Here is a 56521-nt window from a genome sequence, read left to right on the forward strand (position 1 = left end):
TCCGAGACAGCGAAAAAGAAACGAAAGGAGACAGCAGCATTGACGCCATCATGACGCAAAGAACATAACAACTGGGTGGGTCAAGTCTCGGTGACAATCCCGGGTCAGTTCTCAGTGACAATCAACATGCAAGCGCCATTTCGGCAATGTCGCGGGGATAACTTGTGCGCTCTGCGGCCCAGTCACGAAAGCTCGAACGCAGTCCATGCGGCACCGCTGGGCGACGTGAGCGCGGATCGAGGAACCCGACGCGACCCGCTTTCTCTTCGGCAGCTTGGATACGACGCATCACCGCAGAGATTGTCATGTCTGACATCTGCCCGTTTTTTGGGGATGGGAATACGTATGGGCATCCCATCAGCCTCGGCGCGTGTGCGACAAGATGAGCCGCTGCAGATGAGAGTGGCACGCGATGTTCTTTTTGGGCTTTCATACGCTCCGCCGGGATCGTCCATATCCCCTGCTTCAAGTCCATCTCATTCCAGAGCGCACCGCGGATCTCGCCTGAGCGCGCCCCTGTGAGCGTCAGGAACTGAAGGGCAAGTGCTGCAATGCCGTCACGCGCCTGAAGCAGGCTGAACCACGTTGACATCTCGTCCAGTGCAACTGCCGGATGTCCGAGCACTTTCTTCACTTTGTTCGAGGAGGGTAGAATCTGCTCCAGATTACCCTTCCATCGCGCGGGGTTCTCTCCTTCCCGAAATCCCATTACCTTCGACCAATCGAGGATAGTCTCGATGCGCTGCCGCACGCGGGAGGCTGTCTCATTCTTCGTTTCCCAGATTGGGCGGAGAACGGACAGAACATCGTCCATCGTAATGAAATCGACGGCCTTTTCCCCGATAAGCGGGAATGCATATGTGGTGAGCGTTGAGCGCCACTGTTTTAAATGTTTTACGTTGTTGAGTTCGCCCTGAAGCTTCTCTTCAAAATAACGGTTGAAGGCTTCCTCAAAAGTCGTTTCCTTTTTGCCCTCGGTGACGAGAGCAGAGCGCTGACTTTGGCGCTCTTCGACAGGATCAATTCCTGTGCTAATTTTTCGTCTCATTTCTTGCGCTTTTTCACGCGCCTCCGCGAGCGAGACTTCTGGATATGACCCCAAGCCGATGTGGCGTCGCTTGATACCGACGGTGGTCCGCAGTATCCATGATTTTGCTCCAGTGTCAGTGATGTTCAAGCATAGCCCGGACGCGCCGCCAACCGCGTGTCGTCCAGGCTTGGTTAGGTTCCTGACCTGCAGCGCTTTAAGTTCTTTTGCGCGCTTCGGCATTTATTGCCACCATCCTTGCCACCAAAAATCATCCTATTGAATGCATTTTATAGCAACCATGTGCAACAATCTTTTTCATTAAGTTCTGATAATACTCATGAAAATAAGGCCTCCTGACGATAATCGCATCTAAGAGCAAGTAACCAATGGCGGACTTCGGCTCCGCCACTTTCACCCTGAGATGGATGACGTTCATTGGGTGAGTGGCACGCGGCAACCTTGGTTGCCTTCCCCCAAAAGATATCGAAACATGCCTGCGCGGGTGCCTTGCATCCGGCGCTTGGCCTGGTCTCAGGTCATGCGGTTGCGTTGGCGGTTGGGGGGCACGCCAAAGGCAGTGCGATAGACCCGCGCGAAATGGCTTGGGCTTTCAAATCCGGTGGCCATGGCCACGTCGATCACCGACATTTCGGTCTGGAGCAAAAGATGGCGCGCCCGCTCAAGGCGCAGATCAAGCATGTATTTCTTGGGCGAGGTGTTGAGGTGTTTGCCGAATATCCGCTCAAGCTGACGGGTCGAGACGCCGACCTCTTTGGCGATCAGGCTTATCGACATCGGCTGTTCGACCGAGGCGCGCATGATCTGGATCGCATGGGCAAGCCTTGGGCTGCGCAGGCCGGTGCGGGACTGAAGCGAGACGCGCTGTGCGGCGCTGCCTTCGCGCACGGCGTTATAGACCATCTGGTCGGCGACGCTGATCGCAAGATCCTCGCCGTGGCGCGCGGCAATCAGGTTGAGCATGAGATCGGCGGTGGCCGAGCCCCCCGAGGCGGTGACGATCGGCGCGTCATCGACAAAGACGCTGCGCACCAGCTCGATCTCGGGGAATTCCTCGGCAAAGCCGTCGTGAAATTCCCAGTGGATGGCGGCCCGTTGGCCATTCAAAAGCCCGGCAAGGGCAAGCGCATAGGTGCCCGAACACAGCGCCCCAAGCGCCGTGCCCCGGGTTCTGGCGTGGCGCAGCGCGGCAAGATGCGCGCGGGTGATGTGCTGGCGGGCATTGGTGCCGGCAAGCACGAAAAGCCGGTCATAGGAGGGGATCGACTCAAGCCCCTGATGAACCCGGATCGTGACCCCGTTTGACGCCGTGACTTCGGCGCCTCCCGCCGCGATGAACGACCAGCGATAGAGTGGCTCGCCGCTGACCAGATTGGCGATTCGCAGAGGCTCGACCGCATTGGCAAAGGCCAGGTGGGTGAACTCCTCGATCAGCAGAAAGGCAAAGTGTTCGGCCGGGGGCATGGCATGATCCGTTGCATGGTCCGTTTCGGGGCGCTCTCGTATCATATGGTAGGGTTTCCAAGCGTACACAATAAAAATTTATTGCGTATACATAATGTATACAATACGGATGACCCAACCGATAGCAAAAACAAGGGCACGGGAACCATGGCTGCCAAGGACCGCAAGACCGCACTTCTGGACCATCTCAAGCAGGCCATTCTGACCACGGTATTGCGTCCGGGGCATGATCTTGACGAGGTGGCGCTCTGCGCTGAATTCGGGTTGTCGCGCACGCCGGTGCGCGAGGTGTTCCGCGACCTCGACGGGCTTGGCTATCTTGACTTGCGCGACAATCGCGGACCGCGGGTGTCCGAGCTTTCGCATACGACCTTGCGCGACTTTTTTCTCGCGGCACCAATGATTTACGGCGCGATCCTAAGGCTTGCGGCACGCAACGCCACCCCGGCGCAGATTGAGGCCCTGAAAGGCGCGCAAGAAGCGTTTCGCGGCGCGCTGCGCGACAAGGGGCCGGCTGAGCGGGCGCTTGCCAATAACCGGTTTCACGAGATTACCGGCGAAATGGCGGGCAATACCTATCTCTTGCCGTCGTTCCAGCGGCTGCTGATTGATCACGCCCGCATCGGCATGACGTTCTATCAGCCCCAGACCAATGAAATGGCCGCGAATCTCTCCGAGGCCTCTGCCCAGCACGATGCGATCATCGCCGCCATCGAAACCGGCGACGAGGGCAGGGCGGCGACGCTTGCCGAGGATCACTGGAACCTGTCACGCCATCAGATCGAACTTTTCGTTATGCCCACGGCGCTTGATGTGCCGATGGGTTCTTTTTCGCGCTCCAGCCCTGCATGAGGCCCGCAATGACCCCAATTTTCAAGTTCGAGGGCATCTATACCCCCGTCATCACACCCTATTTCGAGGATTTCCGCCCCAATCTCGACGCGCTCGCCGAGACCATCGAATTCCTGATCGCCAGCGGCGTGAATGGTATCATCACCGGCGGCTCGACCGGCGAGAATTACGCACAGACCGTCGCCGAACGTGTTGATCTTGCACGTTTTACCTATGATCAGGTCAAGGGCCGGGTGCCGCTTGTGGTGGGCACGGGCGCCATGCTGACGTCGGATTCGATCGCTTTGGCCGGGGCCGCCCGAGAGATTGGCGCCGATGCGATCCTGCTGGCAAGCCCGCCCTATTCGGTGCCGACCGACCGCGAAAACGCGCTGAATGCTCTTGCCATCGACAAGGCGGCGAACCTTCCGGTGATGCTCTATAATTATCCGCATCGCACCGGCACGATGATGGGCGAAGAGTTTCTGGATCGGGTCGGGCGGTCGCGCAATTTCTGCGGCATCAAGGAAAGCTCGGGCGATATCAACCGCGTGCATCTTCTGGCGCGCGATTATCCGCATATCCAGATGGGCTGTGGCATGGACGATCAGGCGCTTGAGTTTTTCGCCTGGGGCGCGCCGTTCTGGGTCTGTGGCGGCTCGAATTTCCTGCCCGCCGAACATGTCGCGCTCTATCAGGCCTGCGTGCTCAAAGGCGACTTTGCCAAGGGGCGGCGGATCATGTCGGCGCTCCTGCCGCTGATGCGGGTGCTGGAACAGGGCGGCAAGTTCATCCAGACGATCAAGCACGGCGTCACCATGACCGGGATTGACGCAGGCGTCATGCGCGCGCCCCTCAAAGGTCTGAACAAAGACGATAAACGCGCCCTGGAACAGGTCACGCGCGTGTTGAAATCCACAATTGCCAGTATCATGGCGGAGGGCTAAGCGATGGAATTGCTGACACAGGACGAATACAAGAGCATCGCCGCGAACCTGGATTTTGCGACCGGGGCCTTTATCGACGGCGGTTATCGCCCGGCGATTTCGGGCGAAACCTTTACAAGCGTGAACCCCGCCACCGGCACGCCGCTCGCCGAGATTGCGGCCTGCGGCGCGGCCGACGTTGACCTTGCCGTGACAAAGGCGCGCGAGGCGTTTGATGACGGGCGCTGGTCGCGGATCCATCCCGGCGCGCGCAAGGATGTGCTGATCCGGCTGTGCAAGTTGATGACGCGCAACGCGCGCGAATTGGCGGTGATGGAAAACCTTGATAGCGGCAAGACGATCTTTGATTGCGAAACCGTGGATATCCCCGAGGCGATCAATTGCATCAAGTGGCACGCCGAGCTGACAGACAAGATCTATGATCAGGTCGCGCCTGCGTCGGACGATCATATCGCCATGGTGCTGCGTGAACCGATTGGCGTGGTGGGCCTTGTTCTGCCGTGGAACTTCCCGCTTTTGATGCTCGCGTGGAAGATCGGCCCGGCGCTTGCGGCGGGCTGTTCGGTGGTGGTGAAACCGGCGATGGAAACCTCGCTCACCGCGCTGCGGCTGGCGGAACTGGCAAGCGAGGCGGGCCTGCCGCGCGGTGTGCTTAACGTGTTGCCCGGTGGCGGCGCAGAGGTCGGCGAACCGATCGGGCGGCATATGGATATCGACATGGTGTCCTTCACCGGCTCGACCACGACCGGCAAGCGGTTTCTTGGCTATTCGGGCGAAAGCAACGCCAAGGAGGTGGTGCTTGAAATGGGCGGCAAGAACCCGGCCATCGTGATGGAAGACGCCGAGAACCTTGATCGCGTGGCCCAGCATGTGGTCAACGGCGCCTTCTGGAACATGGGCGAAAATTGTTCCGCCACCTCGCGGCTGATCGTGCATCGCGACGTCAAGGCGGACCTTTTGGCGCGGATCGAGGCGCATGCGCGGGCCTGGAATGTCGGCGACCCGCTTGATCCTGAAACCCGCGTCGGCGCGCTTGTGTCAAAGGCGCATTACGACAAGGTTTGCGGCTATCTCGACAAGGCCGAAAATATTCTGTTCGGCGGTACAGCCGAGGGCGGATTCGTTAGCCCGACGGTGGTTGAGGTTGCCAACAACACCCACCAGCTGGCGCGCGAAGAGATTTTCGGCCCGGTGTTGAGCGTGATCGAGGTCGCCTCGTTCGACGAGGCGGTCGCGGTGGCCAATGATACGGTTTACGGGCTCTGCGCCTCGCTCTTTACCGCCAATGCCAAGCGCGCCATTCGCGGCGCGCGCGCCCTTCGGGCGGGCACCGTCACTGTCAATAGCTTTGGCGAGGGCGATAGCGCGACACCCTTTGGGGGCTACAAGCAATCCGGCTTTGGCGGGCGCGACAATGGCGTGCATGCTCATGATCAGTATACCCAGCTTAAAACCATCTGGATCGACCTTGCCGATGACGCGGATGAGGCGGTGAGTTGAGCCAATACACCGCCCGCCGCCTTCCCGCCCATCAGGGGCCAGCCGCCTGGAACGCGATTTTACCCGCGCAAGGGCCGCTGACGCGCCTTGAGGGCGATGAAACCGCCGATTTCGCGATCATCGGCGGCGGGTTTGCCGGGCTGTCGGCGGCGCGGCGTCTGACCCAAATTGCGCCGGGCGCGCGCATCGCGGTGCTTGAGGCCGGGCGCCTGGCGACGGGGGCGGCGGGGCGAAACTCGGGCTTCATGATTGATTTGCCGCACGAGTTGAATTCGCAGGATTACGCCGGCGCGGGGGATGACCGGGCGCTGATCGCGCTGAACCGCAAGGCCATCGGTTTTGCCCGCGCGGCGGTCGAGGATTATGGCATCGCGCCGGATTTCTTTGATCCCATGGGCAAGGTCAATGGCGCGGCGAGCCACACCGCCCATGCCCATAACGAAAGCTATGCGCGCCATCTGGCCAGCCTTGATGAGGCGAGCGAGATGCTTGATGCGCAAGCCATGCAGGAGCTTACGGGCAGCGCGCATTACCTCTCGGGGCTTTACACGCCCGGCACGGTGATGCTGCAACCGGCGGGTTATATTCGCGGCCTTGGCGCGGGGCTTTTGCGCGACGGGGTGGCGATCTTCGAGGATAGCCCGGTGTCGGGCTTTGAGAAACAGGGGGAGAGCTGGCAGATCACCACGCCCAAGGGCCGGATCAGCGCGGGGCGGGTGATCCTGACGGTGAATGGCCATCTTGAGAGTTTCGGGATTGAGCGTGGCCGCCTGATGCAGCTGTTCCTTTTTGCCACCATGACGCCAGTGCTTGACTCCGAGGCGCTTGCCCGGCTTGGTGGCGCGCCGCGTTGGGGCATCACGCCGTCAAATCCGATGGGCACCACCATGCGCCGGATTGACGGCGGGCAGGGTGGCAACCGGATCGTGACCCGCACCTGTGCCAAGCTGCGCCCCGACATGACGCCGACGCCGCGCGATGTTGCCCGCGCGGCCCAAGTGATGCGGCGCAAGTTTGACGCGCGGTTCCCGCAGCTTGCGGGCCTCAGGATGGAGCATAGCTGGGCCGGGCATCTGTGTCTGAGCCTCAATAGCGTGTCGGTGATGCGCGAGATCGAGGCGGGGCTTTATGCGGGCTGCGTGCAGAACGGTCTTGGCACCGCGCGCGGCACCCTGACCGGCATTGGCGCAGCAGAGCTGGCCTGTGCTCAGACCTCGGATATCACGACGAGTTTGACGGCACAGGCGCGGCCCAAACGGCTTCCGCCGCAGCCCTTTCAACAGATTGGGGCCAATGCCGCCTTGCGGTTCAAGGAATGGCAGGCGCGCGCCGAATGACCGGGGTCAGGGCAGGCTGAGCTTGCTCATGCGCCCGCCATCCACGGTATAGACCTGACCCGTGACAAAGCCGCTTTCGGGCGCGGCAAGAAAGGCGACAAGCGCGGCGACCTCTTCGGGCCTGCCGCTGCGCCCGACGGGGTGAATGGTACCGATCTTGGCGGCAAAGCCCGCAGGGTCGCCAAGGCTGGCGATGTAATCAAGGTTAAGATCGGTGTCGATCCACCCCGGCGCCACCGCGTTACAGCGAATGCCCTCGCCGCCGTGATCGACGGCCACCGCGCGGGTGAGCGCGTGCAGGCCCGCCTTTGAGGCGCAATAGGCGGCGTGGCCGGGGTTTGATCCAAGCCCCTCGATCGAGCCGACATTGACAATCGTGCCTTGCACGGCCCGCAGATGGGGCAGGGCCGTTTTGATCATCAGGAAGGGCGCGGTGAGGTTGACGGTCAGGTTTTTCTGCCAATCCTCAAGGTTCATATCCTCGATGCGCGCCTCTTGCATCATCCCGGCATTGTTGATCAGCACGTCAAGCCGCCCGGCGCGTGCGGTGACCTCTGCGACGACCTTTGCGGGGCTGGCGTGATCGGTGAAATCGGCGGTGATGCCCTCGAATTCCGGCTCGGGGCCGCGCTGTGCGGTGAAAACCCGCGCGCCCTCGCTGGCCAGACGGGTCGCAATGGCGCGCCCGATGCCGCTGCGCCCGCCGGTGATCAGGGCGACCTTGCCTTCAAAGCGCGTCATAGCACCGGTTTCCCACCGTTGATTTCCACCAAGGCGCCGCACATATAGCGCGCCGCGTCAGAGGCGAGGAATAACGCCACATCGGCGATATCCTCGGCCTCGGCGATGCGGCCAAGCGGGACGGTCCTGCCCAGCTCGGCAATCGCCGTATCGGGATCAAACCCGCGCTTGGCAAAGCCCGTGCGCAACATCGGCGTGTTCACCTCATTGGGGCAGATCGCGTTGATCCTGATCCCCTGATGGGCGTGATCCATCCCCATGCATTGGGTGAGCGAGGCAATCGCGGCCTTGGTCATGCAATAAAGCGCGTGGTTGCCCCCCGGCCTCAGACCCCAACACGAGGCGGTGTTGACGATGGCACCGCCCCCGGCGGCGGCCATGATCGGGATCGCGGCGCGGCAAATCCGAAACGGCGCCTCGACATTCACCCCAAGCGACAGCGCCCAGTCGTCATCCGTGGTTTCGGTGACCGGGCCACGGGTGATCACGCCGGCGTTGTTGAAGATGATGTCAAGCCCGCCAAGCGCATCCTTTGCGGCGCCGGGCAGGGCGTCGGCGTAGGTCGGATCGCAAAGATCGCCCGGCAGGTGGGCCGCCGCGTCAATCCCGCTGACATCGCGATCCGCTACGGCGACCTGCGCGCCCTTGGCCTTTAACGCGCGCGCAATCGCCGATCCGATGCCGCCCGCGGCCCCGGTCACAAGCGCCTTTTTGCCTTTGAAGTCCATCACGGGTGTCCCATCCTAGTGCTCTTGGTTCAGCGCATCGGCAGCCGGAATTTCACGCTCGCGGCGGGCGATATAATCCAGCAGGGCGTCGTTGATCCCGGCATCGAGCCTGGGTTCTTCATAGGCCTCCAAAAGCTTGCGGGCATAGGTCAGCGCGCGTTCGGTGATCTCGGTGCTGCCTTCGGCCTGCCATTGGCCGATGGCGCTGTTGTCAAGCAGCTCGGGCATGAAGAACGCGGTCTGGAAATTGTCCTGCGTGTGCGGATGGCCAAGGTAATGCCCGCCGGGGCCGACATCGGGCACGGCGGCAAGGGCGGTGTCGAAATCGCCCCATTTCGGGCCCTCGGCCATGCGATAGGCCATCGCGCATTGCTCGGCATCGACGACAAATTTGGCCACCGAACAATGCATCCCGGCCTCGTTCCAGCCGGCTGAATGCCAGATGTAATTGGCCCCCGCATGCATCACCGCCGAGAGGGTCGTGGCGCTTTCATACCCCGCTTGCGCATCAAAGGTCTTGGCCCCGCCAAGCGTGTTCGAGGTGCGCCATGGCACGCCGTAAAACCGCGCCATCTGGCCGATCATGAAGTTCATCAGCGAAATCTCGGGCGTGCCCGCCATCGGCGCGCCGGATTTCATGCTGACGGTCGAAAGGTAATGCCCATAGATCGCCGGACAGCCCTTGCGGATCACCTGCGTATAGGCAAGCGCCGAGAGCGCCTCGGCGTTAAGCTGCGCCACCGTTGCGGGCACGCTGGCGGGCGTATTGGCCCCACCAAGCACGAAGGGCGAGCAGAGCACTGGCTGATTACGGCGGCAAAAGGCGCGCATCGCGCCAAGCATGGTTTCATCCCAGACCAGCGGCGAGTTGCCGTTGCAGTTGCCGGTTGTCACGGGATGGGTTTCCATGAACTCGGCGCCAAACAGAATGGCGCACATATCAAGCACATCCTCGGCGTTCTTCGGGCTTGTGGTCATGCCCATGAAGGTCTTGTCTGAGTGTTTCATCGACGAATAGGTGATGCGCAGATGGCGCTGACTTATCGGGTGATCATAGGGCTCGACGATATGATGCGCCGAGGAATGCAGCGCCGGCATCATATGCGAGAGCTTGTGGAACATGCCCAAATCCGCAAGCGTCGGGTTGCGGCGCACGTCGTCAAGATCGCGTAAATATGGCGCGCCGGTCATCGGCACAAAGATCGAATGCGGCCCGCCCAAGCGGACGTTCTTTTGCGGATCACGGGCGTGATAGGTAAAATCCGAGGGGATGGTCGCGATCAGCTCGCGCACAAGGCCGCGATCAAGGAAGACCAGCTCTCCCTCAACCCGCGCACCGGCGCGTTTCCAGTCTTCAAGCGCGATGGGGTCGCGAAACTGTACCCCGACGGTTTCAAGGATATCCATCGAGGCGGCGTCGATCTGTTCGATTTGCGTGCCGGTCATGACCTCGCAAAGCGGCAGCCTGCGGTTCAGACCAGGCAGCATGGTGATGTCATGGACGCTGCGCAGGGCGCGGCGGGTCGTGCGCCCACCCGATCGCCCGCGGGGGCGCTTGAGTTCAAGGGTCATGATGCTAATCTCCTTCGCGATCACCGTGACCTGTCTTGCGGGCGGATATCTGACGGTTTGCGGTATGCGCGGATAAAAACCCGACCTGCGGCGTGTCGCAATCGCGGGCTGTCGGCGGGCAGGACCAAAGGACTGGGCGATATGAGCATCATCAACACATCCCGCGCGGCCCGTTATCAGTGGCAGGGGACATGCGACGGCTGGCCTCTGGTGGCGCAGCCGGGTCTATCGGTCACGCAAGAGAGGATGCCGCCCGGCACCTCTGAGGAGCGTCATTTTCATGCGCGCGCCCGGCAATTCTTTTACGTGCTGAGCGGTGTGCTCTGCATGGAGGTCGACGGCGCGGTCTTTCACCTCTCTGCGCAGGACGGCATGGAAATCGCGCCGAATACGCCGCATCAGGCCCGCAACGACAGTGAGAGCGACGTTGAGTTTCTGGTGATCTCGGCGCCCGGCACCCAAGGCGACAGGGTGGCGGCGGATGCGATGCCAGAGGGTTAGAGGGTGTCGCGTTCATTCGAAGTCACGCGACACCCTTTAACGTATTGATTTTGCATGTTCGAGAAGCTCAAAACCGGTTCCCACTTTTGAGCAACATGCTCCAACACCGCATCGCGCGCTTAGCTTGGCAGGTGGATATTGAACCGCTTGCGAATGGCCGCATCGGTGATCGGGTCAAACCGGGCCGGGGCGCGTTCCGACAGGATTTTTTCCTTCTTGGCGCGCGCCTTGGCGATCAGATCGGGCTTGTCCATTTCCACCCATTCCTTGGGCGACGAGCGATCGGCAAGCGCGGGATAGATGTAATCGGTCTGCATCCGGCTCAGGGTCTGTTCGGCGCCAAGGTAATGCCCCGGTCCGCCGATGCAGGTGGCGCGGATCACCTCAAGGCTGACGGTATCCTCATCCACCTCGATCCCGCGGGTACAGCGCAGCGCCTGACCGATAAGGTCATCGCCGAGGATCAGCGATTCAAGGCAGAAGCCAAGCAAAGAGGCATGCATGCCGGCGGCCTCGTAAACCATGTTGAGGCCCGATAGGCCTGCCATCACGTTCGAGGTTGCCTGTTCCCAGCCGGCCTGCATATCGGGCAGCTTGGCGTCGGCAATGCCGGCCGCTGCGCCGCCTGGGAGCCCGTAATACTTGTGCATCTGCGCGCAGCCTGCGGTCAAAAGCGCCTGCTCGCCAGAGCCCCCCGACATCGCCCCGGTGCGCAAATCGCTCACGAAGGGCCAGGTGCCGAAAATCGCCGGATGCCCCGGTTTCACGGCGTTGACATAGACCAGACCCGCCAAACACTCGGCGGTGGCCTGAACGATGGCGCCGGCAATCGGGGCAGGGGCGGTGGCCCCGGCCTGACCGGCGCTTAGCAACAAAACCGGCATGCCGCCGGCAATGCAGGCCTCCATCACCAGACAGGATTCGGTGGCGAATTTCATCGGCGGAACGACGAAACAGTTGGAATTGCTGACAAACGGGCGCTCGCGCCATTTGTCCTCGCCGCCCGCGATCAGGTGCAGCATCTCAAGCGCATCGGCGACATACCCCGGCTCGGTGAACGAGGTGCCGACATGCTTGGTGGTGCCCGCGCAACAGCCATAGACGGTGTTGAGGTCCATCTCGCGGTTGTCGGTGATATCGCGGCAGACCATCGGGCGCTGCACGAAGTGGATGTTATCAAGCTGATCAGCGATGCGCGCGGCATCATGCAAATCCTGCATGGTGCACTCGCGGTAATGTTTGGTCTCGATGTCGATCAGATGCACCGCGGCGCCGGCGGTGCCGTAATGCACGCGGTTGCCGTGAAGCTGCATGTCATTGGCGGGGTCACGACCAAATAGCGTGATCTCCTTGCGCGCCCGCGCAATCGTGTCCTCGATCAGGGCGCGCGGAAAGCGGATGCGCCCGTCAGACCCAAGGATCGCGCCTGCGCCGGTGAGATATTCAACCCCGCTTGGCGGCGCATCGGCAAGGCCGATCTGTTCAAGCGCATCAAGCACCGCCTGATGGATGCGGTCCATCGCGGCGTTCGAGAGCGGGCGATAGGTGCCGCCCTCCAGTCCGGGGCGCACCGGGCGCAGATTGTCGGCGAGCGGGTTCGAGCGGGCCTCGCGGCGGGCGGCACGGCCACCAGCGCGACCACTTGTGCGGCGCGTTTTGGTTTCTGTCATGATCTTGGAAATCCTAATGCAGGTGTCGGGGAAAGAAAGGGGCGCTTAATGTGCGCCCGGTCGGCCCCGCGCCGCACGGCCCCGTTCCGCCCCGATGGTGCGGATCACAAGCGCGATCTTGCTGCGTACGTGCATGGCGTCTCTCCTCAGGACCGTTTCAGCCGACCCGATTCTGCGCGCCCTGTCTGTTCCAATTCCGACCAATGTCGTTTTTGGACCAGTCACGTCGCGCTTGACCGGGGTGGCGCGCGCAGCTAGGTCTTGGGGCATGAGCACCGCACCCTGCATTATCTGCTGCATTATCCGCTGAGTTTTCTCTGGCGGGCCGGTCTTCTGTTTCCAAGTTGTGACGAAGTTGCTAAGCCCGCCGCGAAGGCCTGCGCGCGAGGACATTATGACGAAACATCCGATCAAGCTTAGAAATTCTAAAACGAAGTCAAAGGAACCCGAACCATTTGTTCCCCTCGACTGGCTTGATGATAAAATTCCAGCCGTACAAAAGAAGGTGCGGATGTATGTCTGTGGGCCGACGGTCTATGACCGCGCCCATCTTGGCAATGCGCGCCCGGTGGTGGTGTTTGACGTGCTCTACCGCTTGCTGCGCCATGTCTACGGGGCCGATCACGTCACCTATGCGCGCAATTTCACCGATGTGGATGACAAGATCAACGCGCGCGCCGCGGAGAGCGGTCGCTCGATTGGCGAGATCACCGCCGAGACCACCCAATGGTTTCTCGATGACATGGGGGCCTTGGGCGCGCTGGAGCCGAATTTCATGCCCCGCGCCACGCAGTACATCCCGCAGATGGTGGCGATGATCGAAGACCTGATCGCCAAGGGTCACGCCTATGCCGCCGAGGGCCATGTGTTGTTCGCGGTCGATAGCTACACCAAGTATGGCGCGCTGTCGGGGCGCACGGTTGATGACATGATCGCGGGCGCACGCGTAGAAGTGGCGCCCTACAAGCGCAACCCGATGGATTTCGTGCTGTGGAAACCCTCAACTGAGGATCAGCCCGGTTGGGACAGCCCTTGGGGCAGAGGCCGCCCGGGCTGGCATATCGAATGCTCGGCCATGGCCTATGAATTGCTGGGCGAGAGTTTCGACATTCACGGTGGCGGCAACGACCTGATGTTCCCGCACCACGAAAACGAGATCGCGCAGAGTTGTTGCGCCCACCCCGAGGGCGGGTTTGCGCAGGTCTGGATGCACAACGAGATGCTTCAGGTCGAGGGCAAGAAGATGTCCAAATCGCTTGGCAACTTCTTCACGGTGCATGATTTGTTGGAGCAGGGCGTACCGGGCGAGGTGATCCGCTTTGTGTTTCTAAGCACGCATTATCGCAAGCCGATGGATTGGACGGCTAAGAAAGCTGAAGAGGCTGAAGCGACGCTACGCAAGTGGTATAAGCAAGCTGACAGAGCGCTAGATAATTCACCTCCATATATTGGCGTTGTTAACGCTATTGCAGATGATTTGAATACTTCACAGGCGATTTCAGAGATACACCAGCTTTCTCACGCGGATGATGTGCCGTCTTTGCGCGCAAGTTTAAAATTCCTTGGCTTGATGGGGGATACCTCGCCAGCGTGGGCTGCCGCTCCGACTACTGACTTGTCGTATTGGCTGGATGGGTTGTCGACTGCGCGTAAGACTTCCATGGAGACCAAAGATTTTACAGAGGTCGACAAGCTAAAAGCAGCCTTGAGTGATGCCGGAGTGGAAGTGCGTATGAGTAAAGATGGCATTGAGCTTGTTCCTGGCCCAAATTTCGACCCCGCCAAATTGGAGGCATTGAAATGATGCACTCTTTGCCACCACGCTTGTCTGCCGCCCAGGGGGCGGTCGGGCGCTGCGCGGCGGCGCGCATGGCGCGCCTTGATTCCGCGCGAAGGGGCTTTGGGGCAAAGGGAAGCGCGTCATGACGAAAGAACGTCTCTACCTCTACGACACCACCCTGCGTGATGGGCAGCAGACGCAGGGCGTCAGCTTTTCCACCGCCGAGAAATGCCGCATTGCCGAGGCGCTTGACCGGCTTGGCGTTGATTACATCGAGGGTGGCTGGCCCGGCGCCAACCCCACCGACAGCGCGTTTTTTGACAACGCTCCGAAAACCCGCGCCACGATGACCGCCTTTGGCATGACCAAGCGCAGCGGGCGCTCGGCCGAGAATGACGAGGTGCTGGCAGCTGTGATGAATGCGGGGACCGGGGCGGTCTGTCTTGTCGGCAAGACCCATGATTTTCACGTCGAAACCGCGCTTGGCATCCCGCTGGACGAAAATCTCGAGAATATCGCCCGCTCGCTGGCGCATATCGTGGCGCAGGGGCGTGAGGCGCTGTTTGACGCCGAGCATTTCTTTGACGGCTACAAGGCCAATCCCGATTATGCGATTGAGTGCCTGCGCGCCGCGCTTGAGGCCGGAACGCGCTGGATCGTGCTTTGCGATACCAATGGCGGCACCCTTCCGGTCGAGGTGGGCGAGATCACGGCGGCAGTGATTGCGGCCGGTATTCCCGGCGATTGCCTTGGCATCCACACCCATAACGATACCGAGAGCGCGGTTGCCGCCAGCCTTGCGGCGGTCGATGCGGGCGCGCGCCAGATTCAGGGCACGCTCAACGGCTTGGGCGAGCGCTGTGGCAATGCCAACCTGACCACCCTGATCCCGACGCTTTTGCTGAAAGAGCCCTACGCAAGCCGCTATGAGATCGGGGTAAGCCGCGATGCGCTGCGCTCGCTCAGCGCCATAAGCCGCCAGCTTGACGAGATCCTCAACCGCGTGCCGATGCGGCAGGCGGCCTATGTCGGGGCCTCGGCCTTTGCCCACAAGGCGGGGCTGCATGCCAGTGCGATCCTCAAGGACCCGAGCACCTACGAGCATATCGACCCCGAAACCGTGGGAAACGCGCGCGTCATTCCGATGTCCAATCAGGCCGGGCAATCAAACCTGCGCCGTCGTCTGGCCGAGGCCGGGATCACGGTCGCGCCCGGCGATCCGGCATTGGCGCGCCTGCTCGATACCATCAAGGCGCGCGAGGAGCAGGGCTATAGCTATGACAGCGCGCAGGCGAGTTTCGAGATTTTGGCGCGCAAGGAATTGGGCCAGATGCCGAGTTTCTTCGAGGTCAAACGCTACAAGGTGACGATCGAGCGGCGCAAGAACAAGTACGACCAGATGGTCAGCCTGTCCGAAGCGGTGGTCGTGGTGAAGGTCGATGGCGAGAAGAAGCTGTCGGTGTCTGAATCGATGGATGCCGAGGGCTGTGATCGCGGGCCGGTCAACGCGCTTGCCAAGGCGCTCGCCAAGGATCTCGGCCCCTATCAGGATCAGATCGCCGATATGCGGCTGGTGGATTTCAAAGTCCGCATCACCCAGGGCGGCACCGAGGCCGCGACGCGGGTCATCATCGACAGCGAAGACGCAGAGGGGCGGCGCTGGTCAACGCTTGGGGTGAGCCCGAACATAGTGGATGCCTCCTTCGAGGCGCTGCTTGATGCGATAAACTGGAAACTTCTGCGTGCTGAGTGATGACCTGAATGCCTGCGCTGATATGCTTCGGCGCGGCGATCCTGACCGGTTTCTGGCGGCGATGGCGGCGCCAGTGGCGGCGCGCCACGTGCTGTTCCCGATCTATGCCTTTAACCTTGAGGTGGCGCGTGCGCCCTGGGTCACGCAAGAGCCGATGATCGCCGAGATGCGCCTGCAATGGTGGCGCGACGCCTTGGGCGAAATCCGCGAGGGTGGCCTAGTGCGCCGACACGAGGTGGTCACGCCGCTGGCCCATGTGCTGGACGGCGCTTGCGCGGCGCGGCTGGAGGCCCTGATCGAGGCACGACGCTGGGATATCTACCGCGAGCCCTTCGCGGACCCCGCGGCGTTCGAGCGTTATATCAACGACACATCCGGCAGCCTGCTTGCGGTCACTGCGCTCGCCCTTGGGTCTGCGGACGAGGGGGTCTTGGCGGATGCGGGCTATGCGCTTGGGCTGGCCAATTGGTTGCGCGCAATCCCCGCGCTTGAGGCGGCGGGGCGCATTCCGCTGGTCGATGGGCGCCCCGAGGCGCTGCGTGCGCTTGCATCGGGCGGCTTGGCGCGGCTCAACCGGGCAAGGCGCGCGCGCCATAAGGTGTCACGGGCGGCGCGCCCTGCGCTTTTGCCGCTGTGGCAGGCCGGCCCGGTTCTGGCCCTCGCAGAACGTGCGCCAAATGCAGTGGCAGAGGGCGCGCTTGATATCGCGCCGGCGCGCAGCCGCCTGACGTTGATGCTGCGGGCAAGCAGCGGGCTTTGGTAGGCACTTCAAGCCGGCAATCAGGCGAGAATTTCGCGCACCTGTTGCAGGATCGGTGCCACCGCCGGGCTTTGTGGGCTGGTGCGGGTGATGACCAATAGGCCGACCATCATCCCCAGCAACACCTTGGCGGTATCGTCTGGTCGCAGACCGGGGGCAAGCCCGCCCTGTTTATCGGCCCGCTGCAGGCACTCTCGGAAGAAGCATTCGACCTGCCCAATGCTGGCCTCGACCAGAGCGGCGATCTCGGGGTCGTGGGGGGCAACCTCAAGCGTCGAGTTGACCATAAGGCAGCCGCCCGGCAGGTCTTCATTGCCGGTCTCAATTGCGCTAAAGGCGGCAAGGATCGCGGCCTTTGGATCGTTCATGTCGCGCAGCTGGTTGAGAAAGGCGACACGATAGACGGTATCGTAATGCTCAAGCGTGCTGATATAAAGGCTGCGTTTGTCCTTGAACCCGGCATAAAGGCTGCCTCGATTAAGGCCGGTCGCCTTGACCAGATCGGCCATCGAGGTGCCCTGATAGCCATGCTCCCAAAAGGCGCGCATGGCCGCATCAAGAACGTCGGCATCCTGATATGTTTTTTCCCAGGGCATTCAGGGCGTCCGTATCATGATGAAGTCAGGCAACCGATACGCGGGCCGCAGGCGCGCGGTGGTTGCGGGTGAACTTCCCCGGCACCCTGCAAAAGGGTGAGTAATGGGCCCTTCCACAAGGCGCCGGGTGTTCGTGGCGCGCCGGTGCTTGGAACCGGCGAACGCGTGATGGTCTTTCGTGAGTGGCAGCATAATATGCGCCTTTTCATATTGGTTCATTTAGAACGATTGGTCAAATAACATATCTGTGCACGCCATGTGATAGGGGGGGGGCAATCTTAGGGAGAAGACTTACTTTCGTTTCATGTTAGGGCGGAGTCCGGGACTGCCTGCCGATTCGGGATGATCAGAGATATAGCGCGCTTTTATGTCAAATGAAGTGCCCTTGCTTCCATCATGACTCCAGCCAGGGGGCATCACGCAATAGTTGAGCCGCTCGCGCCATGTCAGGCCGGGTTGCGTGACATCGCGGAAAATACCGACCCATTCGTGAAAGGCCACGCGGAGCGGGTTGAAGGTGCCAAGGTTATGGACAAGGCCGTAATCGACCTTTTCGCTGTCCAGCTCGGGCACGAAGGTACCGAATAGCTTGTCCCAGACGATGAACACCCCGGCATAATTGCAATCCAGATAACGCGGGTTGCGGCCATGGTGCACCCGGTGATGGCTTGGCGTGTTCATCACCGCCTCGAACCAGCGGGGCAGGCGGGTGATCGCTTCGGTGTGAATCCAGAACTGATAGATCAGGTTGAGACCGCCGACGAACAACACCATCCCCGGATGAAACCCCAACAGGATAAGCGGCGCGCGCATCACCATCATGAAGGTGAATGTGCCGGTCCATGTCTGGCGCAATGCGGTGGTGAGGTTGTAGTGCTGGCTTGAGTGGTGGTTCACATGGCTGGCCCAGACCCAACGAATGCGGTGACCAAAGCGATGCACCCAGTAATAGCGCAGATCATCCAGCACGAAACAAAGCGCAATCACCCACGCCGAGGTGCCAAGATCAAGCGGCGTGATCGCCCAGAGCACCATGAAAAACCCATAGGCGACAAAGCCAAGCACGATCCCGCTGGCGACATTGCCCGCCCCCATCAAAAGCGAGGTCAGCGCATCGCGCGTCTCATAGCGCCCGCCGCGTCCCTTGATCACGATCCAGAGAAGCTCTGCCAGAATGGCGGCGACGAAAAACGGCACCGCCCAATTCACCACATCGGGGAAAGTGATCATATCGCTCATGCGCTGTCCTTCATGTGGGAGGGCCATTGCGCGGCCTCGTCCGGGTCAAGCCGCAGGCGGATATGCGGCGCGGTGAAATCGGGCAGGTCGATGCGCAGGCCCTTGGCCGTGCGCCGGATGCGCGCCCCGCCGAGATAGCGCGCGGTGGTATCGGCGCCCATGGCCCAGACCACGCCCGACCCGGCCTCGGTCTCGATCAGCGCGGCTTGGCCATCATGGCTCAGGATCACGCGGGTGGGCGGCGCGTCAGGAAACTCGCGCAGCCAGACGGCCGAGGCCCGTGCCGAGCCCTCAAGGCGTGCGGGCCGCGACAGGCCAAGCAGATGCAGGATCACGGCAATACCGATGATGCCGCAGACAACCAATGGCAGCAGAACACTCAGGGGCATAAGCCACTCTTCCCATCTCTTCCCAGGTGAAAGTAGACAAATCCGGGCGCGATTTGTCAAAGGTCGCGTTGCGTCACTGGCCGCAACCGGCCCTCACGCCAGGCCAAAAGGCCGGCCCCGGATAGGATCACAATCGCCCCGATGACCGATATCGCATCAGGCCAGACACCAAAGATCAAACCGTCATAGAGACCCGCAAAAACCAGGGCGGTATAGAAAAAAGGCGCCACAAAGCTTGCATCGGCGCGTGCCATGGCATTGACGAAACAGGTCTGCGCGAGGGCCATCAGCACGCCGATCCCCGCAAGGGCGGCCCATTGCGGCGCGCTTGGCGCGCTCCAGACCCAGATCACCGCAAGCGTCGCGATGCCAAGCCCGATGGCGTTGTTGATCAGCAAGATCTGATAGGGCCCCTCGCGCCCCGACAGGCGTTTGATGAAGATGAGCTCGCCACCAAGGCAAACCGCCGATCCAAGCGCCAGAAGGACGCCGACCTCGATGGCGCCGGTGCCGGGCCGGGTCAGGATAACGACCCCCAAAAGCGCGATTGCAGCTGCTTTCCAACGGGTCGGGCCGACCCGCTCACCCAAAAGCGGGATTGCCAGCATCATGCCAAAGACCGGGTTGAGAAAGCTTATCGCGGTGGCATCCGAGAGCGGGATAAAGGCGGCAGCGGCAAACATGAGCGTCACCCCGCCCCAGCCAAGGCCCGAGCGTTTGGCATGCAATCCCAGATCGGGCCGTGTCCAGCGGGGGCGCATTATGGCCGTGACCGCGGATATCGCCAGAAGTGCGAATAAAAACCGCCCATGACTGATCTGAAGCGCATGCATCGGAGCCCCAAGCGCGCCGGTGCCAAGCGCCTTGGCCAAAAGCGTTGTGCCGGCCGCAAGCGCCGCCGCCAAAAGCGTCAGCAGGGCGGCGAAGGCCGGATTTTGAGCGCGCGGAGTAAACATTGACAGTCTTTGGCCCGCCCTGCGCGCCCTTGCAAGGGCGAAAACCGGGGCTGGTCCATCACCTTTGCATGCTGCGACAGGTCAAAAACGACCCCATGTCGGTGCGGGCAAAACATCGCCACCAGATTTGTGCAAAGCCAAAAGGCAAGACCCCTGAAAGACTGCTCATGCATCAACGCCGTATCCCCGAATGGCTCCGCCATGCGCCCGCGCCCTCGGTGCGCGGCTTTGCTGTGCTGGCAGGGGCCGAGGCGGTGGCGCGCGGCATCCTGATTTCGGTCTTTCCGCTTGAGATGTACAACGCCCTGCAGGACGCGGCACTTGTGTCAGAGGTCTACTTTCTGGTCGGTCTGTTGTCGCTTGGCGTCGGCCTGATGGTGCCTTTCATCGGCCGCTATATCGCGCGGCGCTGGATTTATGTGACCGGCACGCTGATGTTTGCCAGCGGGGCGCTTTTGGCAATCATCGGCAGTGGCGCGGCGATGATCGGGGCGCTTGCGCTGATCACTGCGGCGACGGTGACGACCTTTGTCTGTTTCAACGCCTATGTGCTTGATTACATCGTCAAGGCCGATCTCGGGCGCTGCGAAACCTCGCGGATGTTTTATAGCGCGCTTGGGTGGACCATCGGGCCGTTTCTGGGCGTCGTCCTGTTGGGCTGGTGGCGGCCCTTGCCGTTTTTGATTGCCGCCCTGGCCTCGGGGGTGATGCTTGGCGTGTTTCTCTACATGCGTCTTGGCAACGGGCGGCTGATCACCAAAAGCCGACGCCCGCCGCCCAATCCGCTGGCCTTCCTGCCACGCTTCTTTGCACAACGTCGCCTTGTTGCCGGATGGCTGTTCGCGGTAATCCGGTCAAGCGGCTGGTGGATCTACATTGTCTATCTGCCGATCTTTGCGGTTGAGCGCGGCCTTGGCGAACACATGGGCGGGATGATGCTGTCGATTTCCAACGGGATGCTGTTCCTGACGCCCTTCATGCTGGCCTGGATGCAGCGCCGCACCATTCGCCATGCGGTGCGCGCCGGGTTCCTTCTGGCGGGGGGGCTGTTCTTCCTCGGGGCGGCCCTCTCGGGCATGCCTTGGGTGACGGTCTGTGCGCTTGCCTCGGCCTCGTTCTTTTTGATCCTGCTCGATGTCTCGGGCGGCTTGCCGTTTCTGCTTGCGGTCAAACCCTCGGAGCGCACTGAGATGTCGGCGATCTATGCCAGTTACCGCGATGTTTCGGGCATTCTCACGCCGGGGATATCCTGGCTGGTGCTCCTGGTCGTGCCGATGCCGGGGATTTTCGCGGCGGGCGGGCTGGCGCTTTTGGGGGCCTGGGGGCTGGCGCGCAATCTGCATCCGCGTCTGGGGCGCGCACGGCTGACGATCGAGCCGGCGACCGGCGAGCAGGGGCACATCTCGGGCCTCGCGCACTAAGATTTTGCTTTGCACAGCCCCAGAAACCCGCTAAGCGCGTGTCCATGATCAAAAGCGCCACATATAGCCCGACCCGACGCCGACGCTCTTGCGCCTGAGCGTCCCGCACGTTTGATCCCTTGGCACTCTTGCTGTGCCTGACCTTACCGAACACTCCCAGAAACTCTCAAATCATTGACTTGGCCCCGGTGTTGCGGCACTCAAAGGGCTTCTTGTACAAGGAAAGCTGACATGATCCCGTCCGTTCTGCCCACCTATAACCGTGCGCCTCTGACCTTTGTCAAAGGCGAAGGCAGCTGGCTTATCGAGGCCGACGGGCGACGTTTTCTTGATCTCGGGGCCGGGATCGCGGTCAATGCCTTGGGTCATGCGCATCCCGATCTTGTCGCGGCCCTGACCGAGCAGGCCGGTGCGCTCTGGCACACCTCGAACCTTTACCATATCCCCAAGCAACAGGAACTGGCCGATAAACTAGTGGCGAATACCTTTGCCGATACGGTGTTCTTTACCAATTCCGGCACTGAATCCTGCGAGCTGGCGATCAAGATGGCGCGCAAGCACTTCTATGACGCGGGCCAACCCGAGCGCACCGATATCATCACCTTCGAGGGCTCGTTTCATGGCCGTTCTTCGGCGGGCATTGCGGCGGCCGGCTCTGAAAAGATGACCAAGGGCTTTGGCCCGCTTTTGCCCGGTTTCAAACATCTCGGCTGGGGCGATCATAATGCGCTTGATGCGGCGATTGACGACAAAACCGCCGCGATCCTGATCGAACCGGTGCAGGGCGAAGGCGGCATTCGCCCGCTGCCCGATCAATGCCTCAAGGGGCTGCGGGCGCTCTGTGACGAAAAAGGCATCCTGCTGATCCTCGACGAGGTGCAATGCGGCGTCGGGCGCACCGGGCGGCTGTTCGCGCATGAATGGGCGGGAGTAGCCCCCGATATCATGATGGTCGCCAAGGGCATCGGCGGCGGCTTTCCCCTCGGGGCGGTTCTGGCGACCGAGGCTGCGGCCTCTGGCATGACGGCAGGCACCCATGGCTCGACCTATGGCGGCAATCCCCTTGGATGCGCCGTGGGCTGCGCGGTGATGGATATCGTGACCGACCCCGCGTTCCTGGCCGAGGTGAACCGCAAGGCGGGCTTGATGCGCCAAAAGCTGGAAGGCCTCGTTGCCGCCCATCCGGCGGTGTTCGAGGCGGTGCGCGGCACTGGCCTGATGCTTGGCCTGAAGTGCAAGGCGTCCAATATTGACGTGGTCAATGCTGGCTACGGCGCGCTTGTCGTCACCGTGCCCGCCGCCGACAACGTGGTGCGCCTTTTGCCGCCTCTCACCCTCACCGACGACGACATCGCCGAGGCGATGAGCCGCCTTGAGCAGGCCGCACGCGCGGTTGAGGTCGCCTGATCTTTCACCGTTCCCGAAATACTCCGGGGGTGTGGGGGCTGGCCCCCACATGCCTCACCTGACAAAAAGCGATACCACCATGCAGCATTTCCTCGATATCCACAAAACCCCTGCCGACCACTTGCGCGCCATCATCGATCAGGCCCGCGATATGAAGGTCGCACGCGCCGGGCGTCCGCGCGGCATGCCCGACGATGATCAACCGCTCGCCGGGCGCATGGTCGCGCTGATCTTTGAAAAGCCCTCGACCCGCACAAGGGTCAGCTTTGACGTGGGCGTGCGCCAGATGGGCGGCCAGACAATGGTGCTTTCGGGGGCCGATATGCAACTTGGCCACGGCGAAACCATCGCCGACACGGCGCGCGTTCTGTCGCGCTACGTGGATCTGATCATGATCCGCACCTTTGACGAAAGCGTTCTTCTGGAAATGGCCGAATATGCCGATGTGCCGGTGATCAACGGCCTCACGGACCGCACCCACCCCTGTCAGATCATGGCCGATATTCTCACATTTGAGGAACACCGTGGCCCGATCAAGGGCAAGAAGGTGGTCTGGTCAGGAGACGGCAACAATGTCTGCGCGTCGCTTTTGCATGCGGCGGGTCAGTTCGGCTTTGACCTGACCTTCACCGGCCCGATGCAGCTTGACCCCGAGGGCGAATTCATCGGCCTCGCGCGCAAGGCTGGCAGCACCATCACCATCGAGCGTGACCCCCACAAGGCGGCCGAGGGCGCTGATCTTGTGGTGACCGATACCTGGGTGAGCATGCATGACAGCCAATCCACCAAGGAACGTCGTCACAACATGCTGCGCTCCTATCAGGTGAACGACAAGCTGATGGAAGTCGCCAAGCCCGATGCTCTTTTCATGCACTGCCTTCCTGCGCACCGAGAGGAAGAGGTGACATCGGCGGTGATGGACGGCCCGCATTCCGTGGTCTTTGACGAGGCCGAGAACCGTCTTCACGCTCAAAAGGCGGTTATGCGCTGGTGTCTTGGCGTCTGAGACGCTGCCCCCATCGGGACCCAGAATTTTCGCCGAAAATTCTGGGGACTGGCCGCGCTTGCAATTCTGGCACCAAGGCGTAGCGTAAAGCTCTAAGGTTAGCGCGGCAGGGGTGAGGCATGTCACAAGCACAGATCGGGGTTTACGGTCTTGGGACGATGGGCAGCGCCCTGGCGCTGAACATGGCCGAGCACGGGTTTGACGTGGCGGTCACCAACCGCGAATCCGATTGGATTGCGGCCTTTTTGGCTGAGGCGGGGGATTTGGCGGAGCGCCTGCACCCGCATGACAGGCTTGAAAGCTTCGTGTGCGGGCTCAAGACCCCGCGTGTCATCCTGTTCATGATCCCCTCCGGGGCGCCGATGGATGCAATGATCAAGGCAATAACCCCGCTCCTATCGCCGGGTGACACGGTGATTGACGGCGGGAATGCAAATTTCCACGATACCCGCCGACGCGCCGCCGAGCTTGGCGCGCGGGATCTGCATTTTGTTGGTCTCGGGGTCTCGGGGGGCGAACTTGGCGCGCGGACCGGCCCGTCGATGATGATGGGGGGATCCGATCATAGCTGGCAACAGTTGGGCCCGATCCTGCGGGAGATTGCCGCGCACTACGAGGGCGTGCCCTGCGTGGCGCATCTGGGGCCTGATGGGGCGGGGCATTTTGTAAAAACCGTCCACAACGGCATTGAATACGCCGATATGCAGGTGATCGCCGAGATTTACAGCCTGTTGCGCAATGGCGCCGCGATGCCCCCCAATGAGATCGGTGCGCTCTTCACCGCCTGGGACAGGGGGCCGTTGAAATCCTATCTGGTGGAAATCACCGGCAGGTTGCTTGGCTACACTGACCCTGAGACCGGGCACCCGATGGTCGATGTGATCAAGGATGCCGCCGGGCAAAAGGGCACCGGGCGCTGGACCGTCATCGAGGCGCTGCGGATGGGGCAATCGGCCAGCATGATCGAGGCCGCAGTGGGCGCGCGCGGCTGGTCTTCGGAAAAGGATACCCGGCAAACGGCTGAGAGTATCCTGGGCGGTTCCTTGGGCGCGTTTGATGGCACGCCCGATGTGCTTGCCGAGGCTTTCATGGCCGCGCGTATCCTGTGTTACGCGCAGGGATTTCGTATTCTGGCGGCGGCATCCGAGGAATATGACTGGGCTCTCGATTTTGCCGAAATCGCCCGGATCTGGCGGGCGGGTTGTATCATACGCTCGGCGTTACTGGATGATATCGCAGGCGCCTTTGGCGCTGATCCGCCGCATGGCCAGTTGATCCTTGCACCAGAGTTCGCCCAGACCCTTGCGCGCACCCTTCCGGCCCTGCGCCAAGTGGTGTGCAGCGCGGTGCACGGCGGGCATGCGGTGCCCGCACTTTCGGCGGGGTTGGCGTGGTATGACAGCATGCGCCTGGGCCACGGCAGCGCCAATATCATTCAGGCGCAGCGCGATGTCTTTGGATATCACGGCTTTGAGAGGCTTGGCCAGGAGGGCAAGCATCACGGCCCGTGGTGGGATTAGGCGCATGAGTATTTAGGGAACGATGAAAGCCTAGTCGCGGCTCAGGTAACGTTCCAGTACGATCAAGGGCATGGCCCCGCGCAGCATCATCTCGCCAAAGACATAAGACGGGGCAAGGTCAAGCCCGAGATCGCGTGCCAGATCGGCGTGGCTGTCCATATCAAGCAGGGTCACGCGCAGGTCATGGGTTTCGCTCAGGGTGCGAAGCCCTGCCTCGGCCTCGGCGCATTCGACACAGTCCTTGCGGGTGAAAAGCGCGATTTTCTGCTTTGCCTGGCTTGGGCCAAAACCGGGCAGAGCCGCGTCATACAGCCTCTGCGCGGCGCGGGCGAGGGCGCTGAGATCGGCGGCCATGTCATCGGCGTAGAGGTTGAGGGCGGCGGGTTGGTTCAGGCCACTGGTGCGCGCCATCACAGGTGTCAGAAAATCGGGGTTCTCAATCAGGGTGTCGCGGATCGCTTCGCCAAGCAAAGAGCGTGATTGCCGAATTGGCGCATCGGCCAGAGCCGTAAAAGGAAACAGCAGCCCCAGAAAAAGGGCTGCTGGAGGTTTCAGGCTGTACATGGTTAATTCGCGCGGATCTCGTTGGCGATCTCTTGCATGGCATCTTGCGGAAGGTAGCCGCGCAACATCTGATCCCCCATCACAAACGAGGGTGTGCCGCTGATGGCGAGGCGCTGACCCAGGGCGTGATTGTCGGCGATCACCTTGTCGACGGCGTCGCTGTTCATCTTGGAAATGATCTTGTTGGCATCAAGCCCGAGCGTGTCGGCGAGGCGGCCGAAGCCGGTGTCGTTCATCGCGCCGGTATAGGTCATCAGCGCGTCATGCACCGATTTATAGGCATCATCGCCCGCCACCTGAAGCGTGGCGATGGCAAAGCGCGAGGCGAGAACGGACTCGTCGCCCAAGATCGGGAACTCTTTGACAATAAAGCGGATATTGCCATCTTTCTCCAAAAGCCCCGCGACCTCGTCATGGGCGCGTCGGCAATAACTACAGCGGTAATCCATGAATTCGACCAGGGTGATGTCGCCCTCGGGATTGCCGCCAACCCAAGAGGCGGGATCGCTGAACAGGGCGTCGGCATTCACCTTGACCAGGTCGATACCGGCCTGGCTTTGTTGCTGGCTTTGGCGCTGTTCGAGAACGGCGACGGCCTCCATGATGATCTCGGGGTTGTCGAGGATATAGGCGCGGATTTCATCGCGCAGCAGGGCACGGTCGCCATCGGACATCGATTCAAGATCAAGCGCCTGCGCGGGCAGGCTCAGAGACAGGCAAAGACCTGCGGCACTCAGAAGGGGGCGTATCATGGGCATTCTCACTTATCTCCGTTTTTCAGCGTCTTGCGCGGCAGAGAGCACATCCTGTGCCCGTTGCCAAGCCGCTGACCCGCGCGGCAAAAGGTCTGTTGCGCGTTTGGCGTGTATCTTAGCATCTTTGAGCCGCCCGACCATGGCATAACGTTCCGCGGTCAAAACCGAGGCCATGCCGTTGTTGCCTTGCTTGGCATAGGTCACCGCCAGATCGCGCATCACGCGCGCATCACGGCCATCGCGGGCGCGGGATTTATCAAGGAACTGCTGCGCCTTGGCGAGCTGACCATCGGCCAGTAACGCGCGCCCGTAGGACCCAAGAATAAGCGGGTTGTTCGGGGCAAGGTTGGTGGCGCGGGCATAGGCGGCGACGGCGGGCTTGATCTGGCGGCTTTCCATCAGGATCTGCCCGCGCAGTTCATGCAGGTAGGGGTCTTTGGGGCGCAGCGCCACCGCGCCGTCGATGGCGGCCAAGGCGCGGCGCAGATCGGCCTGACGGTGATAGGCCACCGCCTGACGCATCAGTTTGACATCCTGAAAGCCGCTTTCGCCGGCGCGTGTCAGGGTCCATTTCGGCGAGCGCTGAAAGGCCGAAAGCTTGCCCTTGGCGCGGGCAAACCAATATGTCGCCTGAGGGTCAGGCGCGGGGGCGGCACCCTGTGCGCCGGCAAGTTGGCGCACCAGGCGATAGCGATCGCGCGACAGGGGGTGGGTGCGCGCATAGGCATCCTGTCGCGTGACGGAGAGCGCCTCTTGGCCGCGAAAGATGTCCATGACCTCGACGGAGCCGTTAAGATCGACGTCGGCACCCTTCATGAAACGCATGCCGCTCTGGTCGGCGGCGTTTTCCTCGGCGCGGGTATGCGAGAAAAAGCTGCGCATGGCGGCGCCCTGAAGGCCGGCGGCGGCACCGGCGGCGAATTCACCGTTTCCGGCAGCGGCGCCCGCGGCGATGGCCAGCGCAACCCCAAGACCGGCGGCGGTGCGCGCATTGCGGGCGTTGATGGGGCGGCGCATCAGGTGGCCATTGGCAATATGGGCGGCCTCATGGGCGATCACCGATTGCAGCATTGCCGGGGTCTTCATCCGCAGGATCAGCCCGGAATGAATGAACATGCTGTCTGCATCGACCACGAAGGCATTCAGGTTCGGATCATCAATCACCAGGATATCCACCCGGTTCGCGCTTAGCCCGGCGGCGCGCAGGATCGGGGTTGCCAACTCGCGCAGGGCATATTCGATATCGGGGTCGCGCAACAGGGTAATGGCGCGCGCAGGCGCGGCGATACCAAGCGTCAGGATCAGGGAAATCAGAAGAAATCGGAGAAGTTGCATTGACGGCACGGGCCTTTCCCAGTGAAACGAGGGATCAAACACGCACAGTCTAGGAGTAAAGCGATGCGGAACTCAACCCGGTCCCAGGTCGATGCCTTCATCGTGATGGATGTCATGGAGGCGGCGCGGCGCGCCGAGGCAGGCGGTCGCCATATCATCCATATGGAAGTCGGCCAGCCGGGCACCGCCGCGCCCGAAGGGGCGCGCCGCGCGCTTGCCCGCGCGATGGATGAAGACGCCATGGGATATACGGTGGCGCTTGGCCTGCCGGAGCTCAGGGCGCGCATCGCGCGACTTTATGGAGAGTGGTATGACGTTGACCTTTCGCCCGAGCGGGTGATCGTGACACCGGGCTCGTCTGGCGCGTTCATCCTTGCATTCACGGCGCTGTTTGATGCGGGTGACCGGGTGGGAATCGGCAGCCCCGGCTATCCGAGCTACCGCCAGATCCTGCGTGCGCTTGATCTTGTGCCGGTCGAGATCGAGACCGCGGCGGAAAACCGCCTGCAACCGGTTGCGGGCGATCTTGGCGGGCAGGAGCTGAGCGGTCTTTTGGTGGCGAGCCCGGCGAATCCCACCGGCACGATGCTGGATCGCGGGGCGATGTCCGATCTTATCGGGGCGGCGGGCGCGCAGGGCGCGCGCTTTATCAGCGACGAGATTTATCACGGTATCGAATATGAGGCCAAGGCGGTCAGCGCGCTTGAGATCACTGACGAGTGTTATGTGATCAATTCGTTTTCAAAGTATTTCAGCATGACCGGCTGGCGCGTTGGCTGGATGGTGGTGCCCGAGGATCATGTGCGCGTGATCGAACGGCTGGCGCAGAACCTGTTCATCTGTCCGCCGCATGCCAGCCAGGTGGCCGCGCTTGCGGCGATGGACTGTGGCGCGGAGCTTGAGGCGAATATGGCGGTTTATCGGGCCAATCGCGCGCTGATGCTTGAGGGATTGCCCAAGGCCGGGTTTGATCGGATCGCGCCGCCCGATGGGGCATTTTACGTCTATGCCGATGTTGGCCACCTGACCCATGACAGCCGCGCCTTTGCTGCCGAAATACTTGAAAAGGCCGGGGTTGCGGTGACGCCGGGACTTGATTTCGATCCGCTGCGCGGGGGCGGCACGATCCGGTTTTCCTATGCCCGTTCGACGGCGGATATCAAGGAGGGGCTTGGTCGGCTCGCGCGCTTCATGGCCGAGCGTGGCCAGCGGTGAAATGCCGGATTTGAGTATTTATGGAATGATGAAAGTTGGAAATGCCATGGTTTCGCCATGTTTCCCTCGGCAAACCGCCATATTCAAAAGGCAAAATCTTAAGGAATGATAACCAACCGAAGGTGGACCAAGCCATGCAAACGTTTAAAGAAGGCTATCGCGGGCTGAGTGTTCTGGTGAACGTCAATTTCGATCTGCTGCTTTACGTGACGACGCTTGCGCTTGCTTTCGTATGCGCCGGTTTCATGGGCAGCCTCTAAGTCACACCTGCGGTCATACCGCGCGCGGGGCCAACTCGCGTTTTGACAAGCCCAGACAGACGGGGTAGTGACTTCCCTAAATGGGAAGTCTGACTGGGTTTAAGCAATGAATCACTATGAAGTTGACCGCGCGGCACGCCTTAAGCTTTTTTCCTTGTTCAAGCCCGTGAAGGGCGCGATTTGTGCGGTCCTGCTTGTGTTTGCAGTGATGGCAGGCACGGGACAGGCCGAGGCGCAATCGTATCGGTTTTCTTCAGTCGCGGTTGAGGGCAATCAGCGCATCGAACCCTCGACGATTCTGTCCTATGCCGGGATCGCACGCAATGAGACCGTCTCGGCGGGCGAACTCAACGATGCCTATCAGAAAATTCTGGCCAGCGGCCTTTTTGAACGGGTCGAAGTGGAGCCGCAGGGCAATCGCCTTGTGATCCGCGTGACCGAATATCCCACGGTCAACCGCATTGCATTCGAGGGCAACAGAAAGCTCAAGGATGAAGACCTTGAAGGGTTCATCAAAAGCCGCGTGCGCCAGGTTTACAGCCCAACCCAGGCCGAGCGCGATGCCGCGACCCTGGCCGAGGCCTATGCCCAGAATGGCCGCGTTTCGGCCCGCGTCACCCCGAAAGTCATCCGTCGCAGCGACAACCGTGTCGATCTTGTCTTCGAGATTTTCGAGGGCGGCAAGATCGAGGTTCAGCGGATCGGCTTTGTCGGAAACCGGGCCTATTCGGACCGCCGCCTGCGCCGTGTGATCGAGAGCAAGCAAACCGGCCTTTTGCGCGCCTTGATCGAGCGCGACACCTTCGTCGAGGATCGTCTGCAGTTCGACAAACAGGTGCTGACCGACTTTTACAATTCGCGCGGCTATGTCGATTTCCGGGTTACCGGCACCAATGCCGAGCTGGCACGCGAGCGTGACGCCTATTTCGTGAGCTTCAACGTTCAGGAAGGTCAGCAGTTCCGCTTTGGCGAAATCACCACCGTCAGCGAGATGAACGGCGTCGAGGCCGAGCCTTATCATGACACGCTCAAGGTGCGCCCCGGTGTGGTCTATTCGCCGACACTGGTGGAAAATTCCATCGCCCGCATGGAACGTCTGGCAATCAAGAATGGCGTTGATTTCATGCGCGTAGAGCCGCGCATCACCCGCAATGACCGCGATTTGACGCTTGACGTCGAGTTTGTCCTGTCGCGTGGGCCGCGCATTTTTGTCGAGCGGATTGATATCGAGGGCAATACCACCACACTTGATCGCGTGATCCGACGCCAGTTTGACCCGGTGGAGGGCGACCCCTTCAACCCGCGCGCCATCCGTCAGGCCGCAGACCGCATTCGCGCGCTGCGCTTTTTCTCGGATGTGACGGTGAATGCGCGCGAAGGCTCGCGCCCGGATCAGGTTGTGATCGAGACCGATGTCGAGGAAACCACCACCGGCAGCGTGTCGGTTGGCGCAAGCTTTTCGACCAACAACGGCCTTGGCATTCAGCTTGGCTTTAGTGAGCGTAACTTTATTGGCCGTGGTCAGGCGCTGTCCGCACAGATTGCGGCAAGTGCCGATACCATCAACTATAACATTAGCTTTGTCGAGCCAGCCTTCCTTGGGCGCGATGTGGCCTTTGGCCTTGATTTTGCCCTTCAGGAAACCAGCGACGACAATAGTCTGTTTGACACCACAATCGGCCAGCTGCGCCCAAGCCTGACCTTCCCGGTGAGCGAAAACGGACGTCTTGGCGTGTTCTACAACGCCGCCTATGAGGATATGTCGAACTACAACGGCGTGTCCGGGATATTGCAATCCGAGGTCAATCAGCGCGATCTGTGGACAAGCGCCGTCGGGTACGAATTCTCATATGACACGCGGCGCACGGGCCTTAACCCGTCGGCCGGGGTTCTGTTGTCCTTTGGCCAGGAGTTTGCCGGGCTTGGCGGCGACAACGACTTTATCAAGACCACGGCGCGGCTTGTCGGCCAGACCACGATCATGAACGAAGATGTCACGCTCCGGGCTATCCTTGAGGGGGGCGCGATCGAATTCTCAAACGGTCAGAGCAGCCGCTTCCTCAACCGCTTCAACAACCAGATCATCCGCGGGTTTGAGCCCAACGGCATGGGGCCGGTCGAGGGCAACGAAGTTTTGGGTGGCGATTATTATGCGGCTCTGAAGTTTGAAGCGGAATTCCCTCTTGGTCTGCCGGATGAATATGGCATCACCGGCGGCGCGTTTTACGACATCGGTTCGATCTGGGGCATCAACACGCGCAATGCGACGGGTCCGGTTTCCTCGACCGGGTTTAGTGATCGCCACGTGATCGGTGTATCGGTCTTCTGGTCGTCGCCCTTCGGCCCGCTGCGGATGAACTTTTCCAATGCTCTCAAGAGTGAGCCGGGCGATTTCGAACAGACCTTTGACCTGACGGTCAAAACGGAATTCTGATCATGTGGCGGAGCCTTGCCCTTGCGGGGCTCCTGCTCGCGTTGCCGGTTGGTGGTGGCGTGCCTGTCGCGGCCCAGCCGACCGGCGTTGTGCAAAGCGATATCCTTGTCCTTGATCCAGAGCGTTTGATGAATGGAACGCTCTATGGTCAACGCCTTTTGGCCTCCATCCAGAGCGAGCGTGACCGGCTGGTTGCGCATAATCGTTCGGTCGAAGCCGAGCTTGAACGTGAAGAAAAATCGCTGACCGAGCGCCGCCCCAAGCTCTCTGCGGCAGAATTCCGCGATCTTGCCGATACCTTTGATCGCAAGGTCCAGCAGTTGCGCCAGGATAGCGAGCGCATGTCGCGCGACCTTGAGCGACAGCGCGAAATTGCCCCGGTTCAGTTCATGCGCATGATCGAGCCGGTTCTGGTCGATATCCTCTCGGATTCGGGCGGCGTAGTGATCATGGATGTGCGCGCGGTTTTGCTGCGCTCTGGCGTGGCGGACATCACCGACCTTGCCATCGAGCGGGTCAACGCGCAGATTGGAGAGGGTCCGCAGAACGGCCCGACCCGCAACGGGGTGATGCCGCCCAAGCCCGCAGGCGATTAGGCCGTCTTGCCCCCATTCTTCCCAGTTGCTAGGGAAGCGACCACATCGACGCAAAAAAGGACGATCCATGACCGAGCCGCTGAAATCCGCAGATATCCACCTGATCCAGCGGCTTATTCCGCATCGCTATCCGTTCCTTCTTGTGGACAAGGTGGTCGATATCGAAGGCTTTCAAAGCGCGCGCGGGATCAAGAATGTCACCATGAACGAGCCGCATTTCCAGGGGCATTTTCCGGGTAAGCCGATCATGCCGGGCGTCACGATCATCGAGGCAATGGCACAGACCGCCGCCGTCATGGTGGGCACCGCGCTTGGCATGGAAGACCGCAACATGCTGGTCTATTTCATGGCGATTGATAATTGCAAGTTCCGCCGCATGGTTGTTCCGGGCGACGTGCTTGAAATGAAGCTTCAGACGATGCGCGGCAAGCCCGGTGGCAAGGTCTGGAAATTCAGCGGCGTGGCAGAGGTCGAAGGCGAAATGGCGGCCGAGGCCGAATTCACCGCGATGATGGACCTTCCGAAAGAGTGAACGAGATGACCGATACCGTGATCCATCCCACCGCCTTTATCGAGCAGGGCGCCGTTATCGGCGCGGGCTGTGAGATTGGCCCGTTCTGTCATATCGGCCCGGAGGTACGCCTTGGCGACCGGGTCACGCTCAAGTCGCACGTCGTTGTGGCCGGGCGGACGGTGGTGGGTGACGAGACGGTGATCTTTCCGTTCTCCTGCATCGGCGAGGTGCCGCAGGATCTCAAGTTCAAGGGCGAAAGCACGCAGCTGATTATCGGCGCGCGCAACCGCATCCGCGAGCATGTGACCATGAACACCGGCACCGAAGGCGGCGGCGGCATTACGCGGGTCGGGGATGACGGGTTGTACATGGCCGGCTGTCACGTCGCGCATGACGTTCAGATCGGCAACCGGGTGATCGTGGTCAATAGCGCCGCCCTTGCCGGGCATTGTATCCTAGAGGATGACGTGATCATCGGCGGGCTGTCGGGCATTCATCAGTTTGTCCGCATTGGTCAGGGCGCGATCATCGGCGCGGTGACCATGGTGACCAACGATGTCATTCCCTATGGCCTCGTGCAGGCCCCGCGCGGCGTTCTTGACGGGCTTAACCTTGTGGGTCTCAAGCGGCGCGGTGTGTCGCGCTCGGATATCACCTCGCTGCGGGCGGCGTTTCAGATGCTGGCACAGGGCGAGGGCGCATTTCAGGACCGGGCCCGCCGTTTGGGCGAAGAAACCGAAAGCGTTTATGTCAGCCAAATCGTCAATTTCGTGACCGGTCACAGCGACCGCTCTTACCTGACACCAGGGCAGGGGTAAGGCGATGACCGGGCGGCTTGCCATTCTGGCCTGTGGCGGGGCCTTGCCTGTTGCGCTTGCCAAGGCCAATCCCGATGCCTTGCAGGTCTGCTTTTCCGGGGTGCCCCATAGCCTTGGGGCGGGGGCGCAAGAGCACCAGTTCGAAAAGTTCGGCACCCTGTTCGAGGCCCTGCACGGCGCGGGCGTCACGCGGCTGGTTCTGGCCGGTAATCTGCCGCGCCCGGCGCTTGACCCGGCGGCCTTCGATGCGGTGACCATGGCCCTCGTGCCGCGCCTTATGGCGGGGATGCAGGGCGGGGATGATGCTCTTTTGACCACGGTTATCGCGGTCTTCGAGGAACAGGGGTTCAGTGTTCTTGGCGCGCACGAGCTTTTGCCCGATCTCACCGTCAGTGAGGGGTTTTGCGTCGGTCCCGTGCCCGATGACCTTGCCGAGGCGGATGCCGTCCGGGCCGCCGATATCCTTGCCGCCCTGTCGCCGCTTGATATCGGGCAGGGCTGTGTCGTGGCAGGCGGGCAATGTTTGGGGATCGAAACCCTACAGGGCACCGATGCCCTGTTGGGGTTTGTCGCCGCGACCGATCCGGCGTTTCGCCCCAAGGCACCGGGGGTCTTTGTCAAAGCTGCCAAGCGCGGACAGGATTTGCGCGTTGACATGCCCGCCATCGGCCCCGGCACCATCGCCGGTGTAGCGGCGGCGGGCCTTGCCGGTCTGATGATAGAGCCGGGGCGCGTGATGATCCTTGAGCGTGAAAAGACCCTCGCCGCCCTTGCCCAAGCCGGGCTTTTCCTCGCGGCCCGGACGGTCTGATGCGGGTGTTCGTGATTGCGGGCGAGGCCTCTGGCGATAAGCTTGGGGCGGCTCTTATGGCTGGGCTGAAATCCCTGACAGAGGTCGAGTTTTCCGGCGTCGGTGGCCCCTTGATGGAGGCCGAGGGCCTGCAAAGCCTGTTCCCGATGGACGAGCTAAGCGTGATGGGCCTTGCCGAGGTTTTACCGAAATACCCGGCGCTGAAACGGCGCCTGAATCAGACCGTCGAGGCCGCGCTTGGCTTTGCTCCCGATATCCTGATCACCATCGATAGCCCCGATTTCTGCCTGCGCGTTGCGCGTAAGGTCAAGGCCGCAAGCGCGATCCGCACGGTGCATTACGTGGCCCCCTCGGTCTGGGCCTGGCGGGCAGGGCGCGCGGCCAAGATGGCGCGGGTGATCGACCATGTGCTTGCGCTCTTGCCGTTCGAGCCGCCCTTCATGACCGCCGCCGGGATGGAATGTGATTTTGTCGGCCATCCGGTGGTGGCCGAGCCGCGCCCGAGCGCGCAGGACGTGGCCGCGTTTCGCGCCCGCCACGGCCTGACCGATGCGCCGCTCTTGATGGTGCTGCCCGGATCGCGCCGCGGCGAGGTGACCCGCCTGACCCCGATCTTTGGCGAGGTGATTGCCCGGCTGGCGCATGAGCGCCCCGACACCCGCCTTGTCCTGCCAACCTCGCGGCATCTGGCCGCTTTGGTGCGCGAGATGGTTGCCGACTGGACGATCGTGCCGCTGGTTTTGGCCCCGGAAGACGGGCAAACCCCGGCGGAGTTCACAGCGCAAAAGGCCTGTGCCTTTCACGCGGCCGATTGGGCGCTTGCGGCCTCGGGCACGGTCTCGCTTGAGCTGGCGGCGGCGCGCACGCCGATGGTGATTGCCTATGACATGAATTGGCTTAGCCGCACGCTGATCTGGCGCATGCTCAAGGTGGATACGCTCACTCTGGTCAACCTGGTGAGTGAAACCCGCGCCGTGCCGGAATTCATCGGCAAGGCCTGTCGCGCAGAGCTGATCGCGCCCGAATTGCTCAAACTGATGGAGGATCCCGGCGCGCAGATGGCGGCGATGGAAACCACGCTTGAGCGGCTTGGGATGGGCGGCGAGGCGCCGGGCCTAAGGGCGGCCCGGGCCGTTTTGAAGCGCGGTTTTACTTGACCGCATCGTCCGTCACGGTGATCGCCTCGATCTTGGGCATCATCACCGGCATCGCCTTTTGCAACACGGCCGAGATCATCGGCTGTTGGATCTGCGCCAGCTGCGGCATCTTTTCCATCACCGCGCGGCCATGCTCTGACATGTAGAAACCGCGTAGCGCGGTCAGTTCTTCGAGCGACATAAGATCGGCCATGACCTCGTCCTGCTGTAGCATGACTTCTGTCAGTGGCCCGGTCAGCTCGTCGGAAAACAGCTTTTCGATCTGGCTGATCTGTTCGGGCGACATCGGCTGGCGGTTTTTGGCCATTTGCTCGATCATCGGAAACCAGAGCTGGCGGATGAAATCCTGGATGTCCATGTCTTTCATGGTCGCCTCGACGTAGTCCTTGGCGATGGCCACGCGGGCATCGCGATTGTCGGTGGCGGTATCGGCATAGGCGGGAAGGGCAAGGCAAAGGGCTGTGGCGGCCCCGATAAGAAAACGCATTTTAATTCAACTCCAAGGTCATAAATCGCAGTCATGACATCACCTTGGCCGGGCGCTGTCAATCCACCACCGTTGCGTGATGCCTTGCGAAGCCGACGCAGGGTTGTTATCTGGCGTTAAACAAAACCCGATAGATTTGATCGGATAGAGATGAGGCCTCGGTGCAGACGCAAGATCCCCGGTTAGAAATCAAGCATCTGGTGCGCCGCTACGAGGGCCGCACCGTGGTCAAGGATGTCTCGCTCCGGGTGATGCCGGGGCAGGTGACCTGTCTGCTTGGGCCGTCGGGCTGTGGCAAGTCAACGACTTTGCGGATGATCGCCGGCGTTGAAATGCAGGATTCGGGTGAGATCTGGGTCGATGGTGCGCTGATCTGTGACACGGTGTTTCGCGTGCCCCCCGAGCGGCGCCATATCGGCCTTATGTTTCAGGATTTCGCCCTGTTTCCGCATCTGAGCGTCGCCCAGAACGTGGCCTTTGGCCTAAGTGGGGATAAGGCTGCGATGGCGTCACGGGTTAAGGAATTGCTTAACCGGGTCGGCATGGGGCGCTATCTTGAGTCCTATCCACACGAGCTTTCTGGTGGCGAGCAACAGCGCGTTGCGCTTGCCCGTGCCCTCGCGCCGCGCCCGCGCATCATGCTCATGGACGAGCCGTTTTCCGGGCTGGATAACCGTCTGCGCGACGGCATCCGCGATGAAACGCTGGATATCCTGCGCGAAGAAGATACGGCGGTGCTGCTCGTTACCCACGAGCCGGAAGAGGCGATGCGCATGGCCGATGAAATCGCGCTCATGCGGGATGGGCGGATCGTGCAACAGGGGGCGCCCTATAACATCTATAACGCCCCGGTGGATCGAAGCGCGGTTGCCTTCTTTAGCGATATCAACGTGATACGCGGCACCGTGCGTGGCGCTTTGACCGAAACACCCTTTGGTCATTTCCTGGCGCCCGGTGTGCCTGATGGGCAAGAGGTCGAAATCGTCATTCGCCCCCAGCATATCAAGATCGACTTTGATCGCGGCGGCCGGGGCCCCAACCCCACGCCCCAGGATGGCACGCCTGCGCGCGGCGTGGTGGTGCGGGCGCGCTTCATCGGGTCGGAAAGCCTTGTGGAGTTTCGCATGGATCATGACGGCTCGATCCTGCGGGCGACGGTGCCGAATGTGTTCCTGCCAAAGCCGGGCAAGCCGCTCTGGCTTATGCTGCGGCGCGATCGCTGTTTCGTCTTTCCGGTCAAGAAAGATTAACGCGCCTTCAACAGCATTTAGATCTTGCTGACCTTGAGCTTGGTAATGCGGTTGTCCTTGCGCGCGATCACCTGAAACCGGAAGCCGTGAAAGATGAAGACCTGATCGACCTTGGGAATCATCTGCGCCTCGTGGATGACAAGGCCGGCCACGGTATTGGCCGCCTCATCCGGAAGGTTCCAATCGGTGGCGCGATTAAGATCGCGGATCGTCATGGCGCCCTCAACAAGGAACTGATTGTCGTCGCTCTTGCGAATGGCATGTTCGGCATCGGGATCGAATTCATCGGTGATCTCGCCGACGATTTCCTCAAGGATATCCTCAAGCGTGATGAGGCCCTGAAGGCTTCCGTATTCGTCGACCACAATTGCGAAATGGCTTCTCATGCGCAGAAACTGACGCATCTGATCGTCGAGCGTCGTGGTTTCCGGCACAAAATAGGGTTTGCGCGCGACGCTGGTAATATCGAACTTACTCAAGGCCTTGGCGCTTGATGTTGATCCGGTGACCAGCTTGTGCATTGCGCGCAGCAGGTCCTTGGCGTGGACCACGCCGATGATATTGTCCGGGTCGTCACGATAGAGCGGAAGGCGCGTGTGATTGCTTTCCAGACATTGATTGAGAATGGCGTCGGGGTCGGCATCAACATCAATCATCTCGATGCCGGAGCGGTGCAACATGATCTCTTCTACGGCGCGTTCCCCAAGATCCAGCGCGCCCAGAATCCGGTCACGATCTTCTTTTTCGACCACGCCCTCGGATTGACCAAGATAAAGCGCGCCGGCAATTTCGTCGCGCACCGCTAGGATATGGCTGTCGGGGTCGGTCTGAACCCCGAAAAGGCCAAGAACCATACGCACGAACAGACGAACGGCCGAGACGATTGGCGAAAAAACCTTTATAACCATGACGATAATAGGCGCAGTTCGCGCGGCTGCCGCCTCGGCGTTGGTGATCGCATAGGTCTTGGGAAGCACCTCGGCAAAGACCAGAACCAAAAGGGTCATCACCAGGGTGGCAAGCGCCACGCCGCTTTCGCCGAACATCCGCGTGAACAGCGCGGTGGCAAGCGATGTGGCGAGAATATTCACAAGGTTGTTGCCCAACAGGACCGACCCGATCAGCCGCTCGTTATCCTCGGTGATGTTCAGAGCGCACTCGGCGCCGGCCGATCCCTTTTCCGCCTGCGCGCGCAGCTTGCCGCGCGAGGCCGCCGTCAGCGCGGTTTCGCTTCCCGAAAAGAAGGCGGACAGGACCAGCAAGGTCAAAATCGCCCCGCTCGTTATCCAGAACGCGAAATCAAGAATTGGTGTAGTGGCTTCCATTTGGGCAGATGTCCTTTTAGTCATAGCGGTTATGGGGTGCCGAGGCGCGTCAATCAAGGGATGATGCGGAATGGAATTGCTGGATTTGGGGGTGCTGAGCGGGCCGGTGCTGCTTTTTGGCGGGCCTTACTCCAACCTGTCGGCCTTGCGGGCCTTGATCGGGCAGGCGCGGGAGCTTGGTATTGCGCCAGAGCGGATGATTTGCACCGGCGATCTGGTGGCATATTGCGCGCAAGCCTCTGAAACAGTTTTGGAAATCCGCAGGCTCGGGTGCCCGGTGGTGGCCGGAAACTGTGAAAAGCAGCTGGCGAATAATGCGATGCATTGCGGCTGTGGCTTCGGAAAAGACAGCCAGTGCGATGTTCTGTCCGGGGCGTGGTACGCGCATGCGGATCGTGCGATTGGTGGGGCGGACCGGGCTTGGATGGCGGGCCTGCCGGATATGATCACCTTTCAGCACGCAGGCCGACACTGTGCCGTGGTGCATGGCGGTATCAGCGACATCAGCCGGTTCTTGTGGTCGGTGTCGCCCGAGGCCGAATTTCAGGAGGAAATCAATTTAATACAATCCCTTGTGGGCAATATCGACCTCGTGATCGGCGGTCATTCCGGGATTCCGTTTCAGTGTGAGATTGGCGACGTGACATGGGTGAACGCCGGGGCTATCGGCATGCCGACAAATGACGGGCGCCCTGAGACGGGGTTCGCCATTCTTGATAGCTCGGGTGTGGTGTTTCACGATCTGGTCTATGATCATCAGGCGGCCAGGGACGCGATGCAGGCGGCGGGCCTCACCCAAGGCTATGACGCGGCGCTTACGTCCGGCTATTGGCCCTCGGAAGAGGTGTTGCCACCGGCCTTGCGCCGCGCCGCCGTCACCAAGGGGTGATGGTCCTGCACCAAGGATTGAAGCCGCGCCTCAAGCACATGGGTGTAAATCTCGGTCGTGGCCACATCGGCATGGCCCAAAAGCGTCTGAATTGCGCGTAGATCGGCGCCGTTGGCCAAAAGATGCGTGGCAAAGGCATGGCGCAGGGTATGCGGTGTCACCTTGGCCGGAGACACACCAGCTTTGACGGACAACTCTTTGATCAGCATATAGAATCGGTGGCGTGTCAGGTGCCCTGAGGCGCCGTTCGAGGCAAAGAGATAGGGCGATGCAGGGAGGCCTTTGCTGCGGGCAAGCTCTTCGTCCTGATCGCGCAGCACAAGCCAATTGGCAAGCGCATCTCTGGCGGGCGGCGACAGCGGCACCATGCGTTCCTTGCCTCCCTTGCCCTTGATCAAGAGCAGCGCCGGATTGCCGCGCGCGGCGGCGACAGGCAGCGACACAAGTTCGCTCACGCGCATGCCCGTCGCATAAAGCAGCGCCATCAGACAGGCGTTGCGGGCCTGATCGGCGGGGCTTCGACCGTGATCAAGCGAGGCGTCAAGCAGGTCGCCGACCTCGTCTTCGCTTAGGGTTTTGGGCAGACGTTGCGCCTTGCCCGGACCCTTGATGCGAATGGCAGGATTATCGGCGCGCAGGCGTTCGTCAAAGGCAAAGCGGTAAAGCTGGCGAATCGCGGACAGGCGGCGCGCGCGGGTGGCGCGGGCAAGGCCTTGCTCATCGCAATGCACAAGGTAAGACTCAATATCCGTTTGACTTGAAGAGCTTAGGCTAAGGCCTTGATGAACAATCCATTTATGAAAGTCCCGCAGGTCGCGCTCATAGGCCAGAAGCGTGTTGTTTGCCGCGCCAAGTTCGGCGGCCTGCGCCTCAAGGAAAAGCGAAATCCAGCCGCGGTCGTTGCTCATCTCTGGGCGCTCAGCAGCAGCATCTGCAGGGCTGCACGTCGGGCCGTGTCCTCTAACCCGACGGCGCGCAGGGTGGCAATTGCGTCGCCAACGCCGTCGCGCCCACTGGCCGAGGCGCGGTCAAGCCTGGTGGTAGCCATCAAGATTGCCTCGCCCAATTGGCCGCGATCCAACAGGGAGCGATAGGCGGGCGCGGCCTGAGATTGGGCAAAGCCGGTTGCAATCGCCTGTTCAAGCGTCGTGCTGGCGTCTTGCATGGCCGGGGCGCCCGTCGCGAGCCCGGTCAGGAACCGTTGCCGCCCGGTTTTTGGGGCGAAGGCCTGCGCGGCGCTTTCATAGCTCTCGGACAAGAGGGCGATATCAAAGGCCAGCGAGGTGATGTCATCGGGCAGCGTCACCGCTGCCAAGCGATCGGCAAAAAGCTCGGCAAAGGCCACCTCAAGGCGTTGCGATTGCGCGGCGGACCATGCCCCCGGCAAAGCGCGCGCAACAGCGTCAGGATCTGCACGATTCAGGGCCTTGTCCAGCGTTTGAATGGCCTTGATCCGATCCCAGACCCCACCAGAGGCGGCCGGTTTGCGATCCGTATAAAGCCCCAAAAGCCTCGCCGCCGGCAGGGCGCCGGTGCGCGCAAGCCGCTCTGCCGCCTCGACTTCGGCCTTCCAGCCCGAGGTGCCGCGCAGATCGGCCATGGCAAAGGCGCGCGCAAGGTTATGGGTGGGAAGCGGCGTTCCGATTGCCTCGAAAAGACGAAACTGAAGCGGGGTAAGGGATTTGGGAACGGGTGGCGGCGCGGTGTCGTCGATCAGCTCGGGATCAAGAAACAGGGCAAGCAGGGTGCTGTTGGTATCGCTCAACGCCCCAAGGGTGTCTGCGCTGTCAAAGATCAGGGCGGCGGTTTGCCAATCACCGCTTCGCGCGGTGCAGAAAATCCGCGCCTCTAACTCTGTGCTCAGCCGCGGCTGGCGGCTCAGGTCCGTGCAGGGCGTGTCCTCCTGTCCGGTGAGAAGGGCAAGATCAAGCCATTGATCAAAAAGGGGTTTCGTGGCGGGGCCGGCGCGTTCGATCAGGGCAAGCGCCGGCTCGATCGCGCCCGCGCGCCGCAGCGCCTTGATGCGGGCCAAAAGAAACTGTGCATCCGCCTGCGTATCGCCCGGCGCATCGGCCTCGGCCAGCAAAAGCGTGTAATGCAGCGCTTGTATGGCGGGCAAAGGTTCCGGAGAAAGATGATCGAAGAGACGCAGGATTTCGCGGGTTGTGCTGCCCTGCCAGAGCGTCTTGGGCAGGCCGGTGGTGCGGCTTGGCAAAAGCCCCACGGCATCCGCGTGCGGCGCATCAAGGGCCGTTACTGCAACCCTTGGCGTCTCAACCCCTTCGGTCACCGGGGCCTCTAGCTGCGGGGCCAGGCGCGGGGTTGTGATGGCCGCCGTGCTCGCCTCATCCAGCCAGTCAATCGCCGAAAGCGGTTGCTGCGCGGCACAGGCCACCCCCCAGAGTCCGGCCAGAAGTGTCGCGCTAATTCGTTTCAAGAATGATTTCCTGCCGAATCTCGATTTGCGGCGGAGAAAAATCCGCGCCGAAAAACGGGCCGATATAGGAATAGGTCACCAGGGCGATAAAACCCAGAATGGCCAAATAAAACAGCCACTTGATCAGTCTTACCATGAGTCCCTCTGCCTGCTTTGGGTATTCTTTTTCCCAACTTATAACTGGCCTTTTGCCTAAGATCACGTCATTCAGTGAAAAACCTGAAGTTTTGGCAGAGGAGCGCCGAAGGGTGGCGGCTGAGAGGCGTTGGAAATTGAAGAAAACCGTTGTCCTTGTGGGGATGATGGGCGCAGGCAAGACCGCTGTGGGCAAGGCCCTTGCAGCGCGCCTTGGCGTGCCGTTTCTCGATTCGGACGCCGAGATCGAAAAAGCCGCCAACATGACAATTGCCGAGATATTTCAACGCGATGGCGAGGCTTTCTTTCGCGACCGCGAGACCGAGGTGATTGATCGGCTGTTGGACAGCCACCGTGGGATTTTGTCCACGGGCGGCGGTGCTTTCATGTCTGAGCGCAATCGCGCGCTGATCTCGCAGAAGGGGGTTTCGGTCTGGCTTAATGCCGATATGGATATCTTGTGGTCGCGGGTAAAAGGAAAGAATACCAGGCCCTTGCTGCGCACTTCTAATCCATATCAGACGCTCAAGGATCTTTATGACGCCCGCGTGCCGACCTATGCGATGGCCGATCTGAACGTGCAAGCGCGCGCCGAATATTCCATCGATGCAATGGCCGAGCAGGTGCAAGAGGCCCTGGCCGACCGCAGCGACGTTTTGGAGAGTGCAGAATGACCGAGATCGTACATGTGGACCTTGAGGGGCGCGCCTATGACATTCACATCGGCCCCGGCCTTTTGGATCAGGCAGGGGCGCTGATTGCGCCGCTGTTGCGGCGTCCGCGTGTGGTGATCATCAGTGACGAAACCGTCGCGCGGCTTCATTTGGAAACGCTGCGTAAGGGACTGGAAAAGAACGGAATCTCTTCAGAGGCGCTTTGCCTTCCGCCCGGTGAGGGCACCAAATCCTGGCCCTACCTCGAGCGGGCTGTTGAGTGGCTGCTTGACCAAAAGGTCGAGCGCAACGACGTGGTTGTCGCCTTTGGCGGCGGAGTGATCGGCGACCTGGTCGGCTTTGCCGCGGCGATTTTGCGGCGCGGCGTGCGCTTTGTGCAGGTCCCGACAAGCCTTTTGGCGCAGGTCGACAGCTCGGTTGGTGGCAAGACCGGGATCAACGCCCCGCAAGGCAAGAACCTGATCGGCGCCTTTCATCAGCCAAGCCTTGTTTTAGCCGACACCGAAGTGCTTGGCACACTGACGCCCCGCGATTTTTTGGCTGGTTACGGTGAAGTCGTCAAATACGGCATGTTGGGGGATAGCGAATTTTTTCAATGGCTTGAAGGCAATGCTTCAAAGGCCGCAGCCGGTGATATGGCCGCCCGCATCTACGCGGTCAAACGCTCGGTTCAGATGAAAGCCGAGATCGTGATGCGCGACGAAACCGAGCAGGGCGATCGCGCTCTGTTGAATCTGGGGCATACCTTTTGTCACGCGCTTGAGGCGGCGACGGGGTATTCGGATCGCCTTCTACACGGTGAAGGGGTCGCCATCGGCTGTGCTCTGGCGTTCGAGCTGTCGGCGCGCATGGGCCTGTGCAGCCAGGAAGACCCAAGCCGCGTGCGTGCCCATCTGCGCGACATGAAGACCAAGGTCGATCTCTCTGATATAAAAGGAGAATTGCCGAATGCAGATGGGCTTATCGCGCTCATGGCGCAGGATAAGAAGGTGGTCGACGGCAAGCTGCGCTTTATCTTGGCGCGTGGCATCGGCGAGGCGTTCATCACCTCGGATGTCGATCCGGATCTTGTGCGCAGCGTGTTGAACGACGCCCTGCGCACGCGCCAGACCTAAAGGCCCGCCGCCGCTTTACTCGGCGAGCCGGATCAGGGCGTGGCGCTTTTTGCCCGCGCTTAACTTGATTGGGCTGCTCAACGCAGAGGGCGCGATCATGAGCCCGGCATCGGTCAGCGGTTGATCATCAATCCGCGCGCCATTCTCAGCCATCAGGCGCTTGGCCTCTTTGCCCGATTTCACAAGGCCGGCCTTGACCAAAAGCTGCACGATTGAAATGCCGGCATCGTCAAAATCCGCCATTTCAAGCGTCACGGTCGGCAAATCATCCCCGACACCGCCCTTTTCAAACACCTCGCGCGCGGTGGCATAGGCGGCGGCGGCGGCCTCGGCACCGTGCAAGAGGGTCGTCACCTCATTGGCAAGGATCACCTTGGCCTCGTTGATCTCGGCGCCCGCAAGCGCGCCAAGGCGGTCGCATTCCTCGACCGGCAGTTCGGTGTATAGCTTGAGGAACCGGCCGGTATCGGCATCGGTGGTGTTGCGCCAGAATTGCCAGAATTCATAGGGCGCGCACATATCGGCATTCAGCCACACGGCCCCATCCTGGCTCTTGCCCATCTTCTTGCCGTCCGAAGTGGTCAAAAGCGGCGAGGTCAGGCCGAAAATCTGATGATCCAGCACGCGGCGCGTCAGGTCGATACCGTTGACGATATTGCCCCATTGATCCGAGCCACCCATCTGGAACAAACAGCCATAGCGCCGGTTAAGTTCAAGAAAATCATAGGCTTGCAGGATCATGTAGTTGAATTCAAGGAATGACAGCGATTGTTCGCGATCAAGCCGGGATTTCACGCTCTCAAAGCTCAGCATGCGGTTGACGCTGAAATGACGCCCGATATCGCGCAGGAAATCGAGGTATTTCAGATCATCAAGCCATTCGGCATTGTTGAGCATGAGCGCGCCGGTCGGGCTGTCGTTGTAATCGACATAGGCGGCAAAGACCTTTTGAATGCCGGCGATATTCGCGTTGATCTGTTCATCGGTCAAAAGCGGGCGCTCATCGGCGCGAAAGCTCGGGTCGCCCACCTTGGTTGTACCCCCACCCATCAGGGTGATCGGCTTGTGCCCGGTTTTCTGCAGCCACCGCAGCATCATGATCTGGATAAGGCTGCCCACATGAAGCGAGGTCGCGGTCGCGTCAAAGCCGATATAGGCGGGCACCACACCGGCGCTAAGCGCATCATCCAAGCCCTGATAATCGGTGCAATCGGCCAGAAAGCCGCGCGCCATCATCGTTGCCATGAAGTCTGATTTGGGGTGGTAGGTCATATCGCTTGTCCCGGCTTGGTTTGCGCGGCATGTATAGGGACACAATGAGCGAAGGAAAAGGCCATGTTGAGCGCAGATCGCCTTTGGGCCCTCGGGGCGATGTCGGGCACCTCGCTGGATGGGGTGGATGCGGCCATGATCGAGACCGATGGCGAGGTCATTCATGGTTTTGGCCCGACCGCCTATCGGCCTTATTCACCGCAAGAACAGGCGGTTCTGGCGGCGGCGCTTGGCAAATGGCCGGGCGATGATCTTGACGCCGCCGCGGGTCTTGTCGAGGCGGCGCATCTTGAGGTGCTCGGGCGTTTTGAGGGGGCCGGCATTGTCGGCTTTCACGGTCAGACGCTTGCGCATGATCCGCAGGGTCGCGGCACCCATCAGCTTGGCGATGGCGAGGCCTTGGCGCGGGGGCTGAACCTGCCGGTGGTCTGGGATTTCCGAAGTGCCGATGTACAGCTTGGCGGTGAAGGCGCGCCGCTGGCGCCGTTCTTTCACTTTGCCTGTGCCAAGTGGATCGGGGCCACGGCGCCAATTGCCTTTCTCAACCTCGGCGGGGTTGGCAACCTGACCTGGGTTGACCCAAGCCATGCCCGCCCCGAAACGGATGGTGCGCTTTTGGCGTTTGACACCGGGCCTGCGAATGCGCCGATCAACGATCTGATGATGGCGCGGCGCAATGAGCCGTTTGATCGCGACGGTGCGCTCGCGCGGCGGGGCAGGGTTGTTCAGGGCGCGCTTGAGCTGTTTCTTGACGAGCCCTATTTCCTGCGCATGCCACCCAAGTCGCTGGATCGCGATACCTTTGCCGACATGATCGGGCTTGTGGGCGAGCTTGGCGACGGCGATGCCGTCGCGACGCTGACCGGCATGAGTGCCGCCGCCGTTCTGCGCGGGATGGAGCATTGCCCAAGCCCGCCGACGCGCCTGCTTGTGACGGGCGGCGGGCGGCATAATCCGGTGATGATGGACATGCTGCGCGCCGCGCTTGATTGCCCGGTCGATCCGGTCGAGGCGGTTGGCCTTGACGGTGACATGCTCGAGGCACAGGCCTTTGCCCATCTTGCCGTGCGCGTCGCGCGCGGATTGCCGACATCATGCGCAAGCACCACAGGCGTGCGCGCGGCGGTATCGGGCGGCACGATCAGCAGACCGGACAAAACCACAACGGCACGAGGGGCAGGGTGATGGACTATGCATTGGACAACGGCGCCGGCGCGGGCTTGCGGCTCGGGCTTATCCTGCTGAGCACTGATGAGACACTGGAATACGAGGCCCGGTCGGTGATTGGCACCCGCGATGTGAACCTGCTTCATTCTCGTATCCCGGCCAACGCCCATGTGACGCCCGAAGACCTGCTCCTGATGGCCCCCGAAATGACCCGCACGGCGGCGTTGCTGCCCAAAGGGTTAAGCGCGGTGGCCTATGCCTGTACCTCGGGCTCCACCATCATCGGAAGCGACAGGGTTGCCCGGCTTGTCGGCGAGGCGCACCCCGACGCGGCGGTGACCAATCCGCTTGCAGCGGTGATTGCCGCGCTTGGCGCGCTTGGCGTGACCCGGATTGCCATGGTCACCCCCTATGTGACCGAGGTCAGCGGCCCGATGCGCGCCGCTCTTGCCGAGGCCGGCATAGAGGTGGTGAGCGAGGTCAGCTTTGGCCAGAAAGAAGACTGGACCGTGGCGCGCATCACCGAGGCTTCGACCGAGGCGGCGATGCTGGCGGCCGCACAGGTTGAGGGCGTCGAGGCGGTCTTTGCCAGTTGCACCAACCTGCGAACCTTTGGCATCATAGAGGCGGTCGAAGCCCGGCTTGGTGTGCCGGTGATAAGCTCGAACCTGGCGCTGATCTGGGATATGCTGCGCCAGAGCGGGGCGGAGGCGCGCGGCTGGGGGCCGGGGCGCTTGTTTGACCTTAAGACGGAGGTGCGAGGCCAATGACGAACGACCCACTCAAACCCGCCACCATTGCCGCACAGGCCGCCGGGGCGACCGATGGCGAGACCGCCGGCGTGGTGCCGGGCATTCACCTGAGCACCACCTACCTGCGTGACCCTGATTACGAACTGATGCGCGCCGACAACAAATATGGCCGCGATGAAAACGATACCGTGCGCCAGGCCGAAGAGGTGCTGCGTCAGCTGGAGGGCGCGGCGGCGACGCTTTTGTTTCCCACCGGCATGGCGGCGGTTGCGGCGGTGTTTCGTGCCCTTCCCAGCGGGGCACGGGTGATCCTTCAAAGCGGGATTTACTGGGGCACGATCAAATGGGTGCGCGATTTCTGCGCGCGCCGCGGCATCATCCTTGAAGAGGTCGACGCCGCCGACGCGACCGCCCTGGCGGCGGCCTGCCGCTCTTCTGCCGATCTGGTGTGGGTCGAAACACCGTCCAATCCCTGGCTCAAGGTGGTCGATATCGCCGCCGCCGCCGGGGTTGCCCATAAGGCGGGGGCGATCCTAGTGGTGGATGCCACCGCCGCCACGCCGATCCTGACGCGGCCGCTTGATCTTGGGGCTGACATCGTGATGCATTCGGCAAGCAAGGCCATCAACGGCCATACGGATGTTCTTGCCGGGGTTCTGTCCTGTCGCGATGTGGCCTCCTCGATCTGGCAGGCGATTGCGATGGATCGCCACGACGCCGGCGCGATCATCGGCCCGTTCGAGGCCTGGCTTTTGCTGCGCGGGGTGCGCACGCTGCCGCTTCGGGTGGAGCGGATGTGCGCCAATGCCTTGGCCGTGGCAGAGTTTCTCGAAGGTCACGCCTTGGTCGAGGCGGTGCTATACCCCGGCTTGCCAAGCAACGCCGGTCATGCGATTGCCAGCCGCCAGATGTCTGGCGGCTATGGTTCGCTTTTGTCGGTGCTGATCAAGGGTGATCGCGCGCGTGCGCTCGACGTTGTCGGGCGCTTGCGGCTGTTTCACCGCGCCACATCGCTTGGCGGGGTCGAAAGCCTTGTCGAGCATCGCCACACCATCGAGCCGCATACCGGAATTCCCGAAACCCTGTTGCGCCTGTCGGTCGGGATCGAGGATGCGGGCGATCTTATTGCCGATCTTGCGCAGGCGCTTGACGTGCACTAACGGCGCGCGCCGGTGCCGATCTGGTTCAGGATCGCCTCGATGGCGCTTTCTGGGGTTTGGCCGCTGGCGGCCACCCGCGCCTTGATGGCATCAAAGCGCGCGCGCAGGGCGGTTTTCTCACCGCCCTGACAGTCGTTCCATGGCCGCCCCTGAAGGCCCATCACCATGGCGTAATAAGCAATGAAATGCGGCCGCGCCCCGCTTTGCAAAAGCCGTTCATAGGCCGCATCCGGCCCCAGATCACGCAGCTGTTCAGCGCTGGTTATTCCGGCACCCGCATAGACCGCATCGGTGGCGGGCCCAAGGTTGCGGATGGATGAGACCGGCACCGCCATCGCCTAGTAATCCTTTTCAAAGAACACGCCGATGCCGGTGCTGCCATCGTTCGATGCGCCGCCCTTGAGGGTGATCGAATTGGTGATGTCGAGGTTCAGGTTGATTTGTTGCTTGCCGGCGCTGTCTGCGGTGACCTCGGAATAGATCTTGTCCGAAATATAGGCACCGGCGCTGACCTCTGTGTCGCCCTCGGCGGTCTGGGTCACGTCCAGATCGCTAAGCCCGACCGCGCCGCGCAAAGTGCCGATCACGTCAAGGCTGCTGCGGCCCGAAAGCGTGGCCACGGCCGAGGCCATTCGCGCCGCTTGAAAGGGCGATATCGTATCAAGCCCGCGCCCGAACAACAGCCGCGCAACCACCTCTTCTTCGGGCAGGTCCGGCTCTGACGTAAAGCTGATTTCGGGGGCGCTGGCAGGGCCTTCGACCGCGATCATCACGGTCACATCCTCGGCGGTGGTTTCGGCCACGAAGCGGATGTAGGGGTCAAGAGCGCCCTGCATGTTCACCAGGCCCTCGGTCAGATCAAGCCGCCTGCCAAGGATATCGAGACGCCCGCGAATAAGTTGGAACATCCCCACGGGTTCAACCGCATCTGTGGTGCCCGCCAGCCGCAAGCGCCCGCCAAGTTCGGCGTCAAGCCCACGCCCGCGCACGAAAATCCGCGAGGGCGCGTTGATCTGCAAGTTCAGACCAAAGGGCCGCGCGCCGCCTGTGGTTTCGACAGCAATCAAGCCTGCGCGCTGTCGGGTGGCGCGCACCTCTGCGGGCTCGTTGATATGGCGCAGACCGGGCAGGGCGACCGAGTTGGCCCCAAGCCCCGACGGTATGCGGATGTTGGTTTCCTCAAGGTTGAGCGTGCCGCCGATCACCGCCCCGCCGGTCATCGGGCCGCTCACCGTGACATTGCCGTTCACCGTGGTGGTATAGATTTCCTGATCGCTGACCACCAGGTCGGCCAGATCAATCCTGAGATCACCGTTGAACCCTTGCGTAAGGCCCACCGGCCCGCTTGCGGTGATCACGCCGCCGTCGCGCATCCGGGCGGTAAAATTGGTCTCGGCGCGTTGATTGGACAGCGTAACAGTGCCGCTCAGGCTATCAACCCCAAGCCCGGTGCCGGGCAGGGCGATGCGCGTGTCATCGGTGGTCGCCGTGCCCGAGACCGCCCCAAGCCCCGGCGCGCCGTTGACGCGCAGATCATAGCGCGCGCTGCCTTGCAGGGCATTCGGTTTGATCATCCCGTTGATCAGCGCAAGCGGCAGCGCGCCGCGCGCTGTCAGGTCAAGCCGTTGACCGTGCTCGTAAATATCGCCGTCAACCTGCGCGGTGGTGCCACCGGGGCCCTCGGCGCTCATGGAAAGGGCGACCTGGCGCGCATCGGGGCCGATCGGGCGCGCCTGTCCCTCGGCGGTGACCGGGCCGCTGAAATCCGGGGCAAAGAGGCCCAGATTGGCCAGCCGCGCGGTGAAATTCACCGGGCCGTCGCCACCTTCGCCGGTCGCCTTGAGCGACAGTTGCGGGGTCTCGACACTCAGGGTTTCAATCTCGATGCGCTCTTTTGTGCGGGCCGCCTTGGCACCAAGGGCGATGCGCCCGGCAATCAGGCGGTCAAGGTCGGCGATTCCGGTGGCGATGTTCTCGCCGTCAAGCGCGGTGGCGATTTCAAAGGTCTGATCCTGAAGCGCGGCATTGCCCGCCAGCGTCAGAGTTGCGGCACCGCGCAAACGCTGACCGGACAGCGCGTCAAAGCGCGACAGGTCGGATATCCGGGCCGTCAGGGTGCCCGTGGCGGGAAGGCCGGGCGCATCGGGCGTCAGCGTGCCGGTGGCGGTGACATCAACCCCCATCAGGGCGGCCTCAAGCCCGGTCAGCGTGACATCGCCGCCGGTTTGCCAGCCAAGCGTTGCCTTGGCGTCGGCGGCACCGCTCAGCCGTTTGTCGGCCAAACCGAGGTCGCTCAGTTGGGCGCTCACGTCAAGTGTGCCGCTTTGGGCGCTCAACTGGCCCTTGGCGCTTGTGTTCAACACGTCGTTCTTGATGACAAGGCTGCGCAATTGGGTGCCGCTGGTGTCGCGCTTGGCCGAGAGGGCAAGCGTGCCGGGGCTTGTCAAAAGCGGGTCTAGCTGGGCGATGCCAAGGGCAAGATCACGGGTTTCGGCGCCGAGCTCAATATCGAAATCGCCGCCCAGAAGGCTGCCGGAGCCGGAAATTTCGGCACTGGCGCGACCGGCGATCTGCTGACCTGCGATGGCGGCAAACCGCGCCAGATCAGGCGCCTCAAGCCGGGCCTCGCCGCTGACCGGAAAGCCATCGGCAAGGTTGTCGATGCTGCCACGCCCCGAAAGACGCGCGTCCCCGCTCAGAATGCGCAGCCCGAGGATGCGAAGCGGCTTGCCCTCGGCCCAGTCGATCGTGGCGTGCCCGGAAAGGGCGTCGCCGGCGGCCTTGGCCAGGGCGGGATCGTTAAGGTAAAGACCGCCGAGGCTAAACTCGGTCAGGGCCGACACCCCGCGCGGCGCATTGCGCCGGATCGCGCCGCGCCCCGAAAGGGTCGCGCTTTCGATGCCAAGGCCGGGCTGCGCCAGCTCTGACAGGGTGACATTGGCGCGCCAGCGATCACCGCGCGCCGCGTCAAAGCGGGCCTCGATCACGGCCGAGCCAAGCCGCGTTGCAGGGCCGGGTATCGGCAGGCGCACCGGCGTCGTGCCATCGCCAAGCTGCCCGGCCAGGGTAAAGGCCGTGGGCCAGCCAGCCGCATCAAGCGAGAGCGAGCCGCCAAGTTGCACCTGCGCCGCAGCAAGGTTGAATTCGCTGATGTCGAGCGCGCCGCTGGCCTGGCGCACGCCTTGCAGGGCAAGCTGGCTACCGGGGCCAAAGAACGGACGGTATTCGGCGGCCATGAGCGGGGTAAGATCGCCGGCAAGGGCGGCCGTGAACTCGCGCGCGATGGCCTCGGGCGGGCCATCGGCGCGGATCGTCACGCTGCCGGCAAGGCGCGGTTCGCCGTTCGAGGCAAGGCTGATATCGGCGGTGTAATCCGACAGCGGCGCCTCACCGGCGATGGAAAGGGCGATTGACGGGCTGTCAGGCAGGTTGAGAAGGGTCGAGGCGATGCCGCCCTCGTCCTCGCGCAGCTTGAGATCAAGCGCCAGGAATTGCGTCGCGTTGACATAGGCCGCCACAAGCGTCAGCGCACCGCGTTCGTCAAGCCGGGTCACGTCAAGCTGTGCCTCACCTTCGCCCGCGCCAAGCGATAGCCCGCCAGTCAGGCGCAACTCTACCTTCTGGCCAAGGATCGGCGCGCCAAGGGTCACACGCTCGGCGCTGATCTCGCCGATATTCACCGAGACCGGCAGCTCTGGCAAGGCAAAGGGCGTCGCCTCTGCCATCTCGGGGCTCAGGTCTTCCTTGGTATTGGGCAGACGGGGCAGGTCGATCTCGCGCGCGGTCAGGCGGTTCACTTCGATGCGGCCCGACAAAAGCGCGCTTCGCGTCCAGTCGAGCGTAACATCGCGCAGCGTGAGCCAGATACCGACGTCATCGGCGATTGTGAGCTCTTCGAGCGTGGCCTGTGACGACAAGGCGCCGGCAAAGCCGGTGATGCGCACCTCGCGCCCCGCACCCGAAAGGTTGTCTTCGATCAGCCCCTGAAGATAGCCGCGATCCTCATCCGCGCTCTGCGCCAGAAGAGGGGTACACAGAGAGGTAAGAAACACGGTGAAGAGCAGCAGAAAGCGCATCAAAATGCCTGTCCAATCCCAATGTAGAGTTCAAAATCCTGGCCTGCGCCGCTATCAAGCGGGGTCGCAAGATCGACACGGATCGGGCCGACGCCGGTCATATAGCGCGCGCCGATGCCCGCACCGCTGTGCCAGTCGCCCTGACCGGTGCCAAGCGCATCCTGCGCCACATAGCCGGTATCGGCAAAGGTCACGGCCTGAATGCTCTTCGTCACATCGGCGCGCAATTCGCCGGAAAAGGCCATGAAGGCGCGCCCGCCGACGGTGACGCCGGGCGATAACTCGACCCCAAGCGACTGATAGGCTTGCCCGCGCACGGTGCCGGCCCCGCCTGAATAAAACAACATGTCGGCGGGCACATCGGTGACCTTGGCCCCCGCAACCGAGCCAAGTTGCGCCCGCGCGGCAAGGGTAAAGCGATCCGCCGCGCCGACACTGTGATAGGTGCGGGCATCGGCAAACAGGCGCGCGCCATTGCCGCTCTGGCTTTCCAGACCAAGAAACGGCGTCAGGGTAAGATCGACAAATTGGCCGGATTTGGGGTTGAGCGCGCTGTCGCGGCGCCGGTCCCAGGTGGCACGCAGCGGAAACAGCAGATGTTGCAGGCTGCGCGAGCCAAGGTCGTCGTCGATCTCGGAATAGCGATAGCTGATGCCGGCCTCGGCGGTGAGATACTTGGAAAAGATATGGCTCAACCCGCCGCCGATTTCGACACTGCGTTCGCGGTAATCGGGTTCGTTGTTTTCCTCGATGCTGGCCAGCAGGAACAGGTTTGTGTCAGCGGAAAACGTGGCGGGGCGGTCATAGCGCGCGGACAGGCGGTAATCCTCGCCGCCCGAATCGCCGCCAATGCCGCCGACCATCGCATCAAAGCGCAGCCGCTCGGCTCCGCCCAGCAGGTTGCGATGCAGCCAGAACCCGGTCAGCGTCAGCCCTTCAAGCGATGACAACTCGGCGCCGACATCGACCCGGCGGCGCTTGGCATCGACCACGCGGGTGGTGATATCAAGCGTGCCGTCGGCATTTGGGGTTTCGGCCTCGGTCATCACGACCGAGCGAAACGCGCCGGTGCGGCGCAGCCGGGTGGCCGATCGGCCAAGGGCCTCTGGCGAAAAGGTCTTGCCGGTCGGCAGCCCGGCGATGGCGCGGATGCGCGAGGGGCGCACGCGGCTAGGCCGTTCGGATGCCTCGACCTCAAGCGCGCCAAACCGCAGGCGCGGTCCGGGCGCGAGCGTGATATCGGCATCAAGGGTCTTGCGGGCATGATCGGCGGTGATCGCCTGATCCGCGACCTCGGCCTTGGCATGCCCCTTGGCGCGCCAGCCCTCGACTCCGGTGCGCGCCGCCGCGCCAATCAAGTCGCCGCGCGCGGGCTTGCCCGTGGCAAACCCCTCGGGCAGGACGGTGCGCGGATGAAGCGGCGCCACGCGCGCAGTGCCAAAGGCGAATTCAGCGCGCCGATCCACCGTGATATCAATCTGGCGGATTTCGCCCGGCGCTCGCAGCGGCGGGATGCTTGCGGCTTCTTTTCCATCAACGCGGATGGTGATCACGCCGCCATAAAAGCCCTCGGCGTAAAGCACCCCGATCAGGCGGGCATAATCCGATTGCGCGGCGGCCAGAAGATCCTGGGCGGTGGCATCGTCGCGCGCGGCCGTGGTCAGGCTCAGCGAGGCGCTGCGCAATTTGTCGGTAAAATCCTCGGACGCCTGCGGCGCGGTGAATGTGACATCGGCCGCCTGCGCGCCAAATGGCAGCAGGGCGGCGAAAAGAGCGGCGAACAGAGGGTGTTTCAAATGTGATTCTGCCACGTCAAAGGGTCCATTGAAGATAAGGATTTATCGCACTTTAGGCGGGGGAACGCCACCCGATGTCACGACCTAGGGCGAATAGGCGGAAAGTCACTCAGCCGGTTGAGAGGCGCCGACAAGCTCGGCCTCCAGCGCCTTTTCCACGGCGCCGCGTGGTTTGGTGTAGCGCGCCATAAGGTCATAGAGCACCGGCGTGACAAACAGCATAAGCACCGTTGCCATGCTCAGGCCAGCCACGATCACCGTGCCCACCGCGATCCGGCTTTCGGCGCCCGCACCGCTGGCGAGTACAAGTGGAAGCGCGCCCAGAACCGTCGAAATCGCCGTCATCACGATCGGGCGCAACCGCAAAACAGAGGCTTCGATTACCGCGTCGCGCACGCCGTAGCCCTCATCGCGCAATTGATTGGCAAACTCGACAATCAGGATGCCGTTCTTCGAGATCAGCCCGATCAGCAGGATGATCCCGATCTGGCTATAGACGTTGAGCGACAGCCCTCCAAGGGCCATGGCATAAATCGCGCCGGCCACGCCGACGGGCACGGTGAGCATGATCACCAGCGGGTGAATGAAGCTTTCGAATTGCGCGGCCAGAACAAGGTAAACGATCAACAGGGCCAAGAGAAACACCACGCCAATCCCGCCAGAGGTGTCCTTGTAGGTGCGCGATTGCCCGTCATAGCCAAGCTTGGCCTCGGGCGGCAGGATTTCGGCGGCAATGGTTTCAAGCTGGCTCAGGACCCCGCCAAGATCGGCGCCCGGCGCAAGCGCGCCCGACAATTGGATCGAGGGCAGGCGGTCAAACCGGCGCAGCGACGGCGCGGCGGCGTTTTCATTGAGCGTCACAAGCGCGCCAAGCGGCACAAGGGTTTCGCCGTCGCCCGCGCGCAGGAAGATGTTCGAGATATCCGAGGGCGTGCGCCGGTCGGCCTGTTCTGCCTGTACCAGAACCGGGTATTCGCGTCCCCGGCTTACGAAAGTCGTGACCTCGCGCGAGGCCAGCATGGTTTGCAGAGTGGCCGCGATCACATCGGCGGAAATGCCAAGGTCATCGGCGCGGGCGCGATCAATGCTGACGTCCAGTTGCGGCAGGTTCTGTTCAAAGTTGATCTCGGGGTTGACCAGCCCCTCGACGCCTTCGGCGCGTGCCAAAAGCTCGATGGCCCATTCCTTGACGCTCTCGAAATCCGGGCCGCCGATCACCACCCGCACCGGGGTGGAATTGCCGCGCAGCCCAAGCCCGGCCGGCGTCACCGGAAAGCCGCGCGCGACCGTGACATTGCCCATCTGCGGGGCGATCTCGCCGACAAGGGCCGAAATCGGGCGATCCCGCTCTTCCCAGGGCGCAAGGCGATAGACCACGAAAGACCGCCAGGCGCGTCCGCCCCAGCCGGTGAAGGTAAAGACGGTCTCGATCTCACCCGACTGGCGCATCGGTTCGAGAATTTCCTCGACCTGACGCGCGGCCATGTCGGAATGGGCGACGGTGCTGCCTTGCGGCGCGGTGAGCGGCACAAAGCCAACGCCGCGGTCTTCGCGCGGGGCCAATTCGCGCGGCAGACCGTCATAGAACAATCCGGCGCCCGCCGTCAGAACGAAGGTCGCCGCCAGAACCACCAGCGGCATGCCGATGGCCCGCACCAAAAGCCCGCGATAGACCCGAAGGACCACCGGCGCACGCTCTGGCGTGTCGGCGGCGGCCTTGCGGATCTTGCGCGCGCTCAGGATCTTGGCGGCAAGGGCGGGGCAGGCGGTCAGCGCCACAAAGGTCGAAATGCCCACCGTGCCGGCCATGACCCAGCCGAATTCGACGAAAAGCCGCCCCACCTGCCCGGGCATGAACGACAGCGGCACGAACACCGCCACCAGCGTCAGAGAAGTGGCGATGACGGCAAAGGTCACCTGTCGCGCACCCTTGAGGCTTGCCACCAGCGGGGATTCGCCAAGCTCGATCCGGCGCTGGATGTTTTCCAGCACGACAATCGCGTCATCCACCACCAATCCGATCGCCAGAAGCAAGGCCAGAAGCGTCAGCGTGTTGAGTGAAAACCCCCAGAGGCCGATCAGCATAAAGCACCCGATCAAGGAAACCGGAATGGTTATCGCCGGGATGAGCGTGGCGCGAATACTGCGCAAAAACAAGAGGATCACCGCAATCACCAGAGAGAGCGAGATGAACAAAGCGATCACCACTTCGCGGATCGAGGCCCCGACAAAAAGCGCGTCATCCGAGCCGACGATGATCTGCATGCCCTCGGGCAGGCTCGCGTTCAGCGACTTGATTTCGGCGCGCACGGCCTTGGAAATGGCCAGCGTGTTCGACTGGCTCTGGCGCAGAACGGCGAC

General features: G+C 62.0%; 50 protein-coding genes (1 of these 50 cut by a window edge). 27 read left to right on the top strand and 23 right to left on the bottom strand.

The window, feature by feature from the left end; genetic code table 11:
• Positions 1-121: 121 nt before the first annotated feature.
• Together ROG8370_RS00005 and ROG8370_RS00010 are read right to left on the bottom strand one after the other, a co-directional pair.
• On the bottom strand, positions 122-1270 hold the full coding sequence (locus tag ROG8370_RS00005; protein ID WP_085825044.1) for a tyrosine-type recombinase/integrase: 1149 nt from the start codon (positions 1268-1270) through the stop codon (positions 122-124).
• Positions 1271-1561: 291 nt separating this feature from the next.
• Positions 1562-2512 carry a GlxA family transcriptional regulator gene (locus ROG8370_RS00010; protein ID WP_085825253.1) on the bottom strand — a complete coding sequence of 317 codons (951 nt, stop codon included), beginning with the start codon at positions 2510-2512 and terminating at the stop codon, positions 1562-1564.
• Between the two features lie 147 nt (positions 2513-2659).
• On the opposite strand from ROG8370_RS00010, the gene ROG8370_RS00015 reads away from it, so the two are divergent.
• From ROG8370_RS00015 to ROG8370_RS00030, 4 genes are read left to right on the top strand one after another with little or no spacing between them, the layout of a single operon-like run.
• Entirely contained in the window at positions 2660-3364 is a 705-nt protein-coding gene (locus ROG8370_RS00015; protein WP_085825045.1) for a GntR family transcriptional regulator, read from the top strand.
• A gap of 8 nt (positions 3365-3372) precedes the next feature.
• Positions 3373-4290 carry a dihydrodipicolinate synthase family protein gene (locus ROG8370_RS00020; protein ID WP_085825046.1) on the top strand — a complete coding sequence of 306 codons (918 nt, stop codon included), beginning with the start codon at positions 3373-3375 and terminating at the stop codon, positions 4288-4290.
• Positions 4291-4293: 3 nt separating this feature from the next.
• The gene (locus ROG8370_RS00025) at positions 4294-5790 is read left to right on the top strand and encodes an aldehyde dehydrogenase (protein ID WP_085825047.1); all 1497 of its coding nucleotides are present in this window, start codon (positions 4294-4296) and stop codon (positions 5788-5790) included.
• Positions 5787-7127, top strand: coding sequence for an NAD(P)/FAD-dependent oxidoreductase (locus ROG8370_RS00030; protein WP_085825048.1), 1341 nt, complete (start codon positions 5787-5789; stop codon positions 7125-7127). The genes ROG8370_RS00025 and ROG8370_RS00030 overlap by 4 nt, the downstream gene beginning before the upstream one ends.
• A 6-nt stretch (positions 7128-7133) precedes the next feature.
• Here ROG8370_RS00030 and ROG8370_RS00035 read toward each other — a convergent pair whose 3' ends face one another.
• Genes ROG8370_RS00035 through ROG8370_RS00045 form a run of 3 tightly spaced genes read right to left on the bottom strand, consistent with a single transcriptional unit; the run spans position 7134 to position 10168 of the window.
• Positions 7134-7868 carry an SDR family NAD(P)-dependent oxidoreductase gene (locus tag ROG8370_RS00035; protein WP_085825049.1) on the bottom strand — a complete coding sequence of 245 codons (735 nt, stop codon included), beginning with the start codon at positions 7866-7868 and terminating at the stop codon, positions 7134-7136.
• Positions 7865-8596, bottom strand: coding sequence for an SDR family NAD(P)-dependent oxidoreductase (locus ROG8370_RS00040; RefSeq protein WP_085825050.1), 732 nt, complete (start codon positions 8594-8596; stop codon positions 7865-7867). Before ROG8370_RS00040 ends, ROG8370_RS00035 begins: the two co-directional genes overlap by 4 nt.
• Before the next feature lie 15 nt (positions 8597-8611).
• Positions 8612-10168: a trimethylamine methyltransferase family protein gene (locus tag ROG8370_RS00045; protein WP_085825254.1), complete on the bottom strand. Its 1557-nt coding sequence runs from the start codon at positions 10166-10168 to the stop codon at positions 8612-8614.
• Between the two features lie 141 nt (positions 10169-10309).
• Between ROG8370_RS00045 and ROG8370_RS00050 the strand changes: the two genes are divergently transcribed.
• Positions 10310-10669 carry a cupin domain-containing protein gene (locus ROG8370_RS00050; protein ID WP_085825051.1) on the top strand — a complete coding sequence of 120 codons (360 nt, stop codon included), beginning with the start codon at positions 10310-10312 and terminating at the stop codon, positions 10667-10669.
• A 119-nt stretch (positions 10670-10788) separates the two neighbouring features.
• On the opposite strand, the gene ROG8370_RS00055 is transcribed toward ROG8370_RS00050, so the two are convergent.
• Entirely contained in the window at positions 10789-12339 is a 1551-nt protein-coding gene (locus tag ROG8370_RS00055) for a trimethylamine methyltransferase family protein (protein ID WP_085825052.1), read from the bottom strand.
• Positions 12340-12733: 394 nt separating this feature from the next.
• On the opposite strand from ROG8370_RS00055, the gene cysS reads away from it, so the two are divergent.
• The 3 genes from cysS (at position 12734) to ROG8370_RS00075 (ending at position 16635) form a co-directional block, all read left to right on the top strand.
• The gene (gene cysS / locus ROG8370_RS00065; RefSeq protein ID WP_085825054.1) at positions 12734-14143 is read left to right on the top strand and encodes a cysteine--tRNA ligase; all 1410 of its coding nucleotides are present in this window, start codon (positions 12734-12736) and stop codon (positions 14141-14143) included.
• A gap of 118 nt (positions 14144-14261) precedes the next feature.
• Positions 14262-15872 carry a citramalate synthase gene (gene cimA / locus ROG8370_RS00070; protein ID WP_085825055.1) on the top strand — a complete coding sequence of 537 codons (1611 nt, stop codon included), beginning with the start codon at positions 14262-14264 and terminating at the stop codon, positions 15870-15872.
• Between the two features lie 22 nt (positions 15873-15894).
• Positions 15895-16635, top strand: a complete 741-nt coding sequence (locus ROG8370_RS00075) for a squalene/phytoene synthase family protein (RefSeq protein ID WP_085825255.1) — start codon at positions 15895-15897, stop codon at positions 16633-16635.
• A 17-nt stretch (positions 16636-16652) separates the two neighbouring features.
• On the opposite strand, the gene ROG8370_RS00080 is transcribed toward ROG8370_RS00075, so the two are convergent.
• The 4 genes from ROG8370_RS00080 to ROG8370_RS00095 all read right to left on the bottom strand — a co-directional run bounded on the left by ROG8370_RS00080 (position 16653) and on the right by ROG8370_RS00095 (position 19812).
• On the bottom strand, positions 16653-17228 hold the full coding sequence (locus tag ROG8370_RS00080) for a TetR/AcrR family transcriptional regulator (RefSeq protein ID WP_085825056.1): 576 nt from the start codon (positions 17226-17228) through the stop codon (positions 16653-16655).
• 291 nt (positions 17229-17519) lie between these two features.
• Positions 17520-18467: a sterol desaturase family protein gene (locus tag ROG8370_RS00085; protein ID WP_085825057.1), complete on the bottom strand. Its 948-nt coding sequence runs from the start codon at positions 18465-18467 to the stop codon at positions 17520-17522.
• On the bottom strand, positions 18464-18856 hold the full coding sequence (locus ROG8370_RS00090; RefSeq protein WP_085825058.1) for a hypothetical protein: 393 nt from the start codon (positions 18854-18856) through the stop codon (positions 18464-18466). Before ROG8370_RS00090 ends, ROG8370_RS00085 begins: the two co-directional genes overlap by 4 nt.
• Before the next feature lie 56 nt (positions 18857-18912).
• Positions 18913-19812, bottom strand: coding sequence for a DMT family transporter (locus ROG8370_RS00095; protein WP_085825059.1), 900 nt, complete (start codon positions 19810-19812; stop codon positions 18913-18915).
• Positions 19813-19979: 167 nt separating this feature from the next.
• Here ROG8370_RS00095 and ROG8370_RS00100 point away from each other — a divergent pair, with 167 nt between their 5' ends.
• The 4 genes from ROG8370_RS00100 to gnd all read left to right on the top strand — a co-directional run bounded on the left by ROG8370_RS00100 (position 19980) and on the right by gnd (position 25166).
• Complete coding sequence (locus tag ROG8370_RS00100; protein ID WP_085825256.1) at positions 19980-21233, top strand: MFS transporter; 1254 nt, start codon at positions 19980-19982, stop codon at positions 21231-21233.
• A 231-nt stretch (positions 21234-21464) separates the two neighbouring features.
• On the top strand, positions 21465-22640 hold the full coding sequence (locus ROG8370_RS00105; RefSeq protein ID WP_085825060.1) for an aspartate aminotransferase family protein: 1176 nt from the start codon (positions 21465-21467) through the stop codon (positions 22638-22640).
• 79 nt (positions 22641-22719) lie between these two features.
• Complete coding sequence (gene argF / locus ROG8370_RS00110) at positions 22720-23646, top strand: ornithine carbamoyltransferase (protein WP_085825061.1); 927 nt, start codon at positions 22720-22722, stop codon at positions 23644-23646.
• Positions 23647-23765: 119 nt separating this feature from the next.
• Positions 23766-25166 carry an NADP-dependent phosphogluconate dehydrogenase gene (gene gnd / locus ROG8370_RS00115; protein ID WP_085825062.1) on the top strand — a complete coding sequence of 467 codons (1401 nt, stop codon included), beginning with the start codon at positions 23766-23768 and terminating at the stop codon, positions 25164-25166.
• A 30-nt stretch (positions 25167-25196) separates the two neighbouring features.
• On the opposite strand, the gene ROG8370_RS00120 is transcribed toward gnd, so the two are convergent.
• From ROG8370_RS00120 to ROG8370_RS00130, 3 genes are read right to left on the bottom strand one after another with little or no spacing between them, the layout of a single operon-like run.
• Positions 25197-25730, bottom strand: a complete 534-nt coding sequence (locus ROG8370_RS00120; protein ID WP_245827126.1) for a thioredoxin domain-containing protein — start codon at positions 25728-25730, stop codon at positions 25197-25199.
• 2 nt (positions 25731-25732) lie between these two features.
• Entirely contained in the window at positions 25733-26482 is a 750-nt protein-coding gene (locus ROG8370_RS00125; protein ID WP_085825063.1) for a DsbA family protein, read from the bottom strand.
• A gap of 12 nt (positions 26483-26494) precedes the next feature.
• Positions 26495-27820, bottom strand: coding sequence for a M48 family metalloprotease (locus ROG8370_RS00130; RefSeq protein WP_085825064.1), 1326 nt, complete (start codon positions 27818-27820; stop codon positions 26495-26497).
• A gap of 63 nt (positions 27821-27883) precedes the next feature.
• On the opposite strand from ROG8370_RS00130, the gene ROG8370_RS00135 reads away from it, so the two are divergent.
• The 8 genes from ROG8370_RS00135 to lpxB all read left to right on the top strand — a co-directional run bounded on the left by ROG8370_RS00135 (position 27884) and on the right by lpxB (position 35625).
• The gene (locus tag ROG8370_RS00135; protein WP_085825065.1) at positions 27884-29035 is read left to right on the top strand and encodes a pyridoxal phosphate-dependent aminotransferase; all 1152 of its coding nucleotides are present in this window, start codon (positions 27884-27886) and stop codon (positions 29033-29035) included.
• A 134-nt stretch (positions 29036-29169) separates the two neighbouring features.
• Positions 29170-29295, top strand: a complete 126-nt coding sequence (locus ROG8370_RS21215) for a hypothetical protein (protein WP_281252679.1) — start codon at positions 29170-29172, stop codon at positions 29293-29295.
• Positions 29296-29401: 106 nt separating this feature from the next.
• Positions 29402-31729 carry an outer membrane protein assembly factor BamA gene (gene bamA / locus ROG8370_RS00145; protein ID WP_085825067.1) on the top strand — a complete coding sequence of 776 codons (2328 nt, stop codon included), beginning with the start codon at positions 29402-29404 and terminating at the stop codon, positions 31727-31729.
• A gap of 2 nt (positions 31730-31731) precedes the next feature.
• Positions 31732-32325: an OmpH/Skp family outer membrane protein gene (locus ROG8370_RS00150; protein WP_085825068.1), complete on the top strand. Its 594-nt coding sequence runs from the start codon at positions 31732-31734 to the stop codon at positions 32323-32325.
• Positions 32326-32392: 67 nt separating this feature from the next.
• Entirely contained in the window at positions 32393-32857 is a 465-nt protein-coding gene (gene fabZ, locus ROG8370_RS00155; protein WP_085825069.1) for a 3-hydroxyacyl-ACP dehydratase FabZ, read from the top strand.
• A 5-nt stretch (positions 32858-32862) separates the two neighbouring features.
• The gene (lpxA, locus tag ROG8370_RS00160; protein ID WP_085825258.1) at positions 32863-33657 is read left to right on the top strand and encodes an acyl-ACP--UDP-N-acetylglucosamine O-acyltransferase; all 795 of its coding nucleotides are present in this window, start codon (positions 32863-32865) and stop codon (positions 33655-33657) included.
• A gap of 4 nt (positions 33658-33661) precedes the next feature.
• A complete protein-coding gene (locus tag ROG8370_RS00165) occupies positions 33662-34468 on the top strand; it encodes an LpxI family protein (protein ID WP_085825070.1) in 807 nt (268 codons plus the stop codon).
• Positions 34468-35625, top strand: a complete 1158-nt coding sequence (gene lpxB, locus ROG8370_RS00170) for a lipid-A-disaccharide synthase (protein ID WP_085825071.1) — start codon at positions 34468-34470, stop codon at positions 35623-35625. Before ROG8370_RS00165 ends, lpxB begins: the two co-directional genes overlap by 1 nt.
• Here the strand turns inward: lpxB and ROG8370_RS00175 are convergent.
• The gene (locus ROG8370_RS00175) at positions 35618-36112 is read right to left on the bottom strand and encodes a DUF2059 domain-containing protein (RefSeq protein WP_085825072.1); all 495 of its coding nucleotides are present in this window, start codon (positions 36110-36112) and stop codon (positions 35618-35620) included. The two genes, lpxB and ROG8370_RS00175, sit on opposite strands and share 8 nt — an antisense overlap.
• A 161-nt stretch (positions 36113-36273) precedes the next feature.
• Here ROG8370_RS00175 and ROG8370_RS00180 point away from each other — a divergent pair, with 161 nt between their 5' ends.
• Complete coding sequence (locus ROG8370_RS00180; RefSeq protein WP_085825073.1) at positions 36274-37362, top strand: ABC transporter ATP-binding protein; 1089 nt, start codon at positions 36274-36276, stop codon at positions 37360-37362.
• Between the two features lie 17 nt (positions 37363-37379).
• Here the strand turns inward: ROG8370_RS00180 and ROG8370_RS00185 are convergent, their stop codons facing one another.
• Positions 37380-38687, bottom strand: coding sequence for an HlyC/CorC family transporter (locus ROG8370_RS00185; RefSeq protein ID WP_085825074.1), 1308 nt, complete (start codon positions 38685-38687; stop codon positions 37380-37382).
• Between the two features lie 70 nt (positions 38688-38757).
• On the opposite strand from ROG8370_RS00185, the gene ROG8370_RS00190 reads away from it, so the two are divergent.
• A complete protein-coding gene (locus ROG8370_RS00190) occupies positions 38758-39576 on the top strand; it encodes a metallophosphoesterase family protein (RefSeq protein ID WP_085825075.1) in 819 nt (272 codons plus the stop codon).
• Here the strand turns inward: ROG8370_RS00190 and ROG8370_RS00195 are convergent.
• Genes ROG8370_RS00195 through ROG8370_RS20440 form a run of 3 tightly spaced genes read right to left on the bottom strand, consistent with a single transcriptional unit; the run spans position 39513 to position 42149 of the window.
• Positions 39513-40484, bottom strand: a complete 972-nt coding sequence (locus tag ROG8370_RS00195; protein WP_085825076.1) for a tyrosine recombinase — start codon at positions 40482-40484, stop codon at positions 39513-39515. The two genes, ROG8370_RS00190 and ROG8370_RS00195, sit on opposite strands and share 64 nt — an antisense overlap.
• Positions 40481-42013 carry a hypothetical protein gene (locus ROG8370_RS00200; protein WP_085825077.1) on the bottom strand — a complete coding sequence of 511 codons (1533 nt, stop codon included), beginning with the start codon at positions 42011-42013 and terminating at the stop codon, positions 40481-40483. Before ROG8370_RS00200 ends, ROG8370_RS00195 begins: the two co-directional genes overlap by 4 nt.
• On the bottom strand, positions 42000-42149 hold the full coding sequence (locus ROG8370_RS20440) for a hypothetical protein (RefSeq protein ID WP_170925146.1): 150 nt from the start codon (positions 42147-42149) through the stop codon (positions 42000-42002). Before ROG8370_RS20440 ends, ROG8370_RS00200 begins: the two co-directional genes overlap by 14 nt.
• Positions 42150-42312: 163 nt before the next feature.
• On the opposite strand from ROG8370_RS20440, the gene ROG8370_RS00205 reads away from it, so the two are divergent.
• Both ROG8370_RS00205 and aroB read left to right on the top strand, forming a co-directional pair.
• Positions 42313-42822: a shikimate kinase gene (locus tag ROG8370_RS00205; protein ID WP_245827132.1), complete on the top strand. Its 510-nt coding sequence runs from the start codon at positions 42313-42315 to the stop codon at positions 42820-42822.
• A complete protein-coding gene (gene aroB / locus ROG8370_RS00210; RefSeq protein ID WP_085825079.1) occupies positions 42819-43937 on the top strand; it encodes a 3-dehydroquinate synthase in 1119 nt (372 codons plus the stop codon). The genes ROG8370_RS00205 and aroB overlap by 4 nt, the downstream gene beginning before the upstream one ends.
• A gap of 15 nt (positions 43938-43952) precedes the next feature.
• Here aroB and tyrS read toward each other — a convergent pair whose 3' ends face one another.
• The gene (tyrS, locus tag ROG8370_RS00215) at positions 43953-45209 is read right to left on the bottom strand and encodes a tyrosine--tRNA ligase (protein ID WP_085825080.1); all 1257 of its coding nucleotides are present in this window, start codon (positions 45207-45209) and stop codon (positions 43953-43955) included.
• Between the two features lie 63 nt (positions 45210-45272).
• Here tyrS and ROG8370_RS00220 point away from each other — a divergent pair, with 63 nt between their 5' ends.
• Genes ROG8370_RS00220 through ROG8370_RS00230 form a run of 3 tightly spaced genes read left to right on the top strand, consistent with a single transcriptional unit; the run spans position 45273 to position 48288 of the window.
• Positions 45273-46394, top strand: a complete 1122-nt coding sequence (locus ROG8370_RS00220) for an anhydro-N-acetylmuramic acid kinase (protein ID WP_085825081.1) — start codon at positions 45273-45275, stop codon at positions 46392-46394.
• A complete protein-coding gene (locus ROG8370_RS00225; RefSeq protein ID WP_085825082.1) occupies positions 46394-47146 on the top strand; it encodes a maleate cis-trans isomerase family protein in 753 nt (250 codons plus the stop codon). The genes ROG8370_RS00220 and ROG8370_RS00225 overlap by 1 nt, the downstream gene beginning before the upstream one ends.
• On the top strand, positions 47143-48288 hold the full coding sequence (locus ROG8370_RS00230) for a trans-sulfuration enzyme family protein (RefSeq protein ID WP_085825083.1): 1146 nt from the start codon (positions 47143-47145) through the stop codon (positions 48286-48288). The genes ROG8370_RS00225 and ROG8370_RS00230 overlap by 4 nt, the downstream gene beginning before the upstream one ends.
• Here the strand turns inward: ROG8370_RS00230 and ROG8370_RS00235 are convergent.
• The 4 genes from ROG8370_RS00235 to ROG8370_RS00250 all read right to left on the bottom strand — a co-directional run.
• A complete protein-coding gene (locus ROG8370_RS00235) occupies positions 48285-48623 on the bottom strand; it encodes a TfoX/Sxy family DNA transformation protein (RefSeq protein ID WP_085825084.1) in 339 nt (112 codons plus the stop codon). The two genes, ROG8370_RS00230 and ROG8370_RS00235, sit on opposite strands and share 4 nt — an antisense overlap.
• 3 nt (positions 48624-48626) lie before the next feature.
• Entirely contained in the window at positions 48627-52364 is a 3738-nt protein-coding gene (locus tag ROG8370_RS00240) for a translocation/assembly module TamB domain-containing protein (RefSeq protein ID WP_245827127.1), read from the bottom strand.
• Entirely contained in the window at positions 52364-54175 is a 1812-nt protein-coding gene (locus tag ROG8370_RS00245) for an autotransporter assembly complex protein TamA (protein WP_245827128.1), read from the bottom strand. The genes ROG8370_RS00240 and ROG8370_RS00245 overlap by 1 nt, the downstream gene beginning before the upstream one ends.
• Before the next feature lie 90 nt (positions 54176-54265).
• Positions 54266-56521: the 3' portion of an efflux RND transporter permease subunit gene (locus ROG8370_RS00250; protein ID WP_085825086.1), read on the bottom strand. The gene runs 843 nt beyond the window's last position; 2256 of the gene's 3099 nt are visible here — the last part of the coding sequence; its start codon lies beyond the right edge, outside the window — the gene reads right to left on this strand; the stop codon is at positions 54266-54268.

Origin of the sequence: Roseovarius gaetbuli, assembly GCF_900172365.1 — a bacterium.
Classification (GTDB): domain Bacteria; phylum Pseudomonadota; class Alphaproteobacteria; order Rhodobacterales; family Rhodobacteraceae; genus Roseovarius; species Roseovarius gaetbuli.

Excerpts from the sequence above, each read along its gene's own strand:
- ROG8370_RS00050 (WP_085825051.1), top strand. The coding sequence starts at position 10,310 with ATGAGCATCATCAACACATCCCGCGCGGCCCGTTATCAGTGGCAGGGG.
- ROG8370_RS00165 (WP_085825070.1), top strand. The coding sequence starts at position 33,662 with ATGACCGGGCGGCTTGCCATTCTGGCCTGTGGCGGGGCCTTGCCTGTT.
- ROG8370_RS00080 (WP_085825056.1), bottom strand. The coding sequence starts at position 17,228 with ATGCCCTGGGAAAAAACATATCAGGATGCCGACGTTCTTGATGCGGCC.
- lpxB (WP_085825071.1), top strand. The coding sequence starts at position 34,468 with ATGCGGGTGTTCGTGATTGCGGGCGAGGCCTCTGGCGATAAGCTTGGG.
- ROG8370_RS00025 (WP_085825047.1), top strand. The coding sequence starts at position 4,294 with ATGGAATTGCTGACACAGGACGAATACAAGAGCATCGCCGCGAACCTG.
- ROG8370_RS00150 (WP_085825068.1), top strand. The coding sequence starts at position 31,732 with ATGTGGCGGAGCCTTGCCCTTGCGGGGCTCCTGCTCGCGTTGCCGGTT.
- ROG8370_RS00075 (WP_085825255.1), top strand. The coding sequence starts at position 15,895 with ATGCTTCGGCGCGGCGATCCTGACCGGTTTCTGGCGGCGATGGCGGCG.
- ROG8370_RS00035 (WP_085825049.1), bottom strand. The coding sequence starts at position 7,868 with ATGACGCGCTTTGAAGGCAAGGTCGCCCTGATCACCGGCGGGCGCAGC.
- ROG8370_RS00105 (WP_085825060.1), top strand. The coding sequence starts at position 21,465 with ATGATCCCGTCCGTTCTGCCCACCTATAACCGTGCGCCTCTGACCTTT.
- ROG8370_RS00100 (WP_085825256.1), top strand. The coding sequence starts at position 19,980 with ATGCATCAACGCCGTATCCCCGAATGGCTCCGCCATGCGCCCGCGCCC.
- ROG8370_RS00015 (WP_085825045.1), top strand. The coding sequence starts at position 2,660 with ATGGCTGCCAAGGACCGCAAGACCGCACTTCTGGACCATCTCAAGCAG.
- ROG8370_RS00005 (WP_085825044.1), bottom strand. The coding sequence starts at position 1,270 with ATGCCGAAGCGCGCAAAAGAACTTAAAGCGCTGCAGGTCAGGAACCTA.
- bamA (WP_085825067.1), top strand. The coding sequence starts at position 29,402 with ATGAATCACTATGAAGTTGACCGCGCGGCACGCCTTAAGCTTTTTTCC.
- ROG8370_RS00235 (WP_085825084.1), bottom strand. The coding sequence starts at position 48,623 with ATGGCGGTGCCGGTCTCATCCATCCGCAACCTTGGGCCCGCCACCGAT.
- gnd (WP_085825062.1), top strand. The coding sequence starts at position 23,766 with ATGTCACAAGCACAGATCGGGGTTTACGGTCTTGGGACGATGGGCAGC.
- ROG8370_RS00125 (WP_085825063.1), bottom strand. The coding sequence starts at position 26,482 with ATGATACGCCCCCTTCTGAGTGCCGCAGGTCTTTGCCTGTCTCTGAGC.
- ROG8370_RS20440 (WP_170925146.1), bottom strand. The coding sequence starts at position 42,149 with ATGGTAAGACTGATCAAGTGGCTGTTTTATTTGGCCATTCTGGGTTTT.
- fabZ (WP_085825069.1), top strand. The coding sequence starts at position 32,393 with ATGACCGAGCCGCTGAAATCCGCAGATATCCACCTGATCCAGCGGCTT.
- ROG8370_RS00175 (WP_085825072.1), bottom strand. The coding sequence starts at position 36,112 with ATGCGTTTTCTTATCGGGGCCGCCACAGCCCTTTGCCTTGCCCTTCCC.
- ROG8370_RS00240 (WP_245827127.1), bottom strand. The coding sequence starts at position 52,364 with ATGCGCTTTCTGCTGCTCTTCACCGTGTTTCTTACCTCTCTGTGTACC.
- ROG8370_RS00120 (WP_245827126.1), bottom strand. The coding sequence starts at position 25,730 with ATGTACAGCCTGAAACCTCCAGCAGCCCTTTTTCTGGGGCTGCTGTTT.
- ROG8370_RS00220 (WP_085825081.1), top strand. The coding sequence starts at position 45,273 with ATGTTGAGCGCAGATCGCCTTTGGGCCCTCGGGGCGATGTCGGGCACC.
- ROG8370_RS00055 (WP_085825052.1), bottom strand. The coding sequence starts at position 12,339 with ATGACAGAAACCAAAACGCGCCGCACAAGTGGTCGCGCTGGTGGCCGT.
- ROG8370_RS00190 (WP_085825075.1), top strand. The coding sequence starts at position 38,758 with ATGGAATTGCTGGATTTGGGGGTGCTGAGCGGGCCGGTGCTGCTTTTT.
- aroB (WP_085825079.1), top strand. The coding sequence starts at position 42,819 with ATGACCGAGATCGTACATGTGGACCTTGAGGGGCGCGCCTATGACATT.
- ROG8370_RS21215 (WP_281252679.1), top strand. The coding sequence starts at position 29,170 with ATGCAAACGTTTAAAGAAGGCTATCGCGGGCTGAGTGTTCTGGTGAAC.
- ROG8370_RS00040 (WP_085825050.1), bottom strand. The coding sequence starts at position 8,596 with ATGGACTTCAAAGGCAAAAAGGCGCTTGTGACCGGGGCCGCGGGCGGC.
- ROG8370_RS00225 (WP_085825082.1), top strand. The coding sequence starts at position 46,394 with ATGGACTATGCATTGGACAACGGCGCCGGCGCGGGCTTGCGGCTCGGG.
- ROG8370_RS00135 (WP_085825065.1), top strand. The coding sequence starts at position 27,884 with ATGCGGAACTCAACCCGGTCCCAGGTCGATGCCTTCATCGTGATGGAT.
- ROG8370_RS00095 (WP_085825059.1), bottom strand. The coding sequence starts at position 19,812 with ATGTTTACTCCGCGCGCTCAAAATCCGGCCTTCGCCGCCCTGCTGACG.
- ROG8370_RS00230 (WP_085825083.1), top strand. The coding sequence starts at position 47,143 with ATGACGAACGACCCACTCAAACCCGCCACCATTGCCGCACAGGCCGCC.
- ROG8370_RS00020 (WP_085825046.1), top strand. The coding sequence starts at position 3,373 with ATGACCCCAATTTTCAAGTTCGAGGGCATCTATACCCCCGTCATCACA.
- argF (WP_085825061.1), top strand. The coding sequence starts at position 22,720 with ATGCAGCATTTCCTCGATATCCACAAAACCCCTGCCGACCACTTGCGC.
- ROG8370_RS00085 (WP_085825057.1), bottom strand. The coding sequence starts at position 18,467 with ATGAGCGATATGATCACTTTCCCCGATGTGGTGAATTGGGCGGTGCCG.
- ROG8370_RS00045 (WP_085825254.1), bottom strand. The coding sequence starts at position 10,168 with ATGACCCTTGAACTCAAGCGCCCCCGCGGGCGATCGGGTGGGCGCACG.
- ROG8370_RS00185 (WP_085825074.1), bottom strand. The coding sequence starts at position 38,687 with ATGGAAGCCACTACACCAATTCTTGATTTCGCGTTCTGGATAACGAGC.
- lpxA (WP_085825258.1), top strand. The coding sequence starts at position 32,863 with ATGACCGATACCGTGATCCATCCCACCGCCTTTATCGAGCAGGGCGCC.
- ROG8370_RS00010 (WP_085825253.1), bottom strand. The coding sequence starts at position 2,512 with ATGCCCCCGGCCGAACACTTTGCCTTTCTGCTGATCGAGGAGTTCACC.
- ROG8370_RS00205 (WP_245827132.1), top strand. The coding sequence starts at position 42,313 with ATGATGGGCGCAGGCAAGACCGCTGTGGGCAAGGCCCTTGCAGCGCGC.
- ROG8370_RS00090 (WP_085825058.1), bottom strand. The coding sequence starts at position 18,856 with ATGCCCCTGAGTGTTCTGCTGCCATTGGTTGTCTGCGGCATCATCGGT.
- cimA (WP_085825055.1), top strand. The coding sequence starts at position 14,262 with ATGACGAAAGAACGTCTCTACCTCTACGACACCACCCTGCGTGATGGG.
- cysS (WP_085825054.1), top strand. The coding sequence starts at position 12,734 with ATGACGAAACATCCGATCAAGCTTAGAAATTCTAAAACGAAGTCAAAG.
- tyrS (WP_085825080.1), bottom strand. The coding sequence starts at position 45,209 with ATGACCTACCACCCCAAATCAGACTTCATGGCAACGATGATGGCGCGC.
- ROG8370_RS00195 (WP_085825076.1), bottom strand. The coding sequence starts at position 40,484 with ATGAGCAACGACCGCGGCTGGATTTCGCTTTTCCTTGAGGCGCAGGCC.
- ROG8370_RS00130 (WP_085825064.1), bottom strand. The coding sequence starts at position 27,820 with ATGCAACTTCTCCGATTTCTTCTGATTTCCCTGATCCTGACGCTTGGT.